Source organism: Paracoccus jeotgali (genome assembly GCF_002865605.1).
In the GTDB taxonomy this organism is placed as follows: domain Bacteria; phylum Pseudomonadota; class Alphaproteobacteria; order Rhodobacterales; family Rhodobacteraceae; genus Paracoccus; species Paracoccus jeotgali.
Window position 1 is genome coordinate 2,798,669 of the sequence record NZ_CP025583.1, and the last position, 55,419, is coordinate 2,854,087.

A 55,419-nucleotide genomic window follows, 5' to 3' on the forward strand; every position below is an offset into this window, starting at 1 on the left:
CGCCCTCGGGCGTGCCGGTGGCGATGATGTCGCCGGGTTCCAGCGTCATCCCGGTCGAGATATCGGCAATCAGCGTCGGGATGTCGAACAGCAGGTGCCTTGTGTTGGAGCGCTGCTTTTCCACGCCGTTGACGTTCAGCCACAGGGTCAGGTCATGCGGATCGTCGATCTCGTCCGCGGTGACGATGACCGGGCCAAAGGGGGCATAGGTGTCCTGCCCCTTGGAAAAGATCCACTGCCCCGCCCGCCGGTTGTCCCGCGCGCTGACATCGACCATCACCGAATAGCCGAACACATGTGCCATGGCGTTGTCCGCCGCGACGCGGCACGCCGTGCTGCCGATGATGACCGCAAGCTCGACCTCCCAATCGAGCTGCTGGGTCATGGCGGCATTGTGCTGGATGGCGTCGCCCGGCCCGATCACCGCCGTTGGCGGCTTGGTGAACACCACCGGCTTGTCCGGCAATTCGCGCGAGGTATCGAGGGTCTTGGCGGATTCCGCGACATGCTCGACATAGTTCAGGCCGATGCCGAAGATGTTCTTGCGCGGCCGCGGGATCGGCGCCAGCAGGCGGACATTCGACAGCGGCACCGCGATGCCGATGGGCCAGTCGCCATCGACCTCGTCCAGCGCCTGCTGGACCACCGCCAGACCGGCCGGACCAAGGTCGATCAGGTCCAGCATGGTGGCGGGGAAATCCTCGCCCAGGGCCGCCCCAAGCGCCTCGCAATCGATGATCTGGTCGCCCGCGATGATGCCCAGACGTGCCGATGCCTCGACCGAGGCGCGATAGGTCGCAAGTTTCACTTCCACTCTCCCTTGATGTTGTCGTCGCCTCAGACCGGCTGGTGGCCGCCATTCTCGCCGAAGGCCTGCTCGCGATAGATCCCCAGCGACCGCATGACCGGCAAATCGTTCAGGCAGAACAGGCAGGCATCCTCGCGATCCGAGGCATTGGCATGTTCGTGCCAGGCCCAGGACGGCACGCAGAAGATGTCGTGTTCCTTCCAGTCAAAGCGGGTGCCGTTGATGATCGAATGACCGGCGCCCTTGGTGACGTGGTACAGATAGCTGCCGGTATGACGGTGCGCCTTGGTCCGCTCGCCCGGCCGCAGCATCTGCATCGACGCCCCCATGGTCTGCGTTACCGGCCCGCCGCTGTGCGGATTGACATATTCCATCATCACTCCGTCAAAGGGAGAGCCATCGGTGACCGCCGCGTATTTCTGCAGCGCGTCATAGGTCGGCGCCCATTCATACTTGTACATGGGCGAATAGGCCTTGTCCCAGTCCCCGCCCGAGGGCAACAGGCCGGCATTGCCCCAGGTCTTGGTCATGTCATCGACCGGATGGGCCACCGCCTGATTCAGATCGGGATGCACCTCGTAGAAATTCGCCTCGAGCGCGTTCATCAGCGGAATGTCCAGCCCGTCCTGCCAGATGCAGGGCGAGCCGTCCTCGGCCACGCCATGTTCGTGCCATGTGCCGTTCGGGGTCAGCACGAAGTCATTGGCGCCAAGCGTCATCTTGTGCCCATCGACGACCGTATAGGCGCCGCGCCCCTCGATGATGAAGCGCACGGCGGTCGCGGAATGGCGATGGGCCGAGGCGACCTCGCCCGGGTGCATCACCTGCAGTCCGGAATACAGCCAGCCCACCGCCGCCGACACGTCCTGCCGGCCCGGATTGTTCAGATAGATGACACGCCGCCCGGCCTTTTCCGGCGTCACCAGATCGACCGATCGCAGCACATGCGCGCGCAGGTCGGCATAGCGCCAGATCACCGGCTTCGAGGTCGATTGCGGCTCCCACGGTTCGATCTTGTTGGCCACGGTCCACAAGGCGCCGGCGTCGAAACGCTCGAGCTCGTCGTAATAGGCCAGCAGTTCGGGCGTATCCTCGACATTGGCGCGGCCTGCGACATCCTCGCGGTAATTCTCTCGCTGTCTGGTCATCCAATCGCTCCCCTCGATCGTCTGTCCAGCCCAGTGTTACGTCAGGGCCGGTGCGAAAGAAAGAAATATTTGCGAAAATCCGCGGCTCTTGCGATAGTGTCGTGGAACTGGCAGCGTGGCTGCAAAACCTTGGGGCAACCGCATGACACTTGCCGACAGCGCCTATGCGCGCATCCGCCAGGACGTCGTCAACGGCACCTTGCTGCCGGACCATCCCCTGCGGCTGGACGCGCTGAAGGCTCGCTATGGCATCGGCTACTCGCCCCTGCGCGAGGCCCTGAACCGGCTACAGTCCGAGCGGATCGTGGTCGCCGTCCCGCTGCGCGGTTTCACCGTCGCGCCGGTATCGCTCGAGCAGATGTGGGACGTGATCGAGACGCGGATCCATATCGAATCCCGGGCGCTGGCGCTGTCGATGCAGCATGGCGACGATGCGTGGGAAAGCGGGGTGGTCTCGACCATGCACGCGCTTTTGCTGCAGGCGCGGCGTCTGGCCGATCAGCGGGAAGCCTCGCCCGAGGGGCGGCAGAAGCTCGAGGACCGGCACCGCAGTTTCCACCGCGCGCTGATCGCAGCCTGCCGGTCGGAATGGCTGCTGGATTTCTCGGCCAAGCTTTATGTCGCGTCGGAACGCTATCGCCACACCGCGCTGACCGGCACCGCCGCCGATGGCAGCCAGCGCGACCTGCAGGCCGAGCATCGGCTGCTGGCCGAAACCGCCATCGCCCGCGACGCCCCCCGCGCGCTGGAGTTGCTGAAGACGCATTATCAGGAAACCGGACGCCATCTGGAGCGGTCGATGCGGCAGGGGTCAGAGGGTGCTGCTGCCGCTGACGCGCCCTCGGCCGAGGCCGGCGCGGTGCGAGAGCCGGGGTGACGCGGGGGCGATGCCGCCCGCGACAGGCTGGCGAGCAGGTGTCTGCGTCTATCCGCACCGGCCGGGTCTAGTAGCGGGCGCCGGAGGATCACCCCCCGGCGCCGAATGCCGTCAGAAGAACGCCTGCAGCCCGGTGATCGCCCGGCCCAGGATCAGGGCGTGGACGTCGTGGGTGCCTTCATAGGTGTTCACCGTTTCCAGGTTCACCATGTGGCGCATGACCTGGAACTCCTCGGAAATCCCGTTGCCGCCATGCATGTCGCGGGCCATCCGCGCGATGTCCAGCGCCTTGCCGCAATTGTTGCGCTTGACGATCGAGATCATCTCGGGCGCGGCCTGGGCCTCGTCCATCAGCCGGCCGACGCGCAGGCTGGCCTGCATCCCCAGCGCGATCTCGGTCATCATGTTGGCCAGCTTCAGCTGCTGCAGCTGGGTCTGGGCCAGCGGCTTGCCGAACTGGTGGCGGTCCAGCCCGTATTGGCGCGCGGCGTGCAGGCAGAACTCGGCCGCGCCCAGCACGCCCCAGCTGATGCCATAGCGGGCGCGGTTCAGACAGCCGAACGGGCCCTTCAGCCCCTCGACGCCGGGCAGCAGCGCGTCCTCGCCCACCTCGACATTGTCCATGACGATCTCGCCGGTGATCGAGGCGCGCAGCGACAGCTTGCCGCCGATCTTGGGCGCCGACAGCCCCGGCATCCCCTTGTCGAGCACAAAGCCGCGGATCTTGCCGCCATGGGCCTCGGACTTGGCCCAGACCACGAAGACATCGGCGATGGGCGAGTTCGAGATCCACATCTTCGACCCGTTCAGCACATAGCCGCCCTCGGTCTTCTTCGCCCGCGTCTTCATGCCCGCCGGGTCCGAGCCGGCATCGGGTTCGGTCAGCCCGAAGCAGCCGATATATTCGCCGCTGGCCAGCTTGGGCAGGTATTTCCGGCGCTGTTCGTCCGAGCCATAGGCAAAGATCGGATACATCACCAGCGAGGACTGCACCGACATCATCGAGCGATAGCCGCTATCCACCCGCTCGACCTCGCGCGCGACCAGGCCGTAGGCCACATAGGACGCGCCGATGCCGCCGAATTCCTCCGGCACGGTGACGCCCAGCAGGCCCATCTCGCCCATCTCGCGGAAGATCTCGGGGTCGGTCGAGGCGTCGCGATAGGCGTCGATGATGCGCGGCTGCAGCCGGTCCTGCGCATAGGCGCGGGCGGCGTCGCGGATGGCGCGCTCGTCCTCGGTCAGCTGGTCGTTCAGGCGGAACGGGTCTTCCCAGTCGAAACGGCCCAGATCCGGCGCGTCTTTCGGTTTCAGAGCCATGGCGGCGGTCCTTTCAATGGTCATGGGGCGCGGCCCCGGCGTGAGATATGGTGTCAGAGGGGACAAATGGGGGCCGTCAACGGTCTGCGGCGTGGCTGGGACGGTGAGTGGCGACAGGGCCGTGACGCAGACGGTGCGGCGCGGTGTCCGGCACCCCCGCTCACCCTTCGTGTTTGCTGTCCAGCGCCTCCTGAAACGTGTCCACCAGCTTCTGCTTGAAGATCTTGCCATTGGGCGAGGTCGGCAGCGAGGTCGTCACGATGATGCGCGTGGGCCGCTTGTAGGGGGACAGCCGTGCCGCCACATGCTCCAGCAACTCCTTTTCGCTGACCGCAGCGGAGTCGTCGGTCTGGCAGAAGGCGAGTACTTCCTCATTGCCGCCTTCGGTCTTGCGGCCGATCACGGCGGTCTGGATGACGCGGGGGTGGTCGTTCAGCGCGGCCTCGACCTCGGGCGGATAGACGTTGAAGCCGCCCCGGATGATCAGCTCGCGCGAGCGGCCGGCGATGTGCAGATTGCCGTCGCTGTCGATGCGGCCCAGATCGCCGGTGCACAGGAAGCCCTCGGCATCGAAGGCTGCGGCGGTGGCTTCGGGGTTGCGGAAATAGCCGGGCATGACATGCGGCCCGCGGGTCTGGATCTCGCCCACGCCATCGGCGCCGACATTGCGCAGGCGCAGATCGACGCCGGGCAGGGCGGGGCCCACGCTGACATCGGGCACGCCGGGCGGGTTGGTGGTCAGCGTGACGCCTGCGGTCGTCTCGGTCAGGCCATAGCCGTTCTGCAGCGCCACGCCGTAGAACGCCTCGGCCCGCCGCTTCCAGTCGGGGTCCAGCGGCGCCGCGCCCGAAGAGACATAGCGCAGCCGCCCCGGCGGCAGGCGGCCTCTGCCGCTTTTGCTGACCTCGTCCATGATCAGCGCGTGCATCTGCGGGACCGCCGGCAGGACGCTGACGCCGGATTGCAGGGCCTCGACGACGGCCGGGGCCGAGAAGCGCGGGAACAGCCACAGCTCGGCACCCGCGACGGTGCTGGCGATCATCATCGAGGTCAGGCCGAAGACATGAGTCATCGGCAGCACGCCCAGGATCAGGTCGTCCGAGGTGATCTCGCGCATCCGGGCCGAGGTCTGGCCGCCAAACAGCAGGTTGGCGTGGCTGAGCATCACGCCCTTGGGCGTCCCGGTCGAGCCGGTGGTGTAGAGGATCACCGCCGTCTGCGCGGCGCCCTCGGCCACCGGCTCGGGCGTGGCGGACGGGTGCGGGCCGGCGATCGACAGCTTGCCAAGCGGCGTGTCCCACCCGGCCGCACCCGCGATCTCGGCATGGGTGCCGGCCTGCGGCGAGACATGGTTCAGATAGACGGTCAGGCGCGGGTCGGCATGTTCCGCGATGCGGTGCAGCTCGTGTTCGGTCATGCGGGCATTGACCGGCACGGCCACCGCATCAAGGCGCGACGTCGCCATCAGCAGACCGACCAGCGCGGCACAGTTTTCGGCCAGGATCAGCAGCCGGTCGCCGGGGCGCAGGTCGCGCGCCTGCAGTTCCGTGGTCAGCACCTCCACGGCGTCGGCCAGTTCTGCATAGCTATAGGTGCTGCCGGCCTCATCGCGCAGCGCGGGCGCATCGGGGCGGGTGCGGCGCTGGATGTCGAGCAGGTCGTGCACGCGGGTCAGGGTCATGGGCGGGGTTCCTTCTTGTCGGCGCCAGAGCTGCCGCGGCCGAAATCGGGCGTGGTGCGGTTCAGGCGGGCGGTCAGGCCGGCGGCGGCCTCGGGGGCGGCCAGCGCATCGGCCATGGCCTCGGCCTCGCGGTCCAGTTGAGAGTCGAAATCGCCCTCGCGGGCGGCGGCGAGTAGCTGCTTGATCGCGCCCTGGGCCGCGGCCGGGCCCTGCGCCATGCGCGCGGCCAAGGCGGCGGCATGGGCCAGCGCCTGCCCCGGCGCGACGAGATCGGTCACGACGCCCATGGCCGCAAGGGTCGCGGCGGGGACCGGGTCGCCGGTCAGGCACATGCGGGCGGCAAAGCCCGCTGGCACCCTGCGCGCCAGCGAGGAGGTCAACCCGCCATCGGGCACCAGCCCGACGCGGACATAGGCGGCGGCAAAGCTGGCATCCTCGGCCGCGACCAGCAGGTCGCAGGCCAGCGCCATCGACAGCCCCGCCCCGGCCGCACCGCCTTCGACGGCGGCGATGACGGGGCGCGGGCAGGCGCGGATGGCGCGGATGGTGTCGTGCAGATCCTCGATCCGCGCGCGCCGTTCGTGCCGGGGCGTGGCCGCGCGCGTGGCCAGCGCGTTCAGGTCGCCGCCGGCGCAGAAATAGCCGTCGGCCCCGGTCAGCACCACGGCGCCCAGACGATCCTGCGCCGCGGCCTGCGCCAGCGCCTCGCGCAGGCGGGCATACATGGCGGGGGCCAGCGCGTTGCGGCGGCCGGGGTTCGACAGCGTCACCCGCAGGTGATCGCCGCAATCCTCGGTCAGGGCGTCGGCCTGCGGGGCGGTCATGGGCTGTCCTTCGGGCGGCTTTGGGCGGCGGCGGGGACGCGCTTGAAGATCCCGCTGGCGGTGGCGATCAGGGTGCCGTCGTCATGGACCAGCTCGGCCGAGACGAACAGCAGGCTGCGCCCGCCCCCGACCACGCGGCCCGCCGCGGTGACGCCGCCATGGCGCGCCGGGCCGACGAAGTCGATGTTCAGCGAGACGGTCAGGAAGGGCTGGCGGCCGCTGTCATCGACGGTCAGGCTGGCGGTGGCGCCCGCCGCGCTGTCCAGCAGCATCCCCGCGATCCCGCCATGCAGCACGCCGTGGCGGTTGGTGTGGCGCTCGTCCAGGACCAGCCGGCAGCGGGCGCGGCGGTCGGGCTGGCCCACGTCGAGCACATAGCCGACCATACGCTGCGCGCCGGTCTCGCCCTGAATGATGCCGCTGTCGCTCATGCCGCGCTGGCCGCGATGAAGCGTTCGAGGTGATGGTCGCTGTCGCCGAACCGCGCATCGGCGGCCAGCAGGCGGCGGGCGAGGGGGGCCAGCTCGTATTCCTCGGTCATGCCGATGCCGCCATGCAGCTGAATGGTTTCCTCGGCCACATACAGCGCGACGCGGCCCAGCAGCGATTTCGTCGCCGCGACATGGCGGTCGCGGTCGGCGGTGTCGAGGTTCCCGGCCAGGTTCCACACCGCCGAACGCGCCTGCTCGACCTCGGTCAGCAAATCGGCCATGCGGTGCTGGAGCGCCTGGAACGAGCCGATCGGCCGGCCGAACTGCTTGCGGGTCTTGAGGTAGTCGGTGGTCAGCTCGACCGCCTTTTCCATCGCCCCCAGCGCGTCGGCGCAGACCGCAAGGATCGCCGCCGCCAGCGGCCGGTCCAGCAGCGCGGCATCGCCGATCCGGCGGGCGGGGGTATCCCTTAGCGTGACCTCGGCCGCGCGGCCGCCATCCATCAGGGCATAGCCGCGCAGGCCCAGCCCTTCGGCCCCGGCCTCGACCAGCCACAGCCCGTCGGTGGTCTTGACGATCAAATGCGTCGCATCCTCGGCCCCCGGCACCAGCGACTTCTCGCCGGTCAGCCGCTCGCCCTCGGCGCGGGTGGACACCTTGCCGTCATAGCGCTGGCCCGGCTCGTCCAGCGCCACGGCGATGCGGGCCTCGCCACTGGCGGCGGCCTCGGCCAGATCAGCCTCGCCCGCGGCGGACAGGATGCCTGCGCCCAGCACCACGCTGTCCAGCAGCTGTGTGACGGCGGCGGCGCGGCCAAGGGTGCGGAACACCATCAGGATGTCCCGCCCGGTGCCGCCAAAGCCGCCCGCCTCTTCGGTCATCAGGGCCAGGCCCGCGCCCAGTTCGGACAGGGCGGCGGCGTCCCCGCCGCGCTCCAGCGTGCGGGCGAGGCTTTCGCCCAGCATGGTCTGTTCGTCGGTGAAGCCGAAATCCATGACGCTTTTCTCCCCTTAAAGGCCCAGCAGGGATTTCGCGATGATCCCCCGCTGAATTTCGTTCGAGCCGCCATAGATCGACAGCTTGCGGTTGTTCAGATAGGCGCGGGTCGCGGCTGCCGCCTCGGGCGGGCCGGGGGGCAGGTCGTCATTCGCGCCCTCGACCGCCTCGGACGGAAAGGCCAGCGCCCAGGGGCCGACTGCGCGGCGGGTCAGGTCGTTGATCGCCTGCCGGATCTGGGTGCCCTTCAGCTTCAGCATCGAGCTTTCCGCCCCCGGCACCTGCCCGGCCGCCGCCTGCGCCAGCATCCGCAGGTTAGTGGTCGCCATGGCCATCAGGTCGATCTCGATCTCGGCCAGACGCGCGGCGAATAGCGGGTTCTCGATCAGCGGCTTGCCATGCGCCTGCTGCGCCCGCGCGATGCGCTTCAGCGCCGCGAGGCCCGCCGTGGCGAAGCCCACGCCGGCGATATTCGTCCGCTCATGCGTCAGCAGATATTTGGCGTAGGTCCAGCCCTTGTTTTCCTCGCCCACAAGGTTTTCCGCCGGCACCCGGACATCGTCGAAAAAGACCTCGTTCACCTCTGGCGTGCCGTCCAGCAGCACGATGGGGCGCACAGTGATGCCGGGGCTGGTCATGTCGATCAGCAGAAAGCTGATCCCCTCTTGCGCCTTGGCGGTGGGATCGGTCCGCACCAGGCAGAAGATCCAGTTCGCGTGCTGGCCCAGCGTGGTCCATGTCTTCTGGCCGTTGACGACATAGTCGTCGCCGTCGCGCACCGCCGTTGTCTTGACCGAGGCGAGGTCCGATCCCGCGCCGGGTTCGGAATAGCCCTGACACCACCAGTCCTGCCCGTTCAGGATGCGCGGCAGAAAGCGGTCCTGCTGTTCCTTGCTGCCGAATTTCTGCAACACCGGCCCCAGCATGGCGATGCCGAAGGGCAGGACGCGCGGGGCGCTGGCCAGCGCGCTTTCCTCGTCAAAGATGTGGCGCTGGATTGCGGTCCAGCCGGCGCCGCCGAATTCGCGCGGCCAGTTCCCGGCCAGCCAGCCCTTTTCGTTCAGAACGGCGTGCCATTCCTCGATCTCGGCCTTGGTCAGTTCCTGCTGCAGCCGGACCTTTTCCGACAGCCGCTCGGGCAAGCGGTCCTGAAGGAACTGGCGGACCTCGGCGCGAAAGGTCTGGTCGTCGGGCGAAAAGCTCATGTCCATGGTGGTTCCCTTCAGAAAATCTCGATCAGGCCGGCAGCGCCCTGGCCGCCGCCGATGCACATGGTGACGACGCCCCATTTCGCGCCACGCCGACGGCCTTCCAGCAGGATGTGGCCCGCCATGCGCGCGCCGGTCATGCCGAAGGGGTGGCCGATGGCGATCGAGCCGCCATTCACGTTGAAGCGGTCCGGGTCGATCCCCAGCCTGTCGCGGCAATACAGCGCCTGGCTGGCGAAGGCCTCGTTCAGCTCCCACAGGTCGATGTCCTCGACCGTCAGCCCGGCGCGTTCCAGCAGGCGCGGCACGGCGAAGACCGGGCCGATGCCCATCTCGTCCGGCTCGCAGCCGGCGACGGCAAAGCCGCGGAACGCACCCAGCGGGGTCAGCCCCTCGCGCACCGCCAGATCGCCCTCCATGACCACCAGCGCCGCCGCGCCGTCGGACAGTTGCGAGGCGTTGCCGGCGGTGACGAAGCGGTCCTCGCCCTTGACCGGCTTCAGCGCGGCCAGCGCCTCGAGCGTGGTCGAGGGCCGGTTGCATTCGTCCATGGTGAAGGTGACGTCCTCATTCCGGGTCTCGCCCGTGGCCTTGTCCAGCACGGCGCGGGTCACGTCGATGGGGATGATCTCGTCCGCGAACAGCCCCGCCTGCTGGGCGGCGGCGATGCGCTGTTGCGAGCGCAGCGCGTATTCGTCCTGCGCCTCGCGGCTGACGCCATAGCGTTCGGCGACGATGTCGGCGGTGTCGATCATCGGCAGATAGAGGTCGGGCTTGTGCGCCTCGATCCAGGCCTCGCGCGAATGGCGGGGCGGCGGCTGCACCAGGCTGATCGATTCGACGCCGCCGGTCAGGATCGCCTGCGCGCCCTCGACCTGCACCATATGCGCGCCCATCGCCAGCGCCTGCAGCCCCGAGGCGCAGAAGCGGTTGACGGTGGCTCCCGCGATGCTGACCGGCAGGCCCGCACGGATGACGATCTGGCGGGCGATGTTGCCGCCTGTGACGTATTCCGGATAGCCGCAGCCCCAGATGCTGTCCTCGATCAGCGCCGGGTCGATGCCCGCCCGTTCCACCGCGACCGAGGCGACGCGGCCGCCCATGGTCGCGCCATGGGTCAGGTTCAGGCTGCCCCGGCCGGCTTTTCCGATGCCCGTGCGGGCGGTCGAGACGATGACGGCGTCTTTCATGTCGCGTCCTTTCCAGTGTTGGCGTCGGCAAATGTCCCGCCCTGATCCGCAAGCCGGTCCAGCAGCGGCGAGATTTGCCAGAAATAGGGGTCTTCGGCGGCAAAGCGGGCGATGTCGGCGCGAATGGGGTCCAGCCCCTGCGCGTCGGCCCAGTGCATCGGCCCGCCCTTCCAGCGCGGAAAGCCGTAGCCATGCAGCAGCACCACGTCGATATCCGAGGCGCGGGCGGCGATGCCTTCGTCCAGGATCCTGGCGCCTTCGTTCACCATCGCCGCCATGTAGCGGGTCTGGATCTCCTCGGGCGTGAAGCTGCGCGGGGTGATCCCCTGCTCGCGGCGGATGTCGTCCAGCGTCGCCTCCATCTCGGGGTCGGGGCGGCCCTGCGGGGACTGGTCGTCATAGGTGTAATAGCCGCGCCCGGTCTTGCGGCCCAGACGGCCGGCCTCGACCAGACGGTCGGCAAAGACTGGCACCCGCTCGCGTGGGTCGCGGGTCGGCGCCTTGCGCTGGCGGGTGGCATAGCCGATGTCCAGCCCGGCCAGATCGCCGACCTGATAGGGGCCCATCGGAAAGCCGAAGCCGACAATCGCCTGATCCACCTGATAAGGCGAGGCGCCGTCCAGCACCATGTGATCGGCCGCGGTGCGATAGGCCAGCATCATCCGGTTGCCGATGAAGCCGTCGCACACGCCAGAGCGCACGCCGATCTTGCCCATCCGCTTGGCCAGCGCAAAGGCCGTCGCCACCACGTCGGGGGCGGTGTCGTCGGCCACCACGATCTCCAGCAGCCGCATCACATTGGCGGGCGAGAAGAAATGCAGCCCGATCACGTCCTGCGGGCGCGCGGTCGCCTGCGCGATCAGGTTCACGTCCAGATACGAGGTATTCGTCGCGAGCACCGCGCCGGGACGGCAGATGCCGTCGAGGGTGCGGAACACCTCGCGCTTGACGTCCAGATCCTCGAACACCGCCTCGATCACCAGATCGACCTGCGCCAGCGGGTCATAGCTTGCGACGGCGCGGAAGGCCTGCGACAGCATCCGTTCGCGTGCCTCGGCCGCCAGCTTGCCGCGCTTGACGGCGCCGTCCAGCATCCGGCCGATGCCAGCGGCGGCCTTGTCGGCCGAGGCCGCATCCCGTTCGACCAGCGTCACGTCCAGCCCTGCACTCAGCGCCGCCGCCGCGATGCCTTGGCCCATGGTGCCGCCGCCGATGATGCCGACGCGGTCCAGACGGCGCGGGCTGACGCCCTTCAGGTCGTCCTGCTGCGCGGCGCGGCGTTCGGCGAAAAAGGCGTGGATCAGGGCCGCGCGCTCGGGCGTCTGCATCAGCTCGGTGAAGGCGCGGCGTTCCAGCGCCATGCCTTCGGCAAAGGGCAGCGCCAGACCTTCGACGATGGTGTCCAGCGCGCGCATCGGGGCGACCTGCCCGCGCGCGGATTTCGCCAGCTTGCGGCGCGCCTCCTCGACCGCCGCCGCGTCCACCGTGGGGGCGTCGGCGTCGGCCAGACGGCGCGGCCCCGCGCCCTGATCCAGCAGCCGCCGCGCCTCGGCCGCGCCCGCCTTAACGGGGGCGGTCTCGTCGGCCAGGGTGTCGATCAGCCCCAGTTCCAGCGCGCGGTCGGCGCCGATCTGACGGCCAGAGGTAACAAGCTCGATGGCCGCCTCGACCCCGACGACGCGCGGCAGCCGCTGCGTGCCACCGGCGCCGGGCAGCAGGCCCAGCGTGACTTCGGGCAGGCCCATCCGCGTGCCCGGCACCGCGACGCGGTAATGGGCGCCCAAGGCGACCTCGAGCCCGCCGCCCAGAACCGTGCCGTGCAGCGCCGCGACCACCGGCTTGTCCGAAGCCTCGATGGCGGCGACGACATCGGGCAGGCCGGGCGGCACCGGCGGCTTGCCGAATTCCGAGATATCGGCCCCGGCGATGAAGGTCCGGCCGGCGCAGAACAGCACCGCGATCCGCGCCTCGGGGTCTTGGGACAGGCGGTCGATGGCCTCGGCCAGCCCTTGCCGGACGGCCGCGGACAGCGCGTTGACGGGCGGGTTGTCGACCTCGATAAAGGCGATCTCGCCCTCGCGGCGATAGGTGACGGGGGTCTGTTCAGCCATGGTCAGGCCTCCGTGCGGATCAGGCCGGGGGCCTGTCCTGTCAAGCGTTCCAGGGTGCGGACGGCGGTGGCGAGCTGCGGCCCGACCTCGCTCTCCATCCGCTCGATCGGCGCCTCGCGTGGCAGCGCGCCGCAGGTAAACACCACCGGCTCGGCCAGATTGCTGCTGCGGAAGGGCACCGAGACGGCGTTATACGCGGCCGAGGTCCAGCCGCCGGCGGGGGTCGAGACAAAGCCGCGCTGCGCCAGTTCGTTATGCGCCTGCGGCCGGTGGTCCATCATCGCGTGCAGCGCCTGCGCGTCCGGCAGAAGCTCGTCGGCGATGCGGTCGATCTCGGCCGGGCTGGTCGCGGCGATGAAGGCGCGCCAGGACGAAAAGGGCTGCAAGGGAATCCGCTGCCCGACCTCGAGCCAGATCGAGGCCACGCGCCGCGGCCGCCAAGTGCGGATCAGCACCAGCTTGTCGGCGTCGCGCACCGCCAGCACGACCAGCGTCCCGGTGTCGTCGGCCAGATCCTGCATCAGCTCATGCGCCGGCACCAGGAAGGACAGCGAGGCCGCCGCGACATGGCCGACCGCGACCAGCGTCGGCCCCGGCCGAAAGCGGTCGTCGCGGGGCGACTGGACCAGATAGCCCAGCTCGCGCAGGGTGAAGGTCAGCCGCGAGACGGTCGATTTCGGCAGCCCCGTGCGCTGCGCGATCTCGGCATTGCTCAACCCGTCATCGGTGACGCGGAAGGCGCGCAGAACCGACAGCCCCCGGGCCAGGGTGGTCGCAAAGCGGGGATCGTTCTGCTCGGTCATTGCCTGCCTCACAAGCCGTTCGGGATCAGGGTCGAGATGGCGGGCACCAGGATCAGAATGGCCAGCACTACGATATCCATCGCCAGAAAGCGCATCACCCCGGCAAAGATCTGATCCACGGTGATGTCGCGCCCGGTGACGTTGCCGATGACAAAGACGTTCAGGCCCACAGGCGGCGTGATCAACCCGATCTCCAGCAGCTTGACCACGATCACCCCGAACCAGATCAGGTCCATCCCCAGATTGTCGACCATCGGGATCACGAAGGGCAAGGTCAGCACGATGATGCCCACCGGGTCGAGGAACATGCCGAGGAAGATATACAGAACCGAGATCGCCACCATCAGCAGCAGCGGCGACAGCCCGGCATCGGCCACCCATTGCGACACCATGCCCGCCGCCCCGGTCAGCGCGACGAAGGACACGAAGATCTTGGCGCAGGCGGCGATCAGGAAGATGGCGGCGGTCTGGATGAGGCTTTCGCGGATCGCGACCCACATCGAGCGCAGGCTCAGCGAGCGTTCGGCGAAGCCGATCAGGATGGTCAGTAGGACGCTGACCGCCGCTGCCTCGGTCGCGGTGAAGATGCCGCCATAGATGCCGCCGATGATGACGGTGAACAGCACCAGCGCGGGCCATGCCGAGATGGCGGCCCGCAGCCGCGCCCCCCGGACCAGCGGCGTCGGGTCCACCGGCGCCGCGGACGGGTCGCGCGACACCCACCAGAAGACGACGATGACATAGCCCCCCAGCGTCAGCAGCCCCGGCAGGATGCCAGCCAGAAACAGCTTGCTGATCGAGGTCTCGGTAAAGATGCCATACAGGATGAACAGCACCGAGGGCGGGATCAGCGACCCCAGCGTGCCCCCCGCCGCGACCGAGGCCGTGGCCAGCCGCGGGTTATAGCCCAGCCGCAGCATCTCCGGCACGCAGATCCGCCCCATGGTCGAGGCGCAGGCGATGGACGACCCGGAAATCGCCGAGAACCCGGCGCAGCCCATCAGCGAGGCGACGCTGACGCCCCCCGGCACCCGGCGCAGCCAGACATTGGCCGCGTCATAGATGCGGGTGGTGATGCCGGTATGATAGGCGATGTTGCCCAGCGCCACGAACAGCGGGATCATCGACAGGTCGTACGAGTGGATCAGCTCGAAAAAGCTGTTCACCACCATGGACGAGGTCGGGTTGATGGCGCGTTCCGGGGCAAAGCTGCCGCTGCGGAAGGCATAGATCAGAAAGGTGCCCACGGTCGCCACGCCGGCCAGCACAAAGGCGATCGGCACGCGCAGCGCCAGCAGCACGATGACCATTCCGAAGGCGACAAGTCCGATGGTTGCTGGATCCATCTCAGACGGACTCCTCTTCGGTGTGGGTGGTGACGGTCCCGGTGCGGCGCAGTTCCAGCGCGTCTTCCAGCGCGACCAGCGCCAGCCGGATCGTCATGATCACAAGGCCCAGAAGAAAGGCCAGCTTCATGGGCCAGCGCGGGATGCCCAGAAGCCCGTCATAGAACTCGTTCGACCGCCACGATCCTGCCAGATTGCGCCAGCTGGCATAGATCAGCGGCAGCACCGCCAGCAGCGCGATGATCCAGCCGAACACGATCAGCCGGCCTCGCATCCGCGGCGACATGCGGTCGGTGACGAAGGTCACGGCGATATGGGCGCGGCTGGCCGTGGCCGCCGCCAGCGGGAATACGATGGTCGGGATCATCAACTCGCGGACGATGATGACGATGTCGGGCACGCTCCAGCCGAAGAACTGGCGGCCGATTACATTGGCGCTGATCGCCAGCGTCAGCGCCAGGGTCGAGACGACCGCGAATTCAAGCAGGATACGTTCGATGGCCTTCATGGTCGCACCTCCGGGTCCGGTCGGACGGGTTCGATCAAGGGATGGCCGGGGCCGATGGCGGCCGGGCCGGCAAACGGGCGCGCGTGGGGATCGGCGCGCCCGCTTCTGTCAGGTCAGGCGGGGCTTAGTTGGCCTTGGGCGCCCAGGGGTAGCCCTGCTCGTCGCGCTGCTTGGTGTATTCCACGATCAGCGCGGTGTATTCATCCACCAGCCCCTGACCGTCGAGACCCGCGGCATTGGCGCGCTCGATCCACTCGCCGACATATTTCTTGCCGCCTTCGGCCAGACGCGCGCGATCCTCGTCCGAGATCTTCAGGACCGGAGTCCCCTGATCTTCCAGAATCTTGACAGAGCGGGCGTTGGCGTCGGTCAGGATGCGGGCGAATTCATCGGCCAGCCCCTCGCCCGCGGTCATGATGGCGGTCTGCTGCTCGGGCGTCAGCGCGTCGAAGCTGTCCTTGTTCATCATGATGCCAAGGGCGCCGATCTGGCCGAAATCCAGCTCGGTATAGCTGTCGAAGACCTCGTCGAACTTCAGCGCCTCGACCAGATAGGGATAGGTCTGGGTGCAGTCGATCAGACCCGTGTCCAGCCCCTGAAACGCCTCGTAGACGGACATGTCGACCGGGGTCGCACCAAGGTCGTGGAAGACCTTGCCATAGGCGCCGACGCCGCGGATCTTCAGGCCCTTGACGTCGTCCAGCGACTCGATGGTCGCGCCCTTGCACCCGACCTGCACCGCCGAGGTGGTATAGGTGCCGACATAGACCAGGTTCTGGTTGGCCAGATTTTCGCGGATCTGCTCGTTCTCGCGCATCAGCTTATCGGTGGCGCGCATCCCGACCCAGGGGTCGGGGTTCGGGATCGGCAGGTCGGCCAGCCCGTAGGCGACCATGTCCTGCGGGAAATAGACCCCGATGACCGAGCCCATATCCGCAACGCCGTCACGGATCGACTGGACCGCGACCTTTTCGGAAAAGAGTGCGCCGCCCCAGTTCACGTCGATGGTGACGTCGCCATTGGTCTTGTCGGCCACCTGGTCGACGAACCACTGCGTCGCCTCGGCGCGCACGCCGCGATTTGGGCCGGCCTCGCCATAGATCAGCGTGGTCGCCGTCGCGGCCGAAACCGCCGAGCAGAACATGCCGAACGTCAAAATTCCTGTCGTAAAATAGCGCATGATGATTCTCCCTCTAGTTCCAAAGGCTGGCACAGTGTTCCGAAGAATGGAACCCCTTGCGTGACCAGTCGCAATTTTGCGAGGGTGTCGGCGAAGTTCCGCAGTAAGGGGTAGATTCGTGCTCACCTTGGCAGAAGGCGCATCCGCTTTCTTTTACGGCCCTGCGGCCTGCCTCTGCTGTGGCCGGTGGCAAGGGTCTGCGGCGCGGATGCCGGTCTGAATGCCGACGCCTCGCCCGCCTGCGCGATCCATCCGCACGCTGATTGCGCAGGGCTGCATCATCGTCGTGATCCTCGCGTCCTTCGCGGGCATCTTCCTGCACGTCACGGCCATTGGGCTGACCGCCGGGGTGGCGCTGGCGGTGTTTCTGGTCCTGTGCTGGCGGCAATTCACCATCGCCACCTGGCTGACCGTGGGCCTCTGCGTCGTGCTGCTGGCGGCGGCCATCCTGCAGGGTATCGACCTGGAAACGCTGTCGCGGGGGCTAGAGCGGATGGCTTTTCTGGCGGCGCTGCTGGCGCTGCTGGGGGCGCTGCGGGTGGTCGCCTCTGGCGCGCCAGAGGTCGAACGCGCCGGGCGCTATCTGACCACGCGCCCGCCGGGTCGGCGCTATCTGGCGATGAATTTCGGCGGGCATGTCTTCGGCGTTCTGATCAATCTCGGCGGCTTCGCGCTGCTGCTGGACATGACGCGCCGCTCGCTGGAGCAGACGAGCGCGCATCTGCCCCCGCATCTGCGGGAATGGCGGCTGCGCCGCATCACCACCGCCGTTTTGCGTGGCTTTTCGCTGGCCCCGCTGTGGTCGCCCATCGGGCTGGGCCTGAACGCGCTGCTGCTGGCGATGCCGGGGCTGGCCTATGCCGATATCGGCCCGGCGGGCCTGCTGGCGGCGGCGCTGTTTCTGGCCTGGGGGTGGTTTCTGGACTGGGCGGGCGCGCCGGTCATTCCTGCGGGCGTGCGGGTGGGTCAGCAACCGCAGGCCCCGGCGGACCCGGGCGGCGTCGTGCTGCTGGTGCTGCATGTGGCGCTGCTGGCCGGGCTGGTCTTTGGGCTGCACGCGGTGACGGGGCTGCAATTCCAGCAATCCCTGCTGATCGCAGTGCCCGGTTATAGTTTGGCGTGGGCCGGCTGGCTGGGGCGCGGCCGCATGGGCGGCGCGCTGCCCGCCATGCGCCGCGCCACCGCCGCGACGGTCCGGCGCTTCCCCCTCGCCGCCGCCGAGATCGGCGTCTTCGCCTCGGCCGGGCTCTTGTCGGTGCTGGCGCTGGAGCTGCTGCCCATCGACCGGGTGCAGGCGCTGGTCGCCCAACTGATCGGGGCGCCCTGGCAGATGATCGTGCTGCTGAACCTGACCATGTTCGCGCTCGCCACGGCAGGGGTGAACCCGATCATCACCGCCTCGGTTCTCGGCGGCCTCGTCACCCAACTGGACGTGCCGGGGCTGAGCGACGCGGCCGCAGCCCTCTCTCTCGCCGGAACCTGGAGCTGCGTGATGGGCTTTACGCCGCTAATGACAACGGTGGTCTACGCCGGGGCCTTGGTCGGACGCCCCGCCGCGGTGGTGGGCTTTCGCTGGAACGGGCTGTATTCGCTGTCAGCGCTGACGCTGTGGACGGTCGGCATGGCGCTGCTGGTGCAGGTGGGATGGATGTGACGGCGGGCTAGAAGGGCAGATGCGGATCTGCCTTCGCTGCTGCAAGAGGCGAAAAGAGACATGGCGAGGCAGGAAACGCTGGCGCCGCTGAGGCAGCCGAGACTGGCAGAGCGTTAGATCACACACCCACCAGCGCCGCCCCTCTAAGCCGCCTGCTCCTGCCCCCCGCGCCGCTTCCATAACGTCGTCGGGGCGAGGTCGCTGCCCGAGGAGCAGCTGCCGCCGTGGACGCGGTAGCCCTCGGCGCCCTGCGCGGCCTCTTCGGCGGGCAGAAGCTTGCCCTTGCGCCAGCCGCCCTGCAGGTAAAGGCCCGCGCCCAGCAGCGCCGTCGCCACCATGCCGGCCGGGAAGGACAGCCACAGGGCATCCGCCCCCAGCATCGGATAGAACCCGAACGCGAAACCGAGGCGGACCGGATACATCGAAATCACCATGACGATCAGCGGGCCGATGACATAGCCATTGGCGCGCATGGTCCCGAACAGCACCTGCGCCACGCCAAAGAACAGATAGCCCCAGCTGGCGAGGATCTGGATGCGCGAGCCGATGGGCACCGCCTCGCTGTCGCGGCCGAGAAACAGGCCCAGCACCGTCTCGTCGAAGACCGTCACCGCCGTGATCAGCGCGCCCGTCAGCACCAGGTTGAAAACCAGCCCCCAGCGGGTGATCCGCGACACCCGGCTCCACTGTCCCGCGCCGATGTTCTGGGCCGCCATGGCACTCGCGGCGGCGCTCAGCGCCATGGCGGGCATCTGGACATAGGTCCAGAGTTGCTGGGTCGCCCCATAGGCCGCGGTCGTCTCGACCCCCTCGCGGTTGATCAGGGACAGCATGGTCAGCGCCGCTGATGAGATGACGATCATCTGCAGGCCGATGGGCAGGCCCTTGGTGATCATGGCGATCAGGATCCGGCGCTCGGGCCACAGAAAGCGCAGCTCTGGCCCGCGCAGCGCCAGGATCGAGCCGCGCAGATAGATCGTCGTGCCCATCCCGATCAGCGCCAGCAAATTGGCAATCGCCGTGGCGAAGGCCGAGCCGAAGATGCCCCATTCGGGGAAGGGGCCAAGCCCCAGGATCAGTGTCGGCGTCAGCACCAGGTCGATCCCCACCGACATCACCATGAACCACAGCGGCGTCATCGAATCGCCCGTCCCGCGCAGCGCCATCATCAGCAGCGTGAAGGTCAGCGTCGCCGGCATGGCGATGAAGATCATCCGCAGATAGGTCAGCGCCAGACCGGCCGCGGATTCCGGCGTGCCCAGCAGATCGAGCAGCGTCGGCGCCAGCAGCCAGCCACCGGCGGCGATCACCACGCTCAGCGGGATGATGCTGCCAAGGGCGGTGCCGATGGTGCGCTTGGCGAGGTGCGGATCGCGCCGGCCCACCGCCTGTCCGATCAGGATGGTGGAGGCCATGCCGAACCCGAAGACAAAGGAAATCAGCATGAACATCAGGATGTTGCCGTTGGCGGTCGCGGCCAGCGCCTCTTCGCCCAGAAACCGGCCGACCCAGATGGCGTTGATCGAGCCGTTCAGCGATTGCAGCGCCGATGATCCCAGCGTCGGCAGGGCGAACAGGATCATCGAGATGGGGATCGACCCCGATGTCAGGTCGCGCCGGCCGGTCCGAGGGATTGCTGCTTCGCTCAACGTCGTCCCCTTGGATGAAGGTCAGCCCCGCGCGGTCTGCGGGCGCAGGCGATGGACCTCGCCCGCGTCGGGCCGCCGAACCGTCGGACGCACCGGCCACGCAAGCGGAACCCGAAGGCAGAACCTTCCAGCTTTTCACGCGAATGAAAAGCCGTTGATCTCTGTCGAGGCTCTGGCTGCGCTATTTGGCTGCCGCGACCCGGCCGCTTGCGCCGCCGGGTCGGTCTGCCACGGGTTCAGCCGGTCAGCACCAGCGACAGCCACGGCACCGCGATGATGATCGCAAGCCGCGCGATGTCGGCGAACCAGAACGGGTAGACCCCGCGAAAGATGGTCTTCAGCGGCACATCGGGCAGCACCGAGCGCAGCACGAAGACGTTCATCCCGATGGGCGGGGTGATCAGACTGATCTCGGTCACGACGACGACGATGACGGCGAACCAGATCAGGATCGCATCCGGGTCCTGCAGCGCGGCCACCCCGAAATCGAGGCTGATGACCAGCGGATAGAAGACCGGCACCGTCAGCAGGATCATCGACAGGCTTTCCAGCACACAGCCCAGCAGCAGATAGATCAGCACGATCACCAGCAGCACCGACCACGGCCCCAGCCCCATCTGTTCGATCAGGTCCGACAGCGCGCTTGGCAGGCCGGCGAAGGTGATGAAGTTGCCAAAGATCTCGGCCCCGATGATGATGGCGAAGATCATCGCGGACGCGGTGGCACTGTCCACGAAGGCCGTCCACAGCGACGAGCGGTCCAGCCCGCCAGTGGTCAGCGCGATCAGCAGCGCCGCCGCCGCGCCCATGCCCGCGGCCTCGATGGGCGTGAACAGCCCGCCATAGATGCCGATCATGATGAAGGCGAACAGCGCCAGCACCGAAACCACGCCGATCACGTCGCGGCGCGACATCGGCGTCACGTCCGACACCGGCGGCGCCAGATCCGGGCGCCGGCGCACGGCGACGACGACGGCGATCAGATAGCCGATGATGCCGATCAGGCCGGGCAGGATGCCGGCGAGGAACAGCTTGCCGATATCGGCCTCGGTCAGCAGACCGAAGATGATCATCACGACCGAGGGCGGGATCAGGATGCCCAGCGTGCCGCCCGCGGCGATCGAGCCGGTGGCGAGGCTGTCGGAATAGCCAAAGCGGCGCATCGACGGCATGGCGACCTTGGACATGGTCGCGGCCGTGGCCAGCGACGAGCCGCAGACGGCGGAAAAGCCCCCGCAGCTGAGCACCGTGGCCATCGCCAGCCCGCCGCGCATCCGGCCGAACAAGCGGTCGGCGGCGGCGAACAGCCCATGCGCGATGCCCGATCCGGCCAGCACATTGCCCATGAAGATGAACAGCGGCACCACCGACAGGGAATAGTTCAGCCCGGTCTCGAACACCGCGTTGCCGACCATCGCGCCCGAGGGGGCGATGCCGCGCAGAAGGGCAAAGCCCAGACCGCCGACAAGGGCCATCGCAAAGGCAATCGGGACGCGCAGAAAGACAAGCGCCAGCAGAACCGCAAAGGCGATCAGGGAAACGGTCATTCGGGACTCCGCACGGCCATGATGATCGCCGACAGCCCGCAGCTGGCGGCGGCAAGGAAGGCAAGCGGTGCCAGCGGCAGACCCAGATCCGCCGTCCGCGCCCCGTCGCCGATCTGGTTCAGCCCCAGCAGCACCATGCGCCAGGCGAAATAGGCCAGCACCACCGCCGACACCCAGCCCGCCAGCCGACCCAGCAGACGCTGGATGCGGCGGCGGAACAGGTGCAGCGCCAGATCGACCTCGACATGGCCGCCATCGGCGGTGGTCAGCGGCAGGGCGATAAAGACCAGCGCCGCCAGCGCCAGCTGCGTCAGCTCGTAGGCCGGACCGAAGGGCGCGTTCAGTAGATAGCGCCCGACCACATCGACGCAGGTGACGCCGATCATCACCGCGATCAGCACCGCCGCGATCAGCGACAGCACCCGGTAATCGGTGCGGCGCTGGTGGGGCACCCGACCCGGGATGTGGTCGGGCACGTCCTCGGGCTGGTTCAGCGCGGCGGGACCGGTGCCGCCCCGGGACCAGCTGGTGCCTTCCTCGTCGACATCGCCGGGAAGGAACCGGCCGGGCTTGCGGTCGGGCGGCCGGGTCATTGCTGCGCGACGCCCGTCATCTGGCGGAACTCGGCCAGCGCGGCGGCCCCGTCATACTCGCTGCCGATCTCGGCGGCCCATTCCTGTTCCAGCCGGGTCGCCGCCTCGCGCATCTTTTCCACCACGCTCTCGGGCGCCGGATAGATCTCGATGCCTGCGGCCTTCATCTCTTCGATGGCGGCGGTGTCGGCGGCGTTCCACGCCTCGCCCACCCGCGCGGCCAGCGCCTCGCCGATCAGCGGCTCGATGGCGGCCTTGTCCTCGTCGCTCAGCTCGTTCCACTTGCCTTCGTTCATGACCATGAACCACGTGGTGTTGTAGATGCCGCCGGGGACCGTCATCGTGTATTTGATATAATCTGTCAGGTTGAAGGCGGTCACGGCCTCATAGGTGAAGGTCACGCCGTCGATCACCCCGCGCGAGAGCTTTTCGTAGACCTCGGGCGAGGACATGAACAGCGGCGTGGCGCCCATCGCGCTCATCAACTCGCTGACATAGCCACCGGGGACGCGGATCTTCAGACCGGCCATGTCCTCGGGCTTTTCGATCTTCAGCTTGTTGTTGTGAAAGACCCCCGGCCCGTGCATCCACAGCGACAGCAGCTTGGTGCCGGCATGTTCCTTGGCCGCATCCAGCTTGCCGGTGTAGATCGTCCAGAAGGCTTTCGAGTCGGCCACGGCGTCATCGCCCAGCAGGCTGAACTGACCCAGACGCGCCTTGGTGAAGCGGTCGTCCTCGGTAAAGGAATGCAGGCCATAGGTGATGTCGGCGATGCCGTCCTTGGCCATCTCGAAATGCGCCGGCGGGGTGCCCAGCGGCTTGCCGAGGATGCGGATCGTGACGCGGCCCTCGGTGGCCTTTTCGACATCCTCGGCCCAAGGCTCCAGCGCATTGACGACGATGGGATGTTTCGGCGGCAGCCAGGACGACAGGACCAGTTCCTGCGCCATCACGGGTGCTGCGGTCATCATCAACAGCCCGGCAAGGGCAAGCTTTGCAATTCTCATTTCAGATCTCCTCCTTGGTTGGTCGTCAGCCCCGTTCGGGGTCGGATGTCAGGCGCATGCGCCCGCTCTTGCGTCCTTGCCGCAGGGTTCCGCCGGCAGGTCCAACGGTGCGGCGGGCCCGCGCGCCACGCAAGCGCGCGCTGCCATCGCGGTGGGGTCCGCCGTCAGGAATGGATGCCCGAGGGTTTCACATCCTTGGCGCGTTCCTTGGCGTGCAGCCAGTCGGCATGCTTGGGCGCACGCTTGGTCTTCGACCACTCCTCCAGCATGTCCCATTTGACCGCGTCCAGCTTGGCCAGCATCGCCTCTTCCTCGGGGTCGGGGCAGGCGAGTTCGACGCGGTGCCCGTTCGGATCGAAGAAATAGATCGAGTGGAAGATCGCGTGATCGGTCACGCCCAGAACCTCGACGCCGTTGGCTTCCAGATGATCCTTGAAGGCGACCAGCGTCTCGCGGTCCTTCACCTTGAAGGCGATGTGCTGGACCCATTTCGGGGTGTTGGGGTCGCGGCCCATTTCCGGCTTGGTCGGCAGTTCGAAGAACGCCAGCACGTTCCCGTTCCCGGCATCCAGGAACAGGTGCATGTAAGGGTCGGGTTCATGGGTCGAGGGCACCTCGTCCTCGGCGATGGCCAGGACGAAATCCATGTTCAGGTTCTTGGTGTACCACTCGACCGTCTCCTTGGCGTCACGGCAGCGATAGGCGACGTGGTGGATGCGGTCGATCTTGAGCGTTGGGGCGTTCATCGTAGTCCTCCAGTTCTGCATGATCAGGGTTCAGAGTGGCCGCGGCAACAAGCGGCGCTGCGGTGGGCAGGCAACGGCGCGCGGGCGGCGGGCGGGTGCGAGGCGGGTGCGGACGGGGGCGTGGCTTTGGTGGTCGGCGCGGGCATGGGGTGCTGTCCCACCCTGGCGCGGTCCGCCTGACAGGTCATGACGACGCGGGCAGAAACCCGGAAATCGCTGATGCCATCCCGCTGTCGGGTCACGTCACCGGAATATGCGACTTGCTTGCTCATGGTCCCTCCGTCCCGAGCGCGGGCCGTTGGCCCTTGCGATTCTTGTTACCTTGAAACCGTTTCAAATGCAACTGATTTGATGGGGGGCTGATCCGGCGCAAATCGCAAGATGTCAGACGGCGGTCAGCCTGCCGGGGCGGGGCGGTATCCGCCACCGGCGCCACGCGTTCCGGTGCGGCATCGCGGAAGGCGGCAAGCGCGGCACAGCTCTGCTGCACCTGGCGGATCCGGGGCAGATCCTTCAGCGAGACACCCCACCGCGTAGCGTTGTAAAGCTGTGGCACCAGCACGCAGTCGGCGAGGGTCGGGCTGTCGCCATGACAGAACCGGCCGGTGAAGCCGGGATGATCCAGCATCCGCTCGACCGCTGCCAAGCCTTGGGCAATGTTGTCGTGGTTCCAGCGGGCCTTGGCCTCGGCGCCAGCCAGTTCCTCGACGCGGGTCAGCACCGACAGGTTCGAGATCGGATGAATGTCGCAGGCCACCGCCAAGGCCAGCGCCCGGACCTGCGCCCGCGCGGCGGGTTCGGCGGGCAGCAGGGGCGGCGATGGCCGCGTTTCGTCCAGATAGTCGATGATCGCCAGCGACTGGGTCAGCGTCAGCCCGTCGATTTCCAGCACCGGAACCCGGCCCAGCGGATTCAGCGTGACATGGCGCGGGTCGCGCTGTGCGCCCGCGACCAAATCGACCGCGACCCTGCGATAGCCGATCCCTTTCAGTGCCAGCGCGATCCGCAACCGGTAGGCGGCCGACGAGCGCCAGTAGTCATGCAGAACGATCTCGCCGGCGGCGGCGGTGGTCGAGGGCGGTTCAGTCATGGCGGTTACTCCTGCGACGGAAGGATGCGGCGGGTGGATGGGCGGAAGATGACGCGACACCGCTAGGGGAGCGCTTCGGCGGCCAGGCCGATCCCGTGGCCGCAGCTAGCCGTCGTCGAATCCACCCGCGCCCGTTTCATATGAAACGAGAATAAGGTTGCGAGCGCAACGATGTCAATGAAAACTCGGCAGACCGCTGATTGCGGATCGGGGCCGTCGCTGCCTATGGCTTGTGGAGACGCGCAGACCCATCGGCGTCGATGTCTGCCCCGCCCGCGTCGTCCCCTGTCCCGTCGCGCAAAGGCCGATCCGTTGCCGCCCGATGCAGCGCCTCGATGCCGCGAAACAGCGCGGCCCGCTCCTCCTCGGGGATGGCGCCGAGGATCTCCTCGGCGCGACGCTCGACCTCCTTGAAGGCCATGCGGAAGCGCTTGTGGCCCTCTGGCGTGGCGGCAAAGCGGCGCAGACGGCGGTCGGTGCTGTGCACCTCGCGCGTGATCAGCCCCTTTTCCTCTAGCTTGCTGGCCGCGCGGCTGACCTGCACCTTGTCCAGCGAGGTCCGCTGCGCCACCTCGAGCGAGTCGAGCGACTCCACATCGTCCAGCAGGAACAGCAGCCGCCATTCTTCGCGCGAGAGCCCATATGTCCGCCCGTAGACCTCCACGAGTTGACGCGAGAAGGCTTCGGCAGCGACAGCGAGGCGATAGGGGAAAAAGGTGTTCATGCGCAACGCGATGACCTCGTCTTATTATTTCATATGAAATAATCCATGTCGGGCCAAATCGCAAGAGAATGGCTGTCATGGACCCGCTTTTACGGGAATTGCGCTAAGCAACGGAATCCCAGCGGCGGGGGCGTTGGAAAGGGGGGCGTTTCGCGTCTGCGACGACGCGCCCTCTTGCACCAGACCGAGGGCCGTGATCCGCTCATATCCCGGCGGATCGGCCTGCATCTTGTGTCTGATCCGTCGGATCGGGCGATCTGTCGCAAGATCTGGCGGTCCGCCTGACCCTAGCCGCCCGACCACCGCAGGAAAGGAGCCAGCCATGTCCGACTATCAGCACTTCACCCGTTACAGCCCCTCAACCGGCGCCGGGTTCCCGGATGTCTGGGGGGTCTATGAGGCGGATACCGGCTCGATCCAGTATGTGATGGCCTGTCCCGAAACGAAAAAGGCGGCGGTCATCGACGTGGTGCTGAATTTCGACCCCCGGTCGGCGCGCAGCTCGACCGAAAGCGCGCAGAAGGTGCTGGATCTGGTCCGCGAACAGGGGCTCGATCTGGTCCAGATCCTCGACACGCATCCCCATGCCGACCACATGATTGCGGCGGCGTGGCTGAAGGAGCAGACCGGGCTGCCCAACGCCATCGGCGCCCGCACCATGAAAATCGCCGAGCTGTGGCGCGAGATCTACAACCTGCCGGACCTCGACCCGAAGCCGTTTTACGATCGTTTTTTCGAGGATGGCGAAAGCTTCAACATCGGCAATGTTCAGGTGAGCGTCGAACTGGCGACCGGCCACACGCTCGGCTCGATCAGCTATTTCGCCGGCGATGCCGGCTTCGTGCATGACACGCTGATGTATCCCGACAGCGGCTCGTCGCGGGCCGATTTCCCGGGCGGCAACGCCGAGGAGCTGTGGGACAGCATCCAGTCGATCCTGTCGCGCCCCGACGACACGCGCCTGTTTGTCGGCCATGACTACGGCAAGGGCGACCGCGAGGAACCGGCCTGGGAAGCGACCGTCGCAGAGCATAAGCGGGACAACATCCACGTCAAATCCGGCACGGAGAAGGCGGAGTTCATCAAGACGCGCGAGGAACGCGACGCGACGCTGGCGCTGCCGGACCGGATGCTGCACGCGTTGCAGGTCAACCTGCGCGGCGGCCATCTGCCCGAGCCGGAGGATGACGGGCGCAGCTACTTCAAGATCCCGGCCAACCGTTTCTGAGAGGGTTGAGCGAGGCACGGTGATCGCGGTCGGAGCGGGGGACCAGGGCTTGAGTGGGCCGATCAGATTCCCGCTGGCTTTGAACCCCCAGCCACGCGCCTTGTGTCAAACAAGCCCGCAGCGCGTCGTTCAAACGCGCTGCCGCGTCACTTCCTCACTAGATCAACATCCACCGCCGACCGACGCTTTACCTACTCCAGCGCCTCGGCATTTAACGGCGCACAGCCGGCGAGATCCGAGATGCCGCAGGGCGGAAGCTGCCGCGCGATCTTGCGCAGGGCCGTCCGCAGCCCCTCTTCGAGGGTGGGGTGATAGAAGGGCATCCCCAGCAGATCATAGACCGTCAACCGCTGCTTGACCGCCAGTGCCAGCAGATGCGCCGTGTGCTCGGCCGCCGGGACCGCCATCTCTGCCCCCAGCAGGCGGCCTTGGTCCCGCGTGGCATAGATCCGCAGCAGACCGTAATTCTCTTGCATGATCCGCGCGCGCCCCTGAGCGCTGAAATTGAACTCGCCGACAAGACAGTCGTCCAGATCAAGATCCCCCGCCCGCTGGCCGACCGAGGCCACCTGAGGCGTGCAGAATGTCACCGTCAGCGGCGTCCGCCGATCCATCGGCACCGGCTCGTCGCTGGTGGCGTTGAGGCCGGCGATATGCCCCTCATCCGCGCCCTCGTGCAGGATCGGGCGGATGCCGTTGGCGTCGCCGGCGAACAGAACCGGCGTGTCACAGATCCGCATGGTGTTGGGATCGACCTCGGGCATCCCCTTGTCGTCCAGCGCCACGCCAAGGCTGTTCAGCCCCAGATCCTGCACGTTGGGCCGCCGCCCCACGGCCACCAGAACCTTGTCGACCACGACGCTTTCATCGCCCCAGGTGATCTTCACGCCCTCATCCGCCTCGGCCAGATCGACCTCGACGCCGAGGTGAATGGCGAATTCCTGCGACAGCGACTGGCGCAGCGTGTCGGCCACCTTGTCGTCCGAGATCCCAGCCATGCGGTCCGAGCCGTCAAAGGCGTGAACCTCGATCCCCAGTCGCGACAGCGCCTGCGCCATCTCGACGCCGATCGCCCCCAGCCCGATCACGCCCATCCGCGCAGGCAGGTCACGCGCCTCGAACAGGCTGTCGGTGGTCAGGATGTGATCGCTGAATTTCTGCCACGGTTTCGGCACGATGGGGCTGGACCCCGGCGCCAGAATGATCTGGCGCGCCTCGATCTCATGGCCGTCCACCACCACCCGGTTCGGCCCGTCAAGCTGCGCCTGACCCTCGATATTGCGGTCGCCCAGGTCCTTGATCGATTTCAGCACGCCCTGAACGAAGTAGTCGCGCAGCTCGCGGACCCGCGTCATGACGGCGGGAATGTCGGCCCTCAGCTGGTCGGCCCCCGCGATCCCGAAGGTGTCCAGCATGGTCCGCGCGTGAAACGCATTGGCGGAGGCGATCAGCGCCTTCGAGGGCATGCAGCCCACTCGCGCGCAGGTGGTGCCATAGGGCGGCTTGTTGATCAGCACGACATCGTCCGACCTGCGCTGGACTTCGCGCAGCGCCGCCAGTCCCGCCGTGCCCGCACCGATGATCGCGACGTCCACCTTGTCCAGCATGATCAGTCTTCCTTTGTCCAATTGAGGTTGTCGGGCTGCGCATCTCCGGCCGATCACGGTTGAGCGTCAGAGCGAAACGAGATCAACAAAGCCAACGCTCCGGCGGATCGTTCCGTTCCGCCGGGGAAATTTCTATCGCAGGTTGAAAAACTGGCCGAAGAAGGGTAAAGCAGGTGACGTTAGGAAAGGCTTAAACCCCTTCGCCTAACCTCGCCGCGAACCGGATTCCCCAACCAGAAGGCACCCCCATGAAAAAATCGCCACTTGGCTACCTCCTGACTGCGAGCGTGATGCTCGCCGCGGGCGCGGCATGGTCGCAAGAGATTGCAGATACCATCTATTCGGGCGGGCCGATCCTGACGATCAACGACGCCCAACCCTCGGCCGAGGCGGTGGCGGTCAAGGATGGGCGCATCCTCGCCGTCGGCGACCTCGCCGCGGTCAGCGCGCATCAAGGGTCCGAAACGGCAAGCTTCGATCTGAAGGGGCGGGCGATGCTGCCGGGTTTCGTCGACAGTCACGGCCATGTCGTGATGGGCGGGCTGCAGGCGCTGTCGGCGAACATGCTCTCGCCGCCCGATGGCGAGGTGCGCGATATCGCCAGCCTGCAGGACGTGCTGCGGGCGTGGATGGCGGACAATGCCGAGATCGTGGACAAGGTCAATCTGGTGATCGGCTTCGGCTATGACGACGCCCAGCTGGCCGAGCTGCGCCACCCCACGCGCGAGGATCTTGATGCCGTGTCGCGCGATGTGCCCATCGTGATCGTGCACCAGTCGGGCCATATCGGCGTCGCCAACTCGAAGGCGCTCGAGGTGGCGGGGATCGACGCGAGCAGCCCGAACCCCGACGGCGGCGCGATCCGGCGCGGCGCGGATGGCGAGCCGAACGGGGTGCTCGAGGAATATGCCTTCTTCACCGCCATCGTGCCCATGCTGAGCAAGCTGGGCGAAGAGGGCATCGAGGCCTTTGCCCGTGCCGGGGCGGAGCTTTGGGCCAGCTACGGCTATACCACGGCGCAGGACGGCCGGTCCGCGCGCCCGATCGTCGAGGCGCTGAAGGCCATTGACGCAAAGGGCGACCTGCCGATCGACGTCGTGGCCTTCCCGGACGTGCTCGAGGATCGCGACTATATCAGCGAGGCGGTGTCGCAGGATTATGACGGCCATGTCCGCGTCGGCGGCTGCAAGCTGACCATCGACGGCGCGCCGCAGGGCTTCACCGCGCTGCGCGACCGGCCCTATTACGACCCGGTCGGCGACTATCCGGCGGGCTATGCCGGCTATTCCGCCGTCAGCATGGAACAGGTGCAGGACGCGGTGAACTGGTGCTACGCAAACAAGGTCCAGATCCTCACCCACTCCAATGGCGAGGGCGCGTCGGACATGCTGATCGCCGCACTGGGCGAGGCGCAGAAGACATACGGCGATCCCGGCAACCGCCCGGTCCTGATCCACGGTCAGTTCCTGCGCGAGGATCAGGTCGACAGCTATCAGAAACTCGGGGTCTTCATGTCGCTGTTTCCGATGCACACCTTCTTCTGGGGCGACTGGCACCGTGATCACACTGTCGGCCCGGTCAATGCCGACAACATCTCGCCCACCGGCTGGGTCCATCAGCGCGGCATGAAGTTTGCCACCCACCACGACGCGCCGGTCGCCCGCCCCGACAGCATGCGGATCCTTTCGGCCACCGTGACCCGCCGGACCCGGTCGGGCGATATCCTGGGCCCGCACCAGCGCGTCGACGTGATGACGGCGCTGAAGGCGATGACGATCTGGCCGGCCTGGCAGCATTTCGAAGAGGACGAGAAGGGCTCGATCGAGGTCGGCAAGACTGCCGATTTCGTGCTGCTGTCCAAGGACCCCACGGCGGTCGATCCGGAAACCCTGTCGGGGCTGAAGGTGATGGCGACGATCAAGGATGACGCCGTGATCTATCAGGCGCCGGATGCGGTCCAGCAAAGCGCGCTGCGCCTGTCGCCGATCGCGGCCGATCCCGAGGCGTCAGAGCAGCTGTTGCATGCGATGGCGGATGCGATGGCGACGAACTGAGCAGCGGGTCTGTTGCAGAAATTGTTGGGCGGCAGCATGCGGTATTGCGTGCTGCCGCTTTATTTGAAGACTGTGTGGGTGGAGTGAAGTGCTGGCCACGACGCCGCGCGAGTAGACAGCTTAATTTCCTCCCACATTTCGCTTTGCTAAAACTCAGTGTCAGCCACGCCACGAGTGGCAGCACTGTGTCGGCGCCTTGAGGCGGTGCGAGCGCCACCGCGATGCGCCCACTGTCGACGACTCGACCTGACACCGGCCTGCGCTAGGAGAGGTGTCTGCCCGCCAAGGCGCGATCACCGCCCTAATCCGGGTCTTTCAACACAAGTGCGAGCTGCGCCGATTAGGATGAATGGATTGGCGAGTTAAATGACTGGATTGGCTTGGCAAGGTAAGGGCGCTGTCTAGCTAACGGCGCTGCTTAAATCATGGCGGGATATTGATATTTCCGCCAGAAATGGGCATCTGTCGTGCGGCTGGACTTCCCTCAGTCGGATAGCCAGCCTGACCAACACCCTGCCTCTGCTGAACTCTTCGCCACATGCGCGGCTTCACTCGCGGCAACCCCCGCTACACCGCCGCAACAGCAGCCTCTTGCCGCTCCGGATCAGCGACCGCCGGAACCCCCTTCTCTACCGCCGCGTCCGACGGCGCGAATCGCAGCAGACGCTTGCTGCCGGGGAGGGGGTGACGTGCCATGACAGCATCCCGGCCTTTGGCGGCCCGAGAAGCAGGCCGGTCAGGCGGGTCGTGGCGTCGTCCATCTGCAGCGCGGCGGTGAGTTCGGCGAGGCCGGGGGCCTCGTTCCAGTCGCCGCGCCAGGTTTGCAGCGCGTCGGCGAGGCGCGGGGGGGCAGGCCCCCAGAGATCGGCATAGACGCGGTTCGACATCACCACCTGACCGATGGCGTTGAAGACAATCAGCGCCTGGTCGAGACCGTCGAGAACCTGCATCCCCAGCGCCAGATCGGCGCGGAACTTGCGGGTGAGGGTGATTTCCGAGGTGATGTCCTCGAACAGGAACGCTATCGCCCCGTCGGGATGCGGGCGGCCGGTGACGCGATAGGTGCGTCCGCCGGGCAGCGACCATGTCTCGACGTGATGGCCGGCGGCGGCGGCGGATTCCAGCGTGCTGATCTGGCGGCGCCAGCTGCGGTAGTCGCGCGGCTCGGGCACCATGCGCAGCTCTCGCAGTTGGTCGAGGACGCTGTAGAGCGAAGGTCGTGCCGCGACAAAGCCGACCGGAAGCCCGGTCAGGTCGATCAGGGCGGGGTTGAAAAGCTGCAAATGACGCTCTCGGTCGAAGATGGCGAGGCCGATGGGCAGATCGGCGAAGGTCTTGGTCAGCGTCTGCAGGAATTCACGCAGGTTCTGTTCGGCCTTGACCTCGGCATCGGCGGGCAGGGCATAGCTGGTCGTCTCAGCCCCGTGCTGATGCGTGTAGCAGTCGAACCAATGAACCCCATCCGGGCTGTCCATCCGCGCGCGGCGGTCATTGCCGTCATGGGCCGCCGCCGGTTCGGGGGCAAGGATCTCGGGCAGGGGCCAGAGCGGGGCGACCCCGCTGCGCTCTGCCGCGTCGAGATAGCTGGAATTGGCCCAGACGATGCGGTCCTGCTCATCCCGCCGCGTAATCAGCATCGGCGCGGCGTCGAGCACCTGCCGCAGCAGCGCGAGTTCCTGTTCGAGCGATTGCTGCGACAGCGAATCGACCACGATGCCGGCAGTTTCCGAGCCGGGCTGGATCAGGGTCAGCCGCAGCGCGCCGTCATGCGTGTGCTCGACCACCAGCCTCAGCCGGGCCGAGCCGGTGCCATCGGTGCCGAAGACCTCTCGCCGGGCCGGGCCGTCGGCGGTCTCATCCAGCGCGGCCAGATCGTCGAAGCGCTGCGCGAGCCACAGCCGCAGTCCTGCCAGGTCAGGCCGGGCGCAGCCGGCGAGGATGGTGTGGGCGGGGGCGGTCGCGTCGATCAACTGGCCGTCGCGGAACAGAAAGATGCAGGGCGCCACCAGATCCGACCCCAGCAGCGCGGGCCGCGCGGGCCTTTCGAGCCAGCGCATCGCCAGCAGGGCCAGCAGGACGGCGAGCGTCGCGCTGCCGGTCAAGATCGCCGCGGTGAGGGCTGGCTGCATGGGCGGTCCTGTACGATTCCTGGCTGCGCGTTGCCGCCGACCCTCGCACGCTCACCGTTAAGGATGGGTTAACGCGGCTTCGCTTTCCGGCCCGATCCGGGGATTTTCACGCAAGGCAGCGCGATCGTCGGCGCGCACCCGGTCCAGCGGCCAGGTGATCGAGACCCGCGCCCCGCCGGGCTGGTTGTCGAAATCCAGCCGCGCGCCGGTCGCCTCGAGCAGGGTGCGCGCGATGAAGAGGCCCAGCCCCATCCCCTCGTAGCCGGGCCGGCGGTCGCTGCGGCGGCTGACCGGGAACGGCTCGGCCAGCCGTCCCAGCATGGTCGGGGGAAAGCCCGGCCCGTCATCGGTGACATGCAGCGTCAGCGTGTCGCGATCCCACGCCGCCTCGATCTCGACCGTGGCATGGGCGAAATCGACGGCGTTCTGGATGATGTTGCGCAGCCCGTGGATCAGCCCCGGATCGCGGCGCAGGATCGGCGGCGGCAGGTCCGAGGTCAGGCGGGTGCGAATGACGATGCCGCGTTCGCTATGCGGCTCGGCGGCCTCGTCCAGAACCGTCGGCAGGGGGGCGGCGTGCAGATGCAGGTCGTCCTTGCCGGCGCGGCCCATCGAGCGCATGATCTCGCGGCAGCGATCGACCGAGCGCGCCAGCGTGGTCGCGTCCTCGGTCAGGTCCAGCCGGTCGGGCAGGGCCTCTTGCAGCTCGTCCTTCAGCTCGCCCGCGATCAGCTTGATGGTGGCCAGGGGGGTGCCCATCTCATGCGCGGCGGCGGCGATGATGCCGCCCAGATGCTGCAGCTTCTGCTCGCGCGCGAGGGCCATCTGCGTGGCAAAGAGCGCGTCGGACACGGTGGCAAGCTCACTGGCCACGCGGCGGGCATAGGTGGCGAAAAAGACCACCCCGATCAGGATCGCGACCCAGTGACCCAGTTGCAGCACGCGGGGCATGACCAGGTTCAGCGTCGGATGCTGCAATGGCTCGGCGAACCAGCCGGCGAGCGAGATCATCAGCACCGTCGCCGCGCCCACCACCACGGTCTGCCGGTCCTGCAGGGCGGTCGCGGCCATCGTCACCGGCGCCAGCACCAGCAGCGCAAACGGATTGGACAGCCCGCCGGTCAGCCCGATCAGCACCGAGATCTGCGCCAGATCGAAGACCAGCTGCCAGGTCGCGCCGAACTGCGTCACCCGCGCCGGGTTGGCGGTCATCCACAGGTTCAGCGCCGCCCCCGCCGCCACCGCGCCAAGCGCCGGGACAACGGCGAAACCCACATCGAACCAGAACGCGCCGAGGATCGAGATCAACTGCCCGGCCAGCGCCACCCAGCGCAGCATGACCAGCGTGCGGCGGCGGATCGGCTCGGCCCGCGGACGGATGCCGGCATCAAGCGTGCGGCTGATCTCGGGGCCAAGCGGCATGGCGTTCCTACTGCGACAAGACAGGGCGTTGATATCCGGTCGCGGTTGCGCGATCAATGCGCCGCGACAGGAAGGGAACGGCGATGAATGACAGGCGGATACTGATAGTCGGTTTGGCGGTGGCGGTCTTGCTGCTGCTGGGCGGGGCGTTTCTGCTGACGCGCGGCGGCGCGGACAGCGACCGGTTCGCGCAATGTCGCGCCAGCGTCGTGGCCGGGGGCGCAGGTGCCCTTGGCGGGCCGTTTGAGTTGACCAGCGAGACCGGCGCGCGGGTGACCGATGCGCAGGTCTTCACCAAGCCCTCGCTGCTGTATTTCGGCTATACCTTCTGCCCCGATGTCTGCCCGCTGGACAGCGCCCGCAATGCCGAGGCGATCGACCTGCTGGCCGAACGCGGGATCGACGCGCAGCCGGTCTTCATTACCGTCGACCCCAAGCGCGACACCCCCGAGGTCGTGGCCGAGTTCACCGACAACCTGCACGAGGACATGCTGGGTCTGACCGGAACGGTCGAGGAAATCGACGCGGTCAGCAAGCAGTGGAAGAATTACTACAAGGTGAATGACGACGGCAGCGACTATTACCTCGTCGATCACATGACCAACACCTATCTGGTGCTGCCCGAACACGGCACGGTCGAGTTCTTTCACCGCGACCTGACGCCCGAGGATCTGGCGCAACGCGTCGCCTGCTTTGTCAACGCGTCCTGAAGCCGCATCGGCATTTGATTCCCCGCCCGTGACCGCATAGAGAAGGAAAACCTTTTTTCGGCGGAGGCACGATGGCGGACGAGATCCAGATGCAACCAGGCGATGATGCGTCGCTTTTGCTGGTCGATGATGACGAGGTCTTCGTCAACCGTCTGGCCCGCGCGATGGAGCGGCGCGGCTTTCAGCCCACCGTCGCGATTTCGGTTGCCGAAGCGATGGAGGCGGTCCGCAAATCGCCCGCCGCCCATGCCGTGATCGACCTGCGGCTGGAAGACGGCAGCGGTCTGGACGTGGTCGAGGCGCTGCGCGACGCCCGTGCTGACGCCCGCATCATCGTGCTGACCGGCTATGGCGCCATCGCGACGGCAGTGGCGGCGGTCAAGATGGGGGCCACCGATTACCTTTCGAAACCCGCCGATGCGAATGACATTGCCGCCGCATTGCTGCAAACCGGCGAGGCATTGCCGCCGCCGCCCGATAATCCGATGTCGGCGGATCGGGTTAAATGGGAACATATCCAAAGGGTGTATGAACAATGCGACCGCAATGTCAGCGAAACGGCGCGGCGTTTGCATATGCATCGGCGGACATTGCAACGTATTCTTGCAAAGCGCAGCCCGAAATAACTCGATAATTGAATGAATTGACTTGGGTTTCAGAGAGGATTAACGATTATCCAATATGCAACCAAGAAGGTGCGCCATGGATATTGAAAACCTTTCTGTTAAAGAATTGACCGAATTGCGGAAGAAAATCGACCGTGCAATTGCCGGGTATGAGGATCGCAAGCGCAAGGAAGCCGTGGCTGCGGCCGAGGCTGCGGCCCGCGAACATGGCTTTTCGCTGAATGAATTGACCGGCGCAAAGCCCGGCCGTTCGACCACGGTTTCGGTGCCGAAATACGCCAATCCGCAGGACCGCTCGCAGACCTGGACCGGGCGCGGGCGTCGGCCGAATTGGGTTCAGCAGGCTTTGGCCGAAGGCAAGAATCTGGAAGATCTGGCGATCTGATCCGACAGGCCCGCTCGCGCGGGGTCACATCTGCGCGAGCAATTCCTCGAACCGGGCAAGATAGGCGCGTCTTGCCTCGGCCGGGGGGCGCAGGCGAATGACCAGACCCGCGCAATGGTCGGGGTCCGGTCTTTTGAAGATCCCGCGTGCTTCGCTTTCCGAAAATCCCGCGATCTCTGTCGCTTCGAGCCAGGCCGAGACCTGATCGGCCTGCTTGATCTGCCGCCGCACCGCCGCAGGCAGTTTCGCCGGCAGGCCAAAGCGGCGATGCACCGCCAAGGCCACCCGCGCATCCATCTCGCCATATTCCTGCCCGAGCGCGGATTTCACCGGCGAGATCATGTCCCCCAGCACATATTCCGGCGCGTCATGCAGCAGCGCCGCCAGCCGCCATTGCGGCTGCGGATCGGGCGAGATGCGGCCAAAGGCCTGTTCGACCAGCAGGGAATGTTCGGCGACGGAATAGGGCCAGTCGCCGCGCGTCTGGCCATTCCACCGCGCGACAAAGGCCAGACCGTGCGCGATATCCTCGATCTCGATATCGACGGGCGTCGGGTCCAGCAGGTCCAGCCGGCGACCCGACAGCATCCGCTGCCAGGCCCGGCCAGAGGGATTGGCGGCCATATCCGCGTTACGAAAGCTGGGTATCGGCCGGGCGTTCGGCGGCGGCGCGCCTGGCCAGTTCCTGACGATACATCGACACGAAATCGACCGGGTCCAGATTGACCGGCGGAAAACCGCCATCGCGGGTCGTGTCGCTGATGATCCGGCGGATGAACGGGAACAGGATCCGCGGACATTCGATCATCAGAAACGGGTGCAGTTGATCGTCCGGCACGCCCTCGATCTGGAAGACCCCGCCATAATCCAGCTCGCACAAGAACAGATTGCTGTCATCGGCGGTATTTTTCGACGAGACGCGGAATTTGCAGATCACCTCGTATTGATGGTCCACATTGCGTTTGCGCGCATCCAGACTGACCTGCACCGCAATTTCCGGGGTCACATCCGCGCCATTCAGCCCACGCTGGGCGACCACGTTTTCAAAGGAAAGATCGCGGACATATTGCGCCAGAATCTGCAGGCGGGGCTGCTGCGGCGCGGTGTTCTGGGCGGTGCCGCCGTCTTCGGGCTGCGGGGCCTGGCCCTGCGGGTCTTGGTCGGTCATGTCTCGTCCTTTTCAAGGTCGGTTTCGGCGTCGGCCTTGTTCTAGCAGGGGGCGGGCATGGCCTCAACGCTTTGCACGCACGCCTTAATCTGGGCGGACCCAGCCCGAGGGCGGGCGGCGCCGGCCATCGGGGCCGCGTTCGTCCGGGTCGCGGTTGTCCGGCAATTCGATGTCGTCACGGGTGGGATAGGGATCGTCCTGCACGACATAATCGGCGTCGATCATGTCATCCTGCCCCCGGCCCGGCCAGCCATGGCGGGGCTGCGCGCCGCCGTCAAAGCCGAAGCCGCGCCGTGTCACCGTCATCCGCCGCCCGATCCGGCGCATCAGCCAGTCGCGCACGGCGGGGATCATCAGCAGCAGCCCCAGCGTGTCGGTGAAGAACCCCGGCGTCAGCAGCAGCACGCCCGCAATCAGGATCATCGCGCCATGTGCCAAAGGCCGCGTCGGGTCGTTCAGCGTGCGGAAGGAATGCTGGATCTGCATCAGCGTGCGCGCCCCTTGCGAGCGGATCAGCGCCGTGCCGACAAAGGCCGACAGCAGGACCAGCCCGATGGTGGGCCACAGCCCGATGGCGTCGCCGATCTGGATGAACAGCGCGATCTCGATCAACGGGATCAGAATAAACGGAATCAGCAGCGGCATGACGCTCCTCGGTGCGGGGTGGGCAACTGGACTTGGCCCGGTTGCATCCCTACATAAGAGCCTGAGTCCGAATTACCAACGCTCCGAATGACCGACGCCCTGACCCTGCCGAAGGAAGGCCGATGCAAAACCCGATGATCCAGCTGCTCGTTCTCGCCGCGATTGCTGTCTTTCTGATCCTGCGCCTGCGCGGGGTGCTGGGGACGCGCGATGGCTTCGAGCCCACGAGGATCGAGGATGACGCCCGCCAGGTTCCGGATCTGACCGTCATCGACGATGACGGCCCGCGCCCGGCGGTCGACGACGATCTGGCCGACCACGTCGATGCCGACAACCCCGCCTTGCCTGCGTTGAAGGCGATGAAGCGGGCCGACCCGTCGTTTTCGCTGGGCGAGTTCCTGTCCGGCGCGAAACAGGCTTACGAGATGATCCTGCTGGCCTTCGAGCGTGGCGATCTGGACGAGGTGCGCCCCTTCCTGTCGCCCGAGGTCGCCGGGGCCTTCGATCAGGTAATCGAGGCACGGCGCGAGGCTGGCCATCAGGTCGAGGCGCAATATCTGGGCACGCGCGAGACCGCGCTGACCTCGGCGCAGTTCGATCCGCAGACCGCGGTGGCCGAACTGACGGTGCGTTTCGTGGGCGAGATGATCTCGGCCACCAAGGATGCCGACGGCAACGTGATCGAGGGCAACCCGCGGACCGCACGCAAGCAGCGCGACGATTGGACGTTCGAGCGGGTGATGACCTCGCCCGATCCGAACTGGCGGCTCGTCGCGACCGGGGCCTGATGTCTCGGCGACGGGGCCTGACGCAAGAGGATCACGAGTTGTGGTCCCGCGTCACGCGCACCGCAACGCCGCTGCACAAGGGCGCGCGGCACCCGCAGCCGACCCTGCCGCCGAAACCCGCCGCGCCGCCCGCGATTCGGCAACCGGTCGAGACCAGCTTTGCCCCGCCCGCCGGCCTGCGGATCGGTGCGGCGTCAGGGCAGGGGCCGCGCGGGCATGATTTCGCGCGCAGCCCGGCGGATGCGCTGGCCGAACAATCCCTGCGGATGGATCACAAGACCCACAAGCAGCTTCGCCGCGGCAAGCTGCGCCCCGAGGCGCGGCTGGATCTGCACGGGCTGACGCTGGCGCAGGCGGGGCCAGAGCTGGCGTCGTTCATCCTGTCCTGCAAATCGCGCGGGATGCGGCTGGTGCTGGTCATCACCGGCAAGGGCCGCAGCGGCGATCCCGGCCCGCTGCCCACCCGCCTCGGCGCGCTGCGCCATCAGGTGCCGCATTGGCTGCACCGCCCGCCGCTGAGTTCGGCCGTGCAGCAGGTGGTGCCCGCCCATCTGCGCCACGGCGGGGCGGGGGCCTATTACGTCTATCTGCGCCGCTAGATCACAACCCGCCGAAGACATCGTGCAGGATTGCCGCCAGCGCCTCGCCGTCGCGGGCGGTGAAGGCGTCGGGCCGATTGCTGTCGATGTCCAGCACCCCGATCAACCGCTGCCCGGCGCCGAACACCGGCAGCACAAGTTCCGACCGGGTCGAGCTGGCGCAGGCGATATGGCCGGGGAAGGCATCGACATCGGGCACAAGCTGCATCTTTCCGCTGCGCGCCGCCGCACCGCAGACCCCGCGCGAAAACGGGATCACCAGACAGCCGTGACCGCCCTGGTAGGGGCCGATCTTCAGCGTCTCGGGCTCGGTCACGCGATAAAAGCCGGTCCAGTCGAACCGGTCGCTGGCGTGGTGGATTTCGCAGGCGAGCGTCGCCATCAGCGCGACCTCGTCGGTTTCGCCATGGGTCAGCGCGGCGATGCTGGCCGCGAGGGCGTCGTAATCGGGCATGGGGTCTTCCTGATGGCTCAGACTGGCAGGATTCAGACTGGCAGGATGGTGGTCGATTTGAGCTCTTCCATCGAAAGCAGCGCGGTGACGTTGTAGATTTTCACCTCGGCGATCAAGGCCTGATAGAAGGCGTCATAGGCGCGTGCGTCCGACACCCGCAGCTTGACGATATAGTCGATCTCGCCCGCCAGGCGATGCGCCTCGAGCACCTCGGGCCGCGATTGCAGCGCAGCCAGAAAGCGCTGCTGCCAGCCGGCCTCGTGCTCGCTGGTGCGGATCAGGACGAAAAAGCAGGTGTCCAGCCCCACCGCCGCCGGGTCCAGCACCACGGTCTGCCGCCGGATCACGCCGGCATCCTTCAGCTTGCGGATGCGGTTCCAGACCGGGGTCTTGGACGAGCCGACCTTGCGGGCGATATCGTCCAGCGACTGGCTGGCATCGTCCTGCAACTCGATCAGGATTTTCCGGTCCAGAAGATCCATCCGGGCTTTCGTTTCGCTGCGTTCACGCATCTTGGGTCTTTGTCCTGTCAGGCGGTGCGTCGGGAACAATATTCCTTATTCGCCCCGGATACTAGCCCTCAACCGGAAGAATGTTCCATGATGCAGCTATAGCATATGGGAGATTCGCCATGGCACGCATATTCGAGCCTGTCGTCATCTCGGCCAACGATCTTTTCGACGGCCGCGTGATCTATCTGAGCCCGGCCGACCAATGGGTCGGCTCGCTGTGCCAGGCAGAGCTGATCACCGACGAGGCGCGCGCCAAGGACCGGCTGGCGGATGCGCTGGCGCTGTCGGACCGCGCGGTGGGGGTGTTTCTGGCCCCGGCTCGCCCCGGCCCCGATGGCCGCCCCGAACCCGGACACCTGCGCGAAACCTTCCGCGCCGCCGGCCCGTCCAATTATTTCCACGGCAAGCAGGCAGAGCACGCGTAATGTATCACCATACCGATTTCGACCGCGCCTTTGTCGTCGACCGCGCCCAGCGGTTCCGCGAGCAGATCAGCCGCCGCATCTCTGGCGCGCTGACCGAGGACGAGTTCCGCCCCCTGCGCCTGATGAACGGCGTCTATCTGCAACTGCACGCCTATATGCTGCGGATCGCCATTCCCTATGGCACGATCAGCCCCGACCAGATGCGCCGGCTGGCGGCGGTCGCGGATCGCTGGGACAAGGGCTATGGCCATTTCACCACGCGCCAGAACATCCAGTTCAACTGGCCCCGGCTGGTCGATATTCCCGACATGATGGACAGCCTGGCCGAGGTCGGCGTCCACGCCATCCAGACCAGCGGCAACACCATCCGCAACGTCACCGCCGATCACTTCGCCGGCGCGGCGGCGGACGAGATCGCCGATCCCCGCCCCTATGCCGAGCTGATCCGGCAATGGTCCACCGACCACCCCGAGTTCCAGTTCCTGCCCCGCAAGTTCAAGATCGGCGTCACCGGCAGCCCGAATGACCGCGCCGTGGTCAAATCCCACGACATCGGCCTGCGGATGGTCGAACGGAACGGCCGCCACGGGTTCGAGGTCGCGGTCGGCGGCGGCCTTGGCCGCACACCGCTGATCGCGCAGGTGCTGGCCGATTTCGTACCCGCCGCCGATCTGCTGCCCTATCTGGAGGCGATCCTGTCGGCCTATAACTCGGTCGGACGGCGCGACAACAAGTTCAAGGCGCGGCTCAAGATCGCCGTGCTCGAGCTGGGGATCGACCATATCCGCGAGCTTGTGAACGCCCGCTTTGCCGAGATCCGCGCCCAGTATGACGGCAGCGACCAACAGGTGCTGGCCGAGATCGCGGCCCAGTTCACCCCGCCCGATCTGGCTTCGGGCCGCGCCACCGCGCCCTATGACGCCGCCCGCGCCGCCGATCCGCTGTTCCGGTCGTGGAGCGATACCAACCTGACCGCCCATCGCCACCCCGACCACGCCATCGTCACCGTCTCGCTGAAAAAGCACGGGGGCACGCCGGGGGACGCGACCTCGACCCAGATGCGGCTGCTGGCCGATCTGGCCGAGCGTTACGGCCACGGCGATCTGCGCGTCAGTCATGAGCAGAACATCGTGCTGCCCCATGTCCACCGCGCCGACCTGCCCGCGCTTTACCACGCCCTGCGCGAAGGCGATCTGGCGACGGCGAATATCGGGCTGATCAGCGACATCATCGCCTGCCCCGGTCTGGATTACTGCACGCTGGCGACGGCCCGCTCGATCCCCATCGCGCAGCAGATCGCGACCCGCTTCGACGAGCTGAAGCTGGAACACGAGATCGGGCCGATGAAGATCAAGATCTCCGGCTGCATCAATGCCTGCGGGCATCACCATGTCGGCCATATCGGGATTCTCGGCCTCGACCGCGCCGGGGTCGAGAACTATCAGGTCACGCTGGGCGGCGACGGGACCGAGACGATGAGCATCGGCGAGCGCGCCGGGCCGGGCTTTTCCGGCGACGACATCGTCCCCGCGATCGAGCGCGTGGTGCTGGCCTATCTGGACCTGCGCCGCGACCCGGCCGAGACCTTCCTCGACGCGCTGCGCCGGCTGGGCACCGAACCCTTCAAGGCCGCGCTCTACCCCAAAGCCGAGGCCGCATGATGGCGCAGATCCTTTCGCTTCCCACCCGCGCCACCCAGGTCGCGGCGCTGAACGACCGCTATCGCCACCACGCCGCGATCCGGGTGCTGGGCGATGCGCTGTCCGATCCCGAATTGGGGCGGCTGGCGATGGTGTCGTCCTTCGGGGCCGATTCGGTGGTGCTGCTGCACATGCTGTCGCTGATCGCGCGCGACACGCCGGTCCTGTTCATCGACACGCAGATGCTGTTTCCCGAAACGCTGGCCTATCAGGCGCAGCTTGCCGCGCGGCTGGGGCTGACCGATCTGCGCACCATCCGCGCCACGCCCGCCGCCATCGCCGCGGCCGACCCTGACGGCGACCTGCATCAGCGCGACCCCGATAGCTGCTGCGAGATCCGCAAGACGGTGCCGCTGAACCGCGCGCTGGTGGGCTTCGACGGCTGGATCACCGGGCGCAAGCGCTTTCAGGGGGCCGCCCGCGCGACGCTGGAATTCTTTGAACCCGACGCCTCGGGCCCGCGCCTCAAGGTCAATCCGCTGGCGCATTGGGATGCCCGCGACGTGGCCGATTACATCGACAACAACGACCTGCCGCGTCACCCGCTGGTCGCGCGCGGCTTTCTGTCGATCGGATGCCGCCCTTGCACCAGCCCGGTCGCCAAGGGCGAGGACCCCCGCGCCGGGCGCTGGCGCGGCCGCGAGAAATCCGAATGCGGCATCCATTTCGCCGACGGCAAGATGCAGCGCGGCGCGGCTGCGGCCGGCTTTGTCCCGCAAGAGGGCCGCCCCGTCATCGTCCGCGACGCGGGCTTCGGCCCCGAAGACTGGACCGGCCCGATCCTCGATCTGGCGCCTGATGCCGATCTGGATCAGGCCGCGCCGAACCTGCATGACGCGCCGCTGATCCGCATCGCCTTCCCGGCGTTTTCGGACGGGCGCGGATTCACGCTGGCGCGGCGGCTGCGGATGGCGGGCTATCGCGGGCGCCTGCGGGCGCAGGGTCACGTCATCGCCGACCAGTTCCCGATGGCCCGGCGGTCCGGCTTTGACGAGGTCGAGATCGACGCCGATCTGGCCCTGCGCCAGCCCTGGCGGCTGTGGCGCGATTCGGCGGGGGTGGCGCCGTCCTACCTGTCGCGGCTGGGGCGTCGCAGCCAGCCGTGAGGCTGGCGGGGGCGGTCTCCGCCACGTCACGCTTGCCCTTTCGCGCGTCACGTCAATGATGGCGGCAATCCAGAAAGGAATTGCCATGTCCCTGCCCGCCATCCTGTCCCATCTGCGCCTGCCGATCATCGGCGCGCCCATGTTCATCGTCTCGGGCCCTGAACTGGTCATCGCGCAGTGCAAGGCCGGGATCGTCGGCAGCTTTCCGGCGCTGAACGCCCGCGAGAAAGAGGGCGAGCCGCCTTTGCTGGACGCCTGGCTGACTCGGATCAGCGAGGAACTCGACCGCCACAATCAGGCCAATCCCGACAGCCCGGCGGCGCCCTTTGCGGTCAACCAGATCGTTCACCGCTCGAACGCGCGGCTGGAGCGCGATATCGAGATCTGCGTGCGCCACAAGGTGCCGCTGTGGATCACCAGCCTCGGCGCGCGCCCCGAGGTGAACGAGGCCGCCCATTCCGTCGGCGGCGTCGTGCTGCATGACATCATCAACAACAGCTTTGCCCGCAAGGCCATCGACAAGGGCGCGGACGGGCTGATCGCGGTGGCGGCAGGGGCGGGTGGCCATGCCGGGACGCAGTCGCCCTTTGCGCTGATCCAGGAGATCCGCGAGTGGTTCGACGGCCCGCTGGCGCTGTCGGGGTCCATCGCCACCGGCCGCGCGGTGCTGGCGGCGCAGGTGGCGGGTGCCGATCTGGCCTATATCGGCAGCGCCTTCATCGCCACGGCCGAGGCGAACGCGGTCCCCGACTACAAGCAGATGATCGTGGATTGCGGGGCCGAGGACATCGTCTATTCCTCGAAATTCACCGGGGTTCACGGCAATTATCTCAAGCCCTCGATCCGCAATGCCGGGATGGACCCGGATACGCTGGAAGGCAGCGACGCCAGCGCGATGAGCTTTGCCGAGGGTCAGTCCAAAGCCAAGGCGTGGAGCGCGATCTGGGGCGCCGGGCAGGGCATCGGCGCGGTCAACGCAGTGCAGCCGGCGGGTGACTATATCGACCGTCTGGCCCGCGAATACGAGGCCGCCCGCCGCGCTTTGGGTTGAGTGTCTGGCGCTGGCCGGTCGCTTCTTGGACTTTGCGGCGGTGCCGATTTCTGCCGCGCCGTTAACCTTGCTTCCGGCCTGCGGCGGTGGCTGATACTCACAGCCCCGCGTCGGTCAACCCTCTGACCCCGCGGCGGTGGCCAGTGCCGTCACCGCCGCGTCGCCCATCTCGGCCAGCGGGCCATAGACGATCAGCGCCGGCGCGCTGCTGGGGCCGCTGTCACGCAGCATCCGTGCCAACTCGGCCACGGTGCCCCGGCGCAAGACCTGCCCCGGCTGGCTGACCGCATAGGCGATCAGCGCCGGGGTGTCGGCGGGCAGGCCATGGGCCACCAGCCCTTGGGCGAGGTCGGGAAAGCTGCGCTGGCCCATGAAGACCACCGTCACCGCGCCGGGATCGGCCAGCGCCGCCCAGTTCAGCGCCTGGGGCAGCTTGCCGGTGACATCGGCGCCGGTGACATATTGCACCCGCCGCGCGGTCAGCCGCCGGGTCAGGGGCAGCCCCGCCGCCGCCGCCGCCGCATTGACCGAGGACACGCCCGGAACGATCTCGAACGGGACGCCGGCGCCGCGCAGGGCGGTCAGCTCTTCCTCGAGCCGCCCGAACATGCCAGCATCGCCCGATTTCAGCCGCACCACCCGGCGACCGGCCAGCGCGTGGTCCAGCATCAGTGCGCTGACGGCCTCTTGCTTGGGGCTGGGGCGGCCGGCGCGCTTGCCGACGGGGATCAGTTCGGCCTGCGGCGCAAGCGCGAGGATCGGCCCCGAGGACAGGTCGTCATACAGCACCACCTCGGCCCCGGCGAGGCGGTCGGCGGCGCGGCGGGTCAGCAGTTCGGGATCGCCCGGACCCGAGGAAACAATGGAAACAAAGCCCTTCATCCGTCCTGAGTTGCGCGTTTCCGACGCCTTGGCAAGTGAAGGTTGCATGTGCGACATCATGGCCCGCACAAGGGGCCGCTTTGGACAGGATCAGGCATGACGCAATTCCGGCTGGACGATTTTCTGCCCTATCTGCTGAACACCGCGGCCGAATCGACCAGCCGCGCCTTTTCCGCGCATTACCGGCAGGCCTACGGGATGACGCGGGCGCAGTGGCGGATCATGGCGCATCTGGGCAGTCAGGGCGCGCTGACCGCCAGCGAGATCTGCGCCCGGTCTTTCATGGAGAAATCCAAGGTCTCGCGCGCCGTGGCGGGCCTGCAAGAGGCCGGGTTGATCACGCGCGCGCCCTCGACCAGCGACCGGCGGGTCGAGCATCTGCACCTGACCGACAAGGGTCGGCAGGTGCATCTGGACCTCGCCGCCCATGCCACGGCGTTTTCCGAATCGCTTGAGGCGCGCCTGGGGCCGGATCGCGTGGCGCTGCTGGCGCAAATCCTGCGGGAATTGCAGGATCACCCCCCCAGCTAGCCATGCGTCTTGCGCGACGGCGCGGCGCGTGTTAGTTGCGTTTGCAACGTATTGCGGGGGAGGATTGCATGCGCATGAAAAGCTGGGTGGAAACGGCCAACGGTCCGGACACGGATTTTCCCTTGCAGAACCTGCCTTATGGCGTGTTCTCGACCGGCGGCGGGGCGCCGCGCTGCGGGGTCGCCATCGGCGACAGAATCGTCGACCTGGCCGCCTGCGAACAGGCCGGGCTGCTGGATGCGGATGGCAGCTTCAGCGCGCCGCAGCTGAATGACTTCATGGCCCTGGGCCGGGCGCGTTGGGCGCAGATCCGCGAGGCGCTGACCGCCCTGCTGGCCGAGGATGGCAACCGCGACACGCCCACCGTGGCCATGGCCGACGCGACCCTGCATCTGCCGATCAAGGTCACCGAATTCACCGATTTCTATGCCAGCAAGAACCACGCCTTCAACGTGGGCGTGCTGTTTCGCGGCCCGGAAAACGCGCTGCCGGCGCAGTGGACGCATATGCCCATCGGCTATAACGGCCGCGCGAGTTCGGTCGTCGTGTCCGGCACCGACGTGATCCGCCCCATGGGCCAGCTGCGCGGCGATGACGGGCCGGTCTGGTCCGCCTGCAAGCGGCTGGATCTGGAACTGGAACTCGGCGCCATCGTCGGCGTCCCGTCCGAGATGGGTCAGCGGGTCAGCGTCGAAGAGGCCGAGGAGATGATCTTTGGCTATGTCCTGCTGAACGACTGGTCGGCGCGCGACATTCAGGCTTGGGAATATCAGCCGCTCGGCCCGTTTCAGGCCAAGGCCTTCGCCACCACCATCAGCCCCTGGGTCGTGACGCAGGCCGCGCTGGAACCGTTCCGGTCCGAAGGCGCCACGCGCGACAACCCCTTGCTGCCCTATCTGCAGGAAAAGCGGCCGGGTCTTTACGACATCGACCTGGCGTGGAGCCTGAACGGGCAGGTGCTGGCGCGGACCAACTATACCACCATGTATTATTCATCGGCGCAGCAGCTCGCCCATCACACCGAATCGGGCTGTCCGATGCGGGTGGGCGATCTGCTGGGGTCGGGCACCATCTCGGGCCCGACGCCGGACAGCACCGGCGCGCTGCTGGAAATGACGCAGGGCGGCAAATCCCCCATCCAAACCGACAGCGGCGAGCGCAGCTTCCTGCTGGACGGCGATCAGGTGGGGCTGCACGGTCACGCGCAGGGTGACGGGTTCCGCATTGGCTTCGGCCCCTGCCTCGGCACCATCCTGCCCGCAAAGGAGTAGAACAGATGAGCAAGCAATTCGCATCCGCCGGCGACATGGAAGAAAAGCAGATCAGCTTTTCCGAGATCGGCGAGGGGCTTTGGGCCTTTACCGCCGAGGGCGATCCCAACACCGGCGTCATCATCGGCGATGACAGCGTCATGATCGTCGAGGCGCAGGCGACCCCGCGTCTGGCCCGCAAGGTGATCGAAAAGGTCCGCGAGGTCACCGACAAGCCGATCAGCCATCTGGTGATGACGCATTACCACGCCGTGCGCGTGCTGGGGGCCTCGGCCTATGAGGCGCCGACGGTCATCATGGGCGACGCCGCCCGCGCGATGGTCGTGGAACGCGGGCAAGAGGACTGGGACAGCGAGTTCCAGCGCTTTCCCCGGCTGTTTCAGGGGCACGAGGAAATCCCCGGCCTGACCTGGCCCACCACCACCTTCAACGACCGCATGACCGTCTATCTCGGCAATCGTCGCATCGACCTGATGCATCTGGGCCGGGCGCATACGGCGGGCGATATCGTCGTCCATGTGCCGGATGAAAACGTCATGTTCACCGGCGATATCGTCGAATACCACTCGGCCTGCTATTGCGGCGACGGGCATCTGCAGGACTGGCCGTGGACGCTGGAAGCGATCCGCGAATACGATCTGGCCGCCATCGCGCCGGGCCGGGGTGACGCGCTGGTCGGGGCCGAGATGGTGAACGCGGCGCTGGACAACACCGCCGATTTCGTTCGCTCGACCTATCAGCCGGCGGCGCGGGTCGCGGCCCGCAACGGCACGCTGCGCGAGGCCTGGGACGCGGTGCGCGCCGAATGCGATCCGAAATTCGCCGACTACGCGATCTATGAACACTGCCTGCCGTTCAACGTCGCCCGCGCCTATGACGAAGCCCGCGGCATCGACACGCCGCGCATCTGGACCGCCGAGCGCGACCGCGAGATGTGGGAACTGCTGCAAGGCTGATCGCCCGCGTCTTACGACCGGCACCTTTGGGAGGAGGGGGCCATGCAAGCCCAGAAGATCTTCGAGCAACCGCTCTACCCCTATCAGCGCCACCCCGATCAGGACGCGCCCGACCCGGCGCGTCACCCGGTGGTCATCATCGGGGCGGGGCCGGTGGGCCTGACCGCCGCCATCGACCTGGGCCAGCAGGGCGTGCCGGTCGTGGTGCTGGACGACAATGACCGCGTGTCCTCGGGCAGCCGGGCGATCTGCTTCGCCAAGCGGCCGCTCGAGATCTTCGACCGGCTGGGCGTCGGTCAGCGGCTGGTCGATCGCGGCGTGATCTGGAACACCGGCCGCGTCTTCATGGGCGACAAGCAGGTTTACGAGTTCAACCTGCTGCCCGAGACCGGCCACAAGCGCCCGGCCTTCATCAATCTGCAGCAATATCATCTGGAACACGACCTGCTGACGCGCCTGCAGGATCTGCAGGCCGAGGGTGCACCGATCCAGCTGCGCGGCAAGACCCGGCTGGTCGCGGTGGACAGCCATGAAAGCCACAGCCGGTTGACGCTGGACACGCCCGAGGGCGGCTATCAGATCGACGCGGACTGGCTGATCGCCTGCGACGGCGCCTCGTCGCCCACGCGCTCGATGCTCGGGCTGGATTTCCGCGGCCGGGTGTTCGAGGACAACTTCCTGATCGCCGATGTCATCATGCAGGCCGAGTTCCCGACCGAACGCTGGTTCTGGTTCGACCCGCCCTTCAACCCCGGCCAGTCGGCGCTGCTGCACAAGCAACCCGACGGGGTCTGGCGCATCGACCTGCAACTGGGCTGGGACATAGACAAAGAGGCCGAGAAACAGCCCGAAAAGGTCATCCCCCGCATCCGCGCCATGCTGGGCGAGGGGGTCGATTTCTCGCTGGAATGGGTCAGCGTCTACACCTTCCAGTGCCGCCGGATGGAAAGTTTCCGCCATCGCCGGGTGATCTTCGCCGGCGACAGCGCCCACCAGGTCAGCCCCTTCGGCGCGCGCGGCGCCAATAGCGGCATCCAGGACGCCGACAATCTGGTCTGGAAGCTGAAACTGGTGCTGGACGGCCACGCGCCCGAATCGCTGCTGGACAGCTATGATGCCGAGCGGCTGCACGGCGCGGATGAGAATATCCTCAACTCGACCCGCTCGACCGATTTCATTACGCCGAAATCCGCGATCAGCCGCCAGTTCCGCGACGCGGCGCTGCATCTGTCCGAACGTCACGCCTTTGCGCGGCCCTTCGTAAACTCGGGCCGGCTATCGGTGCCCTGCACCTATGACGGCAGCTCGCTGAACACGCCCGACGCGATGCCGGACGGGCCGCAGCGCAGCCACCCCGGCAGCCCCTGTCCCGACGCGCCCTTGGGCGACGGTTTCCTGCTGGACCGGCTGGGCGGGCGCTTCAGCCTGCTGGCGGTGGGTGTCGAGGCCGAACCGGTCAGCCACGGCGCCATCGCCGCCGATGTGGTGGCGGTCCCCGCGACGGGCGAGATCGCCGAGCGTTACGGGCGCGGCGTCTATCTGGTGCGGCCCGACCAGCATGTCGCCGCCCGCTGGCCGCAGTTCGACCGCGACGCCGTGGAAACCGCCATCAGCCGCGCCATCGGAGAGCAGAAGTGAGCCTGACCCTGACCCCCAACCTGCCCAACCCCGACGATGCCTATGCCCTGCTGCTGAACGCGCATGAGGGGCTGAGCAAGGACCAGTCCGACGCGCTGAACGCGCGGCTGATCCTGATCCTGATGAACCATATCGGCGACCCCGAGGTGCTGCGCGAGGCGCTGGAGATCGCCGGCGAATAGCACTAGCGACAGTCTGCCAAAATGAAAACAGCCCGCGAATTTCGCGGGCTGTTTCGGTTTCCGGGTCGGGCGCTTACAGCGTCCGTTCGACCTCTTCGCGCTCGAAGATCTCGATCACGTCGCCGGCGCGGACATCGTCGTAATTCTCGAACGCCATGCCGCATTCCTGACCGGACTGCACTTCCTTGACCTCGTCCTTGAAGCGCTTGAGCGTCTTCAGCGTGCCTTCGTGGATCACCACGTTGTCGCGCAGCAGGCGCACCCCGGCCGAGCGGCGGGCGACGCCTTCGGTGACCAGACAGCCGGCAACCTTGCCGACGCCGGTGACCTTGAACACCTCGCGCACTTCGGCATAGCCGATGAAGTTCTCGCGCACTTCGGCCGAGAGCAGGCCCGAGGCCGCCGCCTTGATGTCGTCGATCAGGTCATAGATGATCGAGTAATAGCGGATCTCGACGCCCTTCTGGTTGGCGCTGTTGCGCGCCGGGGCGTTGGCGCGGACGTTGAAGCCGATGACCGGCGCGCCCGAGGCTTCGGCCAGACCGATATCCGATTCGGTGATCGCGCCGACGCCGTAATGCAGCACCCGGACGCGGACCTCTTCGTTGCCGATCTTTTCCAGCGCCTGCACGATCGCCTCGGCCGAACCCTGCACGTCGGCCTTGACCACCACCGGCAGTTCGACCAGCGTCTCGTCGGCCTTGGCGCGGGCCAGCATCTGGTCCAGCGTGATCGCGGCACCGGCCGCGGCGCGTTTGTCCTTGGCAGCGTTCTCGCGGTATTCCGCGATTTCGCGCGCCTGCGCCTCGGTCTCGACCACGTTCAGCACGTCACCGGCTTCGGGCGTGCCGTTCAGGCCCAAGACCTCGACCGGGACCGAAGGACCGGCCTCGTCGACGCGATCGCCCTTGTCGTTGATCAGCGCGCGGACCTTGCCCCACTGTTCGCCCACGACAAAGATGTCGCCGCGCTTCAGCGTGCCGTTCTGGACCAGAACCGTGGCGACGGGGCCGCGGCCGACATCCAGCTTGGCCTCGATCACCGCGCCCTGGGCGGGGCGTTTCGGGTTGGCGGTCAGTTCCAGGATCTCGGACTGCAGCGCGATGGCTTCCAGCAGGGTGTCGATGCCCTGACCGGTATGGGCCGAAACCTCGACCGTCTGCACATCGCCGCCCATCTCCTCGACCACGACCTCGTGCTGCAGCAGGTCGGTGCGGACCTTTTGCGGGTTCGCGGCCGGCTTGTCGATCTTGTTGATCGCCACGATCATCGGCACATCGGCGGCCTTCGCGTGGTTGATCGCCTCGACCGTCTGCGGCATGACCGCGTCATCGGCGGCCACGACCAGCACGACGATGTCGGTGACGTTTGCGCCGCGCGCCCGCATGCTGGTAAAGGCCGCGTGGCCGGGGGTGTCGAGGAAGCTTAGCACCGCGCCGCTTTCGGCCTTCACCTGATAGGCGCCGATATGCTGGGTGATGCCGCCGGCCTCGCCCGAGACGACATTTGCCTGCCGGATGCGGTCCAGCAGCGAGGTCTTGCCGTGGTCGACATGGCCCATGATCGTGATGATCGGCGGGCGTGCCTGCAGGTCTTCTTCCTTGTCCTCGACGGTGTCGATCACCTGTTCCACGTCGGCGTCCGAGACGCGGACCGTCCGGTGGCCGAATTCCTCGATCACCAGCTCCGCGGTGTCGGCGTCGATCGCCTCGTTGATGCTGACCATCAGGCCCATCTTCATCAGCGACTTGACCACATCGGCCGCGCGTTCCGCCATGCGGTTGGCGAGTTCCGACACGGTGATGCTTTCCGGCAGCTGCACTTCGCGCGACTGCTTCTCAGCCCGCGACGACTGGCCGAGCGCCTTTTGCTTGGCGCGTTCCTGCTTGCGCTTCATCGCGGCCAAGCTGCGCTGGCGGCCGCCTTCGCCGGCCAGAGCCGCCGTCACCGACAGCTTGCCCGAGCGGCGTCCGGCGCGTTCGCCGGCCTTGCTGCGGCTGTCGCGGTCGTCGGCACGGCCCGGCTTGTCGCGATCCGGGCGCGACGGACGGGCGGCGACGCCCTTGGTCTCGGCACGCGAGGCGGCGGCCTGCGCCGCGGCCGCATCGACCGGGGCCGCATCCGCTGCGGGCTTGCGCACCTCTTCCTTTTTCTGGGCGCGCAGCTTGGCCTCTTCGGCCTTGCGGGCGTCCTCTTCTTCCTTGGCGCGCAGCATTTCCTCGCGCTCGCGGTCTTCACGCTCCTTGGCCTCGATCTCGGCCCGGCGGCGCTCGCGCTCTTCCTCGCGGGCCTTTTCCTCGGCGGCGCGCTGAACGGCCTCGTCGGCCTCGCGGGCCTTGGCGGCGGCAAGCGCCCTCAGCCGGCGCTCCATCTCGGCATCAGAGATGCCGGCGGGGCGGCGTGTCGAGGACGCGACGGCCTTGGCCACGTTTTCCGGCGTGACCGTGGTCCGCTTGTCGCCCGCCGCGGCACCCGGCTTGGGCACCACAACGCGCTTGCGCTTGGTCTCAACGACCACGCTTTTGGTGCGGCCGTGGCTGAAGCTCTGTTTCACCTGGCCAGGGCGGTTACCGCCGATGCCGAGTGGTTTCTTGCCGTCTTTATCGCTCATCTGCGTCTGATTCCTTCCCGGCCCGGATGGCCGATTGCCCTCGCAGGCCATTCAGCCTGCCGGCGTCCCGGATAACCTTGTCTGCCAAGCCGCCTCTCGAAAGCGCGCTGTGTATGACATGATCGCGCCCGAAAGCCAAACCCAATTCTGATGCGGTAAGGCAGCCGAACCAGCGTGCCCCTTCGGGTGTCCAGAGCTTGCCCTTGCCGCGTTCGGACCCGTCCGACGCCTGCAGCAGCACCTTGACCCAACCGGCCGCAAGCCGGTCCTTCACCTTCTCGTATCCGGCCACCGCCAGACCCGATTTCCGCGCCAGCGAGATCAGGTCGGTGACCCTTCTGGCCAGCCCGGCCTCGATCAGCGCGGCAAAATCCTCCGGCGCCCTGGCCGGGGCCTTGGCCGCGCGTGACAGCAGCCCCTTGGCCACCGCCCGGTCGATGATCTGCCGGTCGGCGGTCACCCAAAAGCCGCGGCCGGGCAGCTTTTCGGCAAGGTCGGGCACGACGATCCCGTCGGGGCCCAGCACAAGGCGGATCAGTCCGGCCTTGGGCTGCACCTCGCCGGTGACCAGGCAGCGACGTTCGCTGCCCTCGGTCTGTGTGTCGCGGCCGCCTCGGGTCATCGCAGGGTCCGAGGCGATCAGGCCCCGGCCTCCTCGGTTGCGGCGGCGGTTTCGGCCTCGGCGGCATCCGCCTCGGCGTCGTCGTCGTCACCGGCCTCGCCCAACAATTCGTCGGGATCGACCCAGCCCAGCATCACCCGCGCGGTCATCACCATGTCCTGCGCGGCTTCCAGCGTGATGCCGAACGGTTCCAGCAGGCCCTCATCCTTGTGGCGCTGGCCGTCGACCGTGGTCCAGCCACCGGCCAGTTCCCAGTCGGCGCAGGTCGCGAAGTCTTCCAGCGACTTGACGCCATCCTTGGCCAGTGCCTCGACCATCTGGGGTGTCAGACCCTCGAATTCAACCAGCGTGTCATCGGCACCCAGCGAACGCGCGTTTTCCAGAGCGGCGCGATTCGCCGCCTCGATCACGTCGCGGGCACGGGCCTGCAGCTCTTCGGCGGTGCCTTCGTCGACCCCGTCGATGGACAGCAGCTCTTCCTGTTCGATATAGGCCACCTCTTCCAGGTTGGTGAAGCCTTCGGCGACCAGAAGCTGGGCGAAGAACTCGTCCAGGTCGAGGTTGTCCATGAACAGCTTGGTCCGGGCGTTGAACTCGGCCTGACGGCGCTTGCTTTCCTCTTCCTCGGTCATGATGTCGATATCCAGACCGGTCAGCTGGCTGGCCAGACGCACGTTCTGGCCGCGACGGCCGATGGCCAGCGACAGCTGTTCCTCGGGGACGACGACCTCGATCCGGGGCGCGTCCTCGTCGACGACGACCTTGCTGACCTCGGCCGGTTGCAGCGCGTTCACCAGGAAGGTCGCCTGATCTTCGGACCACGGAATGATGTCGATCTTTTCGCCCTGCAACTCGCCCACGACCGCCTGAACGCGGCTGCCGCGCATGCCGACGCAGGCGCCGACCGGGTCGATCGAGTTGTCATAGCTGATCACGGCGATCTTGGCGCGGCTGCCCGGATCGCGGGCGACGGCCTTGATCTCGATCACGCCGTCATAGATCTCCGGCACTTCCATCTTGAACAATTCGGCCATGAATTGCGGGTCGGTGCGGGACAGGAAGATCTGCGGGCCGCGCGTCTCGCGGCGCACATCCTTGACATAGGCGCGGATGCGGTCGTTCGGGCGATAGCTTTCGCGGCCGATCTTTTCGTTGCGGCGCAGGATCGCTTCGCCCCGGCCGACATCGACGATGATGTTGCCGTATTCCTCGCGCTTGACGACGCCGTTGATGATGGTGCCGGCGCGGTCCTTGAATTCCTCGTATTGGCGGTCACGCTCGGCCTCGCGGACGCGCTGCAGGATGACCTGCTTGGCCGATTGGGCGGCGATGCGGCCCAGTTCGACCGGCGGCACCTGTTCGGAAAACACGTCGCCGACCTGCGGGCCGCCGGTGAAATCGTCCAGCTTCTCGCCCTCGCGCGTCCAGTAATTGGCCGGGTTGGCGGGCTTTTCGAAATACAGTTTCGCCTGTTCGGGCGTGAACTCTGCCTGATAGTTTTCCAGCGCCTCCTCGTCCACGACGGTGCGGACGCGGGTGAAGGTCGCGTTGCCGGTCTTGCGGTCGATGGACACGCGAATGTCCATTTCCGCGCCATAGCGCGACTTTGCCGCCCTGGCGAGGCTGTCCTCCATCGCCTCGATGACCAGCTCGGGCTCGATCATCTTCTCGCGGGCCACGGCCTCGGCGGTTTGCAGCAGTTCAAGCTGATTGGCAGAGGTGATTGCCATCACTTACTCCTTCATAGCGGCGTCGTCATCCTCGCCGTCTTCCGTTTGCACTTCGTCGAACATCGATTCGTCGAGATTGTCGACCTGAACGCCGGCGGCCTTTTTCTGGCGCAGCATCTCGGCGATCAACTCGTCGGTCAGCGCCAGCTTGGCATCGGCCAGCCAGTCGAAATTCAGCCCGATGGTCTGGGTCTCGCCGCCGACGTCGATATTGATCAAGACGTCATCGCCCTCGGTCCCGGCCAGGATCCCGCTGAAGCGCTTGCGCCCGTCGATGAGCTGGCTGGTTTCCAGCCGCGCGTCATAGCCCTCGAAGGTCTGGAAATCCTTCAGCCGGGTCAGCGGCCGGTCGATGCCGGGGCTGGACACCTCGAGGAAATACTTGTCCTCGATGGGGTCTTCGACATCCAGCGTGGCGCTGACCATGGTCGAGATCTCGGCGCAGTCATCGACGGTGATCCCGCCCTCGGGCCGGTCGGCCATGATCTGCAGCGTCGCGGTCTTGCCGCCCTGCAGGCGCAGGCGGACCAGTTCAAAGCCCATATCCTCGATCACGGGGGTCAGGATATCGGCCAGGCGGCGGTCGATGGCGGTCTTGGCAATCAGGTCGTTCGACATGAGCATCCCTGAAAATGAAAAACGGGCCCGCAGCGGCCCGTCATGGTTTCGGTGGCGCAGGGGGTGGAGGCCTGCACCGCTGTTGAACGATCATATAGGGCGAATCATCCATGGGCGCAAGCGTTACCGTGGGCGCCCGACGCGCGCAGCCCGTCCATGATCGAAACCAGCGCCGCCGCGATCCTCGGCTCGCTGAGCGCGTGCCCCGAGGCGGGGATCATGTGCAGCCGGCAGCCGGGCCAGCCCTGGGCCAGCTGCCATGCGCTGTGCGGCGGGCAGACCATGTCATAGCGGCCCTGCACGATCTGGCAGGGCAGATGTTCGATCA

At 67.0% G+C, this 55,419-nt stretch carries 53 protein-coding genes and 1 pseudogene (2 of these 54 only partly in view); 19 read left to right on the forward strand and 35 right to left on the reverse strand.

The genetic code is table 11. The features are described from left to right. On the reverse strand, window positions 1-808 hold the 5' portion of the coding sequence (locus CYR75_RS13465; RefSeq protein ID WP_101501056.1) for a fumarylacetoacetate hydrolase family protein. It extends 122 nt beyond the left edge of the window; only the first 808 of its 930 coding nucleotides appear in the window; the start codon lies at window positions 806-808; its stop codon lies off the left edge, out of view. 29 nt (window positions 809-837) lie between these two features. Next, window positions 838-1,956, reverse strand: coding sequence for a cupin domain-containing protein (locus tag CYR75_RS13470; RefSeq protein ID WP_101500511.1), 1,119 nt, complete (start codon window positions 1,954-1,956; stop codon window positions 838-840). Between the two features lie 142 nt (window positions 1,957-2,098). On the opposite strand from CYR75_RS13470, the gene CYR75_RS13475 reads away from it, so the two are divergent. Then, window positions 2,099-2,833: a GntR family transcriptional regulator gene (locus CYR75_RS13475; RefSeq protein WP_101500512.1), complete on the forward strand. Its 735-nt coding sequence runs from the start codon at window positions 2,099-2,101 to the stop codon at window positions 2,831-2,833. Between the two features lie 111 nt (window positions 2,834-2,944). Here the strand turns inward: CYR75_RS13475 and CYR75_RS13480 are convergent, their stop codons facing one another. The 12 genes from CYR75_RS13480 to CYR75_RS13535 all read right to left on the reverse strand — a co-directional run bounded on the left by CYR75_RS13480 (window position 2,945) and on the right by CYR75_RS13535 (window position 16,431). Continuing rightward, window positions 2,945-4,153 carry an acyl-CoA dehydrogenase gene (locus CYR75_RS13480; RefSeq protein ID WP_101500179.1) on the reverse strand — a complete coding sequence of 403 codons (1,209 nt, stop codon included), beginning with the start codon at window positions 4,151-4,153 and terminating at the stop codon, window positions 2,945-2,947. Window positions 4,154-4,313: 160 nt separating this feature from the next. Beyond that, complete coding sequence (locus tag CYR75_RS13485; RefSeq protein ID WP_101500513.1) at window positions 4,314-5,834, reverse strand: class I adenylate-forming enzyme family protein; 1,521 nt, start codon at window positions 5,832-5,834, stop codon at window positions 4,314-4,316. Continuing rightward, the gene (locus CYR75_RS13490) at window positions 5,831-6,658 is read right to left on the reverse strand and encodes an oxepin-CoA hydrolase, alternative type (protein WP_101500514.1); all 828 of its coding nucleotides are present in this window, start codon (window positions 6,656-6,658) and stop codon (window positions 5,831-5,833) included. Before CYR75_RS13490 ends, CYR75_RS13485 begins: the two co-directional genes overlap by 4 nt. Next, window positions 6,655-7,089: a PaaI family thioesterase gene (locus CYR75_RS13495; RefSeq protein ID WP_101500515.1), complete on the reverse strand. Its 435-nt coding sequence runs from the start codon at window positions 7,087-7,089 to the stop codon at window positions 6,655-6,657. Before CYR75_RS13495 ends, CYR75_RS13490 begins: the two co-directional genes overlap by 4 nt. Then, window positions 7,086-8,084 (reverse strand): acyl-CoA dehydrogenase family protein, encoded by a 999-nt coding sequence (locus CYR75_RS13500; RefSeq protein ID WP_101500516.1) that lies wholly within the window; start codon window positions 8,082-8,084, stop codon window positions 7,086-7,088. Before CYR75_RS13500 ends, CYR75_RS13495 begins: the two co-directional genes overlap by 4 nt. A gap of 15 nt (window positions 8,085-8,099) precedes the next feature. Further along, entirely contained in the window at window positions 8,100-9,296 is a 1,197-nt protein-coding gene (locus tag CYR75_RS13505) for an acyl-CoA dehydrogenase family protein (protein ID WP_101500517.1), read from the reverse strand. 11 nt (window positions 9,297-9,307) lie between these two features. Beyond that, window positions 9,308-10,483 (reverse strand): acetyl-CoA C-acyltransferase, encoded by a 1,176-nt coding sequence (locus tag CYR75_RS13510; RefSeq protein ID WP_101500518.1) that lies wholly within the window; start codon window positions 10,481-10,483, stop codon window positions 9,308-9,310. Then, a complete protein-coding gene (locus tag CYR75_RS13515; protein WP_101500519.1) occupies window positions 10,480-12,594 on the reverse strand; it encodes a 3-hydroxyacyl-CoA dehydrogenase NAD-binding domain-containing protein in 2,115 nt (704 codons plus the stop codon). The genes CYR75_RS13510 and CYR75_RS13515 overlap by 4 nt, the downstream gene beginning before the upstream one ends. 2 nt (window positions 12,595-12,596) lie before the next feature. Then, window positions 12,597-13,397, reverse strand: a complete 801-nt coding sequence (locus tag CYR75_RS13520; protein ID WP_101500520.1) for an IclR family transcriptional regulator — start codon at window positions 13,395-13,397, stop codon at window positions 12,597-12,599. A gap of 8 nt (window positions 13,398-13,405) precedes the next feature. Then, entirely contained in the window at window positions 13,406-14,743 is a 1,338-nt protein-coding gene (locus CYR75_RS13525; protein WP_101500521.1) for a TRAP transporter large permease, read from the reverse strand. A 1-nt stretch (window position 14,744) separates the two neighbouring features. Continuing rightward, window positions 14,745-15,251, reverse strand: coding sequence for a TRAP transporter small permease (locus CYR75_RS13530; RefSeq protein WP_101500522.1), 507 nt, complete (start codon window positions 15,249-15,251; stop codon window positions 14,745-14,747). Window positions 15,252-15,375: 124 nt separating this feature from the next. Then, a complete protein-coding gene (locus CYR75_RS13535) occupies window positions 15,376-16,431 on the reverse strand; it encodes a C4-dicarboxylate TRAP transporter substrate-binding protein (RefSeq protein ID WP_101500523.1) in 1,056 nt (351 codons plus the stop codon). Window positions 16,432-16,651: 220 nt separating this feature from the next. On the opposite strand from CYR75_RS13535, the gene CYR75_RS13540 reads away from it, so the two are divergent. Further along, window positions 16,652-18,085 carry a hypothetical protein gene (locus CYR75_RS13540; protein WP_101500524.1) on the forward strand — a complete coding sequence of 478 codons (1,434 nt, stop codon included), beginning with the start codon at window positions 16,652-16,654 and terminating at the stop codon, window positions 18,083-18,085. A gap of 143 nt (window positions 18,086-18,228) precedes the next feature. On the opposite strand, the gene CYR75_RS13545 is transcribed toward CYR75_RS13540, so the two are convergent. The 7 genes from CYR75_RS13545 to CYR75_RS13575 all read right to left on the reverse strand — a co-directional run bounded on the left by CYR75_RS13545 (window position 18,229) and on the right by CYR75_RS13575 (window position 25,441). Then, the gene (locus tag CYR75_RS13545; protein ID WP_225972738.1) at window positions 18,229-19,734 is read right to left on the reverse strand and encodes an MATE family efflux transporter; all 1,506 of its coding nucleotides are present in this window, start codon (window positions 19,732-19,734) and stop codon (window positions 18,229-18,231) included. A 236-nt stretch (window positions 19,735-19,970) separates the two neighbouring features. Further along, a complete protein-coding gene (locus tag CYR75_RS13550; protein WP_101500526.1) occupies window positions 19,971-21,281 on the reverse strand; it encodes a TRAP transporter large permease in 1,311 nt (436 codons plus the stop codon). Beyond that, window positions 21,278-21,874 carry a TRAP transporter small permease gene (locus tag CYR75_RS13555; RefSeq protein ID WP_101500527.1) on the reverse strand — a complete coding sequence of 199 codons (597 nt, stop codon included), beginning with the start codon at window positions 21,872-21,874 and terminating at the stop codon, window positions 21,278-21,280. The genes CYR75_RS13550 and CYR75_RS13555 overlap by 4 nt, the downstream gene beginning before the upstream one ends. Next, entirely contained in the window at window positions 21,871-22,881 is a 1,011-nt protein-coding gene (locus tag CYR75_RS13560) for a TRAP transporter substrate-binding protein (protein WP_101500528.1), read from the reverse strand. Before CYR75_RS13560 ends, CYR75_RS13555 begins: the two co-directional genes overlap by 4 nt. 164 nt (window positions 22,882-23,045) lie before the next feature. Next, the gene (locus CYR75_RS13565) at window positions 23,046-23,627 is read right to left on the reverse strand and encodes a VOC family protein (protein ID WP_101500529.1); all 582 of its coding nucleotides are present in this window, start codon (window positions 23,625-23,627) and stop codon (window positions 23,046-23,048) included. Window positions 23,628-23,895: 268 nt separating this feature from the next. Then, a complete protein-coding gene (gene maiA, locus CYR75_RS13570; protein ID WP_101500530.1) occupies window positions 23,896-24,717 on the reverse strand; it encodes a maleylacetoacetate isomerase in 822 nt (273 codons plus the stop codon). A 223-nt stretch (window positions 24,718-24,940) separates the two neighbouring features. After that, the gene (locus tag CYR75_RS13575; RefSeq protein WP_225972739.1) at window positions 24,941-25,441 is read right to left on the reverse strand and encodes a MarR family winged helix-turn-helix transcriptional regulator; all 501 of its coding nucleotides are present in this window, start codon (window positions 25,439-25,441) and stop codon (window positions 24,941-24,943) included. Between the two features lie 322 nt (window positions 25,442-25,763). On the opposite strand from CYR75_RS13575, the gene CYR75_RS13580 reads away from it, so the two are divergent. After that, complete coding sequence (locus CYR75_RS13580; protein WP_101500532.1) at window positions 25,764-26,669, forward strand: MBL fold metallo-hydrolase; 906 nt, start codon at window positions 25,764-25,766, stop codon at window positions 26,667-26,669. A gap of 191 nt (window positions 26,670-26,860) precedes the next feature. Here CYR75_RS13580 and CYR75_RS13585 read toward each other — a convergent pair whose 3' ends face one another. Beyond that, a complete protein-coding gene (locus CYR75_RS13585) occupies window positions 26,861-28,276 on the reverse strand; it encodes a dihydrolipoyl dehydrogenase (protein ID WP_101500533.1) in 1,416 nt (471 codons plus the stop codon). A 248-nt stretch (window positions 28,277-28,524) separates the two neighbouring features. Between CYR75_RS13585 and CYR75_RS13590 the strand changes: the two genes are divergently transcribed. Beyond that, the gene (locus tag CYR75_RS13590; RefSeq protein WP_101500534.1) at window positions 28,525-30,330 is read left to right on the forward strand and encodes an amidohydrolase; all 1,806 of its coding nucleotides are present in this window, start codon (window positions 28,525-28,527) and stop codon (window positions 30,328-30,330) included. Window positions 30,331-30,959: 629 nt separating this feature from the next. Here the strand turns inward: CYR75_RS13590 and CYR75_RS13595 are convergent. Beyond that, entirely contained in the window at window positions 30,960-32,459 is a 1,500-nt protein-coding gene (locus CYR75_RS13595; RefSeq protein WP_101500535.1) for a PAS-domain containing protein, read from the reverse strand. A gap of 57 nt (window positions 32,460-32,516) precedes the next feature. Next, window positions 32,517-33,881, reverse strand: coding sequence for an ActS/PrrB/RegB family redox-sensitive histidine kinase (locus CYR75_RS13600; RefSeq protein ID WP_101500536.1), 1,365 nt, complete (start codon window positions 33,879-33,881; stop codon window positions 32,517-32,519). An 83-nt stretch (window positions 33,882-33,964) separates the two neighbouring features. On the opposite strand from CYR75_RS13600, the gene CYR75_RS13605 reads away from it, so the two are divergent. The 3 genes from CYR75_RS13605 (at window position 33,965) to CYR75_RS13615 (ending at window position 35,602) form a co-directional block, all read left to right on the forward strand. Beyond that, on the forward strand, window positions 33,965-34,591 hold the full coding sequence (locus CYR75_RS13605; RefSeq protein WP_101500537.1) for an SCO family protein: 627 nt from the start codon (window positions 33,965-33,967) through the stop codon (window positions 34,589-34,591). Window positions 34,592-34,662: 71 nt separating this feature from the next. After that, the gene (locus CYR75_RS13610) at window positions 34,663-35,217 is read left to right on the forward strand and encodes an ActR/PrrA/RegA family redox response regulator transcription factor (protein WP_101500538.1); all 555 of its coding nucleotides are present in this window, start codon (window positions 34,663-34,665) and stop codon (window positions 35,215-35,217) included. A 76-nt stretch (window positions 35,218-35,293) separates the two neighbouring features. Further along, complete coding sequence (locus CYR75_RS13615; RefSeq protein ID WP_101500539.1) at window positions 35,294-35,602, forward strand: H-NS histone family protein; 309 nt, start codon at window positions 35,294-35,296, stop codon at window positions 35,600-35,602. Between the two features lie 24 nt (window positions 35,603-35,626). Here CYR75_RS13615 and CYR75_RS13620 read toward each other — a convergent pair whose 3' ends face one another. The 3 genes from CYR75_RS13620 to CYR75_RS13630 form a co-directional block, all read right to left on the reverse strand. Continuing rightward, window positions 35,627-36,226, reverse strand: a complete 600-nt coding sequence (locus tag CYR75_RS13620) for an HD domain-containing protein (protein ID WP_101500540.1) — start codon at window positions 36,224-36,226, stop codon at window positions 35,627-35,629. Window positions 36,227-36,233: 7 nt separating this feature from the next. Beyond that, window positions 36,234-36,770, reverse strand: a complete 537-nt coding sequence (gene secB / locus CYR75_RS13625; RefSeq protein WP_101500541.1) for a protein-export chaperone SecB — start codon at window positions 36,768-36,770, stop codon at window positions 36,234-36,236. An 84-nt stretch (window positions 36,771-36,854) separates the two neighbouring features. After that, window positions 36,855-37,415 (reverse strand): FxsA family protein, encoded by a 561-nt coding sequence (locus tag CYR75_RS13630; RefSeq protein WP_101500542.1) that lies wholly within the window; start codon window positions 37,413-37,415, stop codon window positions 36,855-36,857. 122 nt (window positions 37,416-37,537) lie between these two features. Here CYR75_RS13630 and CYR75_RS13635 point away from each other — a divergent pair, with 122 nt between their 5' ends. Beyond that, window positions 37,538-38,203: a Tim44/TimA family putative adaptor protein gene (locus tag CYR75_RS13635; protein WP_101500543.1), complete on the forward strand. Its 666-nt coding sequence runs from the start codon at window positions 37,538-37,540 to the stop codon at window positions 38,201-38,203. Continuing rightward, window positions 38,203-38,802, forward strand: a complete 600-nt coding sequence (locus CYR75_RS13640) for a Smr/MutS family protein (RefSeq protein ID WP_101500544.1) — start codon at window positions 38,203-38,205, stop codon at window positions 38,800-38,802. Before CYR75_RS13635 ends, CYR75_RS13640 begins: the two co-directional genes overlap by 1 nt. Window position 38,803: 1 nt before the next feature. Here CYR75_RS13640 and CYR75_RS13645 read toward each other — a convergent pair whose 3' ends face one another. Together CYR75_RS13645 and CYR75_RS13650 are read right to left on the reverse strand one after the other, a co-directional pair. Further along, window positions 38,804-39,256, reverse strand: a complete 453-nt coding sequence (locus CYR75_RS13645; protein WP_101500545.1) for a GAF domain-containing protein — start codon at window positions 39,254-39,256, stop codon at window positions 38,804-38,806. A gap of 32 nt (window positions 39,257-39,288) precedes the next feature. Next, window positions 39,289-39,768 carry an Lrp/AsnC family transcriptional regulator gene (locus CYR75_RS13650; RefSeq protein ID WP_101500546.1) on the reverse strand — a complete coding sequence of 160 codons (480 nt, stop codon included), beginning with the start codon at window positions 39,766-39,768 and terminating at the stop codon, window positions 39,289-39,291. Between the two features lie 119 nt (window positions 39,769-39,887). On the opposite strand from CYR75_RS13650, the gene CYR75_RS13655 reads away from it, so the two are divergent. The 5 genes and pseudogenes from CYR75_RS13655 to CYR75_RS13670 all read left to right on the forward strand — a co-directional run bounded on the left by CYR75_RS13655 (window position 39,888) and on the right by CYR75_RS13670 (window position 44,050). Further along, a complete protein-coding gene (locus tag CYR75_RS13655) occupies window positions 39,888-40,193 on the forward strand; it encodes a DUF2849 domain-containing protein (protein ID WP_101500547.1) in 306 nt (101 codons plus the stop codon). Continuing rightward, window positions 40,193-41,854, forward strand: a complete 1,662-nt coding sequence (locus tag CYR75_RS13660; RefSeq protein WP_101500548.1) for a nitrite/sulfite reductase — start codon at window positions 40,193-40,195, stop codon at window positions 41,852-41,854. The genes CYR75_RS13655 and CYR75_RS13660 overlap by 1 nt, the downstream gene beginning before the upstream one ends. Beyond that, window positions 41,854-42,597: pseudogene (locus CYR75_RS16470) on the forward strand (phosphoadenylyl-sulfate reductase); the annotation flags it as partial. The gene CYR75_RS13660 and the pseudogene CYR75_RS16470, both read left to right, overlap by 1 nt. Beyond that, window positions 42,574-42,999 (forward strand): DUF934 domain-containing protein, encoded by a 426-nt coding sequence (locus CYR75_RS16475; protein WP_225972936.1) that lies wholly within the window; start codon window positions 42,574-42,576, stop codon window positions 42,997-42,999. The pseudogene CYR75_RS16470 and the gene CYR75_RS16475, both read left to right, overlap by 24 nt. A gap of 85 nt (window positions 43,000-43,084) precedes the next feature. Next, on the forward strand, window positions 43,085-44,050 hold the full coding sequence (locus CYR75_RS13670) for an NAD(P)H-dependent flavin oxidoreductase (protein WP_225972740.1): 966 nt from the start codon (window positions 43,085-43,087) through the stop codon (window positions 44,048-44,050). Between the two features lie 114 nt (window positions 44,051-44,164). Here the strand turns inward: CYR75_RS13670 and cobA are convergent, their stop codons facing one another. Beyond that, entirely contained in the window at window positions 44,165-44,932 is a 768-nt protein-coding gene (gene cobA / locus CYR75_RS13675; RefSeq protein WP_101500549.1) for a uroporphyrinogen-III C-methyltransferase, read from the reverse strand. Window positions 44,933-45,028: 96 nt separating this feature from the next. Between cobA and CYR75_RS13680 the strand changes: the two genes are divergently transcribed. The 5 genes from CYR75_RS13680 (at window position 45,029) to CYR75_RS13700 (ending at window position 49,510) form a co-directional block, all read left to right on the forward strand. Then, window positions 45,029-45,463, forward strand: a complete 435-nt coding sequence (locus CYR75_RS13680) for a MarR family winged helix-turn-helix transcriptional regulator (protein ID WP_101500550.1) — start codon at window positions 45,029-45,031, stop codon at window positions 45,461-45,463. A gap of 74 nt (window positions 45,464-45,537) precedes the next feature. After that, window positions 45,538-46,734: a fumarylacetoacetase gene (fahA, locus tag CYR75_RS13685; protein ID WP_225972741.1), complete on the forward strand. Its 1,197-nt coding sequence runs from the start codon at window positions 45,538-45,540 to the stop codon at window positions 46,732-46,734. A 5-nt stretch (window positions 46,735-46,739) separates the two neighbouring features. Next, window positions 46,740-47,690 carry an MBL fold metallo-hydrolase gene (locus CYR75_RS13690; RefSeq protein ID WP_101500552.1) on the forward strand — a complete coding sequence of 317 codons (951 nt, stop codon included), beginning with the start codon at window positions 46,740-46,742 and terminating at the stop codon, window positions 47,688-47,690. A 42-nt stretch (window positions 47,691-47,732) separates the two neighbouring features. Then, window positions 47,733-49,328: an FAD-dependent oxidoreductase gene (locus CYR75_RS13695; protein ID WP_101500553.1), complete on the forward strand. Its 1,596-nt coding sequence runs from the start codon at window positions 47,733-47,735 to the stop codon at window positions 49,326-49,328. Further along, window positions 49,325-49,510: a DUF2783 domain-containing protein gene (locus CYR75_RS13700; RefSeq protein WP_101500554.1), complete on the forward strand. Its 186-nt coding sequence runs from the start codon at window positions 49,325-49,327 to the stop codon at window positions 49,508-49,510. The genes CYR75_RS13695 and CYR75_RS13700 overlap by 4 nt, the downstream gene beginning before the upstream one ends. A gap of 73 nt (window positions 49,511-49,583) precedes the next feature. On the opposite strand, the gene infB is transcribed toward CYR75_RS13700, so the two are convergent. From infB to pip, 5 genes are all read right to left on the reverse strand, one after another. Next, on the reverse strand, window positions 49,584-52,121 hold the full coding sequence (infB, locus tag CYR75_RS13705) for a translation initiation factor IF-2 (protein ID WP_101500555.1): 2,538 nt from the start codon (window positions 52,119-52,121) through the stop codon (window positions 49,584-49,586). Next, on the reverse strand, window positions 52,111-52,743 hold the full coding sequence (locus CYR75_RS13710; protein ID WP_101500556.1) for an RNA-binding protein: 633 nt from the start codon (window positions 52,741-52,743) through the stop codon (window positions 52,111-52,113). The genes infB and CYR75_RS13710 overlap by 11 nt, the downstream gene beginning before the upstream one ends. 17 nt (window positions 52,744-52,760) lie before the next feature. Next, a complete protein-coding gene (nusA, locus tag CYR75_RS13715; RefSeq protein WP_101500557.1) occupies window positions 52,761-54,473 on the reverse strand; it encodes a transcription termination factor NusA in 1,713 nt (570 codons plus the stop codon). 3 nt (window positions 54,474-54,476) lie between these two features. Next, the gene (gene rimP, locus CYR75_RS13720; protein ID WP_101500558.1) at window positions 54,477-55,091 is read right to left on the reverse strand and encodes a ribosome maturation factor RimP; all 615 of its coding nucleotides are present in this window, start codon (window positions 55,089-55,091) and stop codon (window positions 54,477-54,479) included. Between the two features lie 104 nt (window positions 55,092-55,195). Beyond that, window positions 55,196-55,419: the 3' portion of a prolyl aminopeptidase gene (pip, locus tag CYR75_RS13725; protein WP_101500559.1), read on the reverse strand. It continues 769 nt past the right edge of the window; only the last 224 of its 993 coding nucleotides appear in the window; its start codon lies beyond the right edge, outside the window; the stop codon is at window positions 55,196-55,198.

What these genes read in the sequence shown, in the direction of transcription:
- CYR75_RS13470 (WP_101500511.1), bottom strand. Translation starts at nt 1,956, where the DNA reads ATGACCAGACAGCGAGAGAATTACCGCGAGGATGTCGCAGGCCGCGCC.
- CYR75_RS13475 (WP_101500512.1), top strand. Translation starts at nt 2,099, where the DNA reads ATGACACTTGCCGACAGCGCCTATGCGCGCATCCGCCAGGACGTCGTC.
- CYR75_RS13480 (WP_101500179.1), bottom strand. Translation starts at nt 4,153, where the DNA reads ATGGCTCTGAAACCGAAAGACGCGCCGGATCTGGGCCGTTTCGACTGG.
- CYR75_RS13485 (WP_101500513.1), bottom strand. Translation starts at nt 5,834, where the DNA reads ATGACCCTGACCCGCGTGCACGACCTGCTCGACATCCAGCGCCGCACC.
- CYR75_RS13490 (WP_101500514.1), bottom strand. Translation starts at nt 6,658, where the DNA reads ATGACCGCCCCGCAGGCCGACGCCCTGACCGAGGATTGCGGCGATCAC.
- CYR75_RS13495 (WP_101500515.1), bottom strand. Translation starts at nt 7,089, where the DNA reads ATGAGCGACAGCGGCATCATTCAGGGCGAGACCGGCGCGCAGCGTATG.
- CYR75_RS13500 (WP_101500516.1), bottom strand. Translation starts at nt 8,084, where the DNA reads ATGGATTTCGGCTTCACCGACGAACAGACCATGCTGGGCGAAAGCCTC.
- CYR75_RS13505 (WP_101500517.1), bottom strand. Translation starts at nt 9,296, where the DNA reads ATGGACATGAGCTTTTCGCCCGACGACCAGACCTTTCGCGCCGAGGTC.
- CYR75_RS13510 (WP_101500518.1), bottom strand. Translation starts at nt 10,483, where the DNA reads ATGAAAGACGCCGTCATCGTCTCGACCGCCCGCACGGGCATCGGAAAA.
- CYR75_RS13515 (WP_101500519.1), bottom strand. Translation starts at nt 12,594, where the DNA reads ATGGCTGAACAGACCCCCGTCACCTATCGCCGCGAGGGCGAGATCGCC.
- CYR75_RS13520 (WP_101500520.1), bottom strand. Translation starts at nt 13,397, where the DNA reads ATGACCGAGCAGAACGATCCCCGCTTTGCGACCACCCTGGCCCGGGGG.
- CYR75_RS13525 (WP_101500521.1), bottom strand. Translation starts at nt 14,743, where the DNA reads ATGGATCCAGCAACCATCGGACTTGTCGCCTTCGGAATGGTCATCGTG.
- CYR75_RS13530 (WP_101500522.1), bottom strand. Translation starts at nt 15,251, where the DNA reads ATGAAGGCCATCGAACGTATCCTGCTTGAATTCGCGGTCGTCTCGACC.
- CYR75_RS13535 (WP_101500523.1), bottom strand. Translation starts at nt 16,431, where the DNA reads ATGCGCTATTTTACGACAGGAATTTTGACGTTCGGCATGTTCTGCTCG.
- CYR75_RS13540 (WP_101500524.1), top strand. Translation starts at nt 16,652, where the DNA reads ATGCCGACGCCTCGCCCGCCTGCGCGATCCATCCGCACGCTGATTGCG.
- CYR75_RS13550 (WP_101500526.1), bottom strand. Translation starts at nt 21,281, where the DNA reads ATGACCGTTTCCCTGATCGCCTTTGCGGTTCTGCTGGCGCTTGTCTTT.
- CYR75_RS13555 (WP_101500527.1), bottom strand. Translation starts at nt 21,874, where the DNA reads ATGACCCGGCCGCCCGACCGCAAGCCCGGCCGGTTCCTTCCCGGCGAT.
- CYR75_RS13560 (WP_101500528.1), bottom strand. Translation starts at nt 22,881, where the DNA reads ATGAGAATTGCAAAGCTTGCCCTTGCCGGGCTGTTGATGATGACCGCA.
- CYR75_RS13565 (WP_101500529.1), bottom strand. Translation starts at nt 23,627, where the DNA reads ATGAACGCCCCAACGCTCAAGATCGACCGCATCCACCACGTCGCCTAT.
- maiA (WP_101500530.1), bottom strand. Translation starts at nt 24,717, where the DNA reads ATGACTGAACCGCCCTCGACCACCGCCGCCGCCGGCGAGATCGTTCTG.
- CYR75_RS13575 (WP_225972739.1), bottom strand. Translation starts at nt 25,441, where the DNA reads ATGAACACCTTTTTCCCCTATCGCCTCGCTGTCGCTGCCGAAGCCTTC.
- CYR75_RS13580 (WP_101500532.1), top strand. Translation starts at nt 25,764, where the DNA reads ATGTCCGACTATCAGCACTTCACCCGTTACAGCCCCTCAACCGGCGCC.
- CYR75_RS13585 (WP_101500533.1), bottom strand. Translation starts at nt 28,276, where the DNA reads ATGCTGGACAAGGTGGACGTCGCGATCATCGGTGCGGGCACGGCGGGA.
- CYR75_RS13590 (WP_101500534.1), top strand. Translation starts at nt 28,525, where the DNA reads ATGAAAAAATCGCCACTTGGCTACCTCCTGACTGCGAGCGTGATGCTC.
- CYR75_RS13595 (WP_101500535.1), bottom strand. Translation starts at nt 32,459, where the DNA reads ATGCAGCCAGCCCTCACCGCGGCGATCTTGACCGGCAGCGCGACGCTC.
- CYR75_RS13600 (WP_101500536.1), bottom strand. Translation starts at nt 33,881, where the DNA reads ATGCCGCTTGGCCCCGAGATCAGCCGCACGCTTGATGCCGGCATCCGT.
- CYR75_RS13605 (WP_101500537.1), top strand. Translation starts at nt 33,965, where the DNA reads ATGAATGACAGGCGGATACTGATAGTCGGTTTGGCGGTGGCGGTCTTG.
- CYR75_RS13610 (WP_101500538.1), top strand. Translation starts at nt 34,663, where the DNA reads ATGGCGGACGAGATCCAGATGCAACCAGGCGATGATGCGTCGCTTTTG.
- CYR75_RS13615 (WP_101500539.1), top strand. Translation starts at nt 35,294, where the DNA reads ATGGATATTGAAAACCTTTCTGTTAAAGAATTGACCGAATTGCGGAAG.
- CYR75_RS13620 (WP_101500540.1), bottom strand. Translation starts at nt 36,226, where the DNA reads ATGGCCGCCAATCCCTCTGGCCGGGCCTGGCAGCGGATGCTGTCGGGT.
- secB (WP_101500541.1), bottom strand. Translation starts at nt 36,770, where the DNA reads ATGACCGACCAAGACCCGCAGGGCCAGGCCCCGCAGCCCGAAGACGGC.
- CYR75_RS13630 (WP_101500542.1), bottom strand. Translation starts at nt 37,415, where the DNA reads ATGCCGCTGCTGATTCCGTTTATTCTGATCCCGTTGATCGAGATCGCG.
- CYR75_RS13635 (WP_101500543.1), top strand. Translation starts at nt 37,538, where the DNA reads ATGCAAAACCCGATGATCCAGCTGCTCGTTCTCGCCGCGATTGCTGTC.
- CYR75_RS13640 (WP_101500544.1), top strand. Translation starts at nt 38,203, where the DNA reads ATGTCTCGGCGACGGGGCCTGACGCAAGAGGATCACGAGTTGTGGTCC.
- CYR75_RS13645 (WP_101500545.1), bottom strand. Translation starts at nt 39,256, where the DNA reads ATGCCCGATTACGACGCCCTCGCGGCCAGCATCGCCGCGCTGACCCAT.
- CYR75_RS13650 (WP_101500546.1), bottom strand. Translation starts at nt 39,768, where the DNA reads ATGCGTGAACGCAGCGAAACGAAAGCCCGGATGGATCTTCTGGACCGG.
- CYR75_RS13655 (WP_101500547.1), top strand. Translation starts at nt 39,888, where the DNA reads ATGGCACGCATATTCGAGCCTGTCGTCATCTCGGCCAACGATCTTTTC.
- CYR75_RS13660 (WP_101500548.1), top strand. Translation starts at nt 40,193, where the DNA reads ATGTATCACCATACCGATTTCGACCGCGCCTTTGTCGTCGACCGCGCC.
- CYR75_RS16475 (WP_225972936.1), top strand. Translation starts at nt 42,574, where the DNA reads ATGCAGCGCGGCGCGGCTGCGGCCGGCTTTGTCCCGCAAGAGGGCCGC.
- CYR75_RS13670 (WP_225972740.1), top strand. Translation starts at nt 43,085, where the DNA reads ATGTCCCTGCCCGCCATCCTGTCCCATCTGCGCCTGCCGATCATCGGC.
- cobA (WP_101500549.1), bottom strand. Translation starts at nt 44,932, where the DNA reads ATGAAGGGCTTTGTTTCCATTGTTTCCTCGGGTCCGGGCGATCCCGAA.
- CYR75_RS13680 (WP_101500550.1), top strand. Translation starts at nt 45,029, where the DNA reads ATGACGCAATTCCGGCTGGACGATTTTCTGCCCTATCTGCTGAACACC.
- fahA (WP_225972741.1), top strand. Translation starts at nt 45,538, where the DNA reads ATGAAAAGCTGGGTGGAAACGGCCAACGGTCCGGACACGGATTTTCCC.
- CYR75_RS13690 (WP_101500552.1), top strand. Translation starts at nt 46,740, where the DNA reads ATGAGCAAGCAATTCGCATCCGCCGGCGACATGGAAGAAAAGCAGATC.
- CYR75_RS13695 (WP_101500553.1), top strand. Translation starts at nt 47,733, where the DNA reads ATGCAAGCCCAGAAGATCTTCGAGCAACCGCTCTACCCCTATCAGCGC.
- infB (WP_101500555.1), bottom strand. Translation starts at nt 52,121, where the DNA reads ATGAGCGATAAAGACGGCAAGAAACCACTCGGCATCGGCGGTAACCGC.
- CYR75_RS13710 (WP_101500556.1), bottom strand. Translation starts at nt 52,743, where the DNA reads ATGACCCGAGGCGGCCGCGACACACAGACCGAGGGCAGCGAACGTCGC.
- nusA (WP_101500557.1), bottom strand. Translation starts at nt 54,473, where the DNA reads ATGGCAATCACCTCTGCCAATCAGCTTGAACTGCTGCAAACCGCCGAG.
- rimP (WP_101500558.1), bottom strand. Translation starts at nt 55,091, where the DNA reads ATGTCGAACGACCTGATTGCCAAGACCGCCATCGACCGCCGCCTGGCC.